This window comes from Iningainema tapete BLCC-T55 (assembly GCF_014698965.1).
GTDB classification, from domain to species: Bacteria; Cyanobacteriota; Cyanobacteriia; order Cyanobacteriales; family Nostocaceae; genus Iningainema; species Iningainema tapete.
Window position 1 is genome coordinate 1 of the sequence record NZ_JACXAE010000075.1, and the last position, 56,829, is coordinate 56,829.

Annotated in this window: 58 protein-coding genes, 1 tRNA gene and 2 pseudogenes (1 of these 61 only partly in view); 29 read left to right on the forward strand and 32 right to left on the reverse strand. The window is 41.4% G+C overall.

Going from position 1 to position 56,829, the window contains the following annotated elements; all coding sequences use genetic code 11:
• Positions 1-73: 73 nt before the first annotated feature.
• Entirely contained in the window at positions 74-304 is a 231-nt protein-coding gene (locus ICL16_RS24150) for a hypothetical protein (protein ID WP_190832989.1), read from the reverse strand.
• A gap of 529 nt (positions 305-833) precedes the next feature.
• On the opposite strand from ICL16_RS24150, the gene ICL16_RS24155 reads away from it, so the two are divergent.
• Positions 834-1,982, forward strand: coding sequence for an XRE family transcriptional regulator (locus tag ICL16_RS24155; protein ID WP_190832991.1), 1,149 nt, complete (start codon positions 834-836; stop codon positions 1,980-1,982).
• Positions 1,983-2,104: 122 nt separating this feature from the next.
• On the opposite strand, the gene ICL16_RS24160 is transcribed toward ICL16_RS24155, so the two are convergent.
• The 7 genes from ICL16_RS24160 to ICL16_RS24190 all read right to left on the reverse strand — a co-directional run bounded on the left by ICL16_RS24160 (position 2,105) and on the right by ICL16_RS24190 (position 9,833).
• Positions 2,105-3,031: a TIR domain-containing protein gene (locus tag ICL16_RS24160; protein ID WP_190832993.1), complete on the reverse strand. Its 927-nt coding sequence runs from the start codon at positions 3,029-3,031 to the stop codon at positions 2,105-2,107.
• 43 nt (positions 3,032-3,074) lie between these two features.
• Entirely contained in the window at positions 3,075-3,515 is a 441-nt protein-coding gene (locus ICL16_RS24165; protein ID WP_190832996.1) for a hypothetical protein, read from the reverse strand.
• A gap of 419 nt (positions 3,516-3,934) precedes the next feature.
• Positions 3,935-5,578: a formylglycine-generating enzyme family protein gene (locus tag ICL16_RS24170; protein WP_190832998.1), complete on the reverse strand. Its 1,644-nt coding sequence runs from the start codon at positions 5,576-5,578 to the stop codon at positions 3,935-3,937.
• Between the two features lies 1 nt (position 5,579).
• Positions 5,580-7,289, reverse strand: coding sequence for a VWA domain-containing protein (locus tag ICL16_RS45915; RefSeq protein ID WP_337907112.1), 1,710 nt, complete (start codon positions 7,287-7,289; stop codon positions 5,580-5,582).
• A complete protein-coding gene (locus tag ICL16_RS24180) occupies positions 7,282-8,235 on the reverse strand; it encodes an AAA family ATPase (RefSeq protein ID WP_190833000.1) in 954 nt (317 codons plus the stop codon). Before ICL16_RS24180 ends, ICL16_RS45915 begins: the two co-directional genes overlap by 8 nt.
• Positions 8,220-9,242: a hypothetical protein gene (locus ICL16_RS24185; protein ID WP_190833003.1), complete on the reverse strand. Its 1,023-nt coding sequence runs from the start codon at positions 9,240-9,242 to the stop codon at positions 8,220-8,222. The genes ICL16_RS24180 and ICL16_RS24185 overlap by 16 nt, the downstream gene beginning before the upstream one ends.
• A gap of 9 nt (positions 9,243-9,251) precedes the next feature.
• Positions 9,252-9,833 carry a CHAT domain-containing protein gene (locus ICL16_RS24190; protein ID WP_190833005.1) on the reverse strand — a complete coding sequence of 194 codons (582 nt, stop codon included), beginning with the start codon at positions 9,831-9,833 and terminating at the stop codon, positions 9,252-9,254.
• 1,005 nt (positions 9,834-10,838) lie between these two features.
• Between ICL16_RS24190 and ICL16_RS24195 the strand changes: the two are divergent.
• A pseudogene (locus ICL16_RS24195) lies at positions 10,839-11,788 on the forward strand (IS110 family RNA-guided transposase).
• Here the strand turns inward: ICL16_RS24195 and ICL16_RS24200 are convergent.
• Both ICL16_RS24200 and ICL16_RS24205 read right to left on the reverse strand, forming a co-directional pair.
• Positions 11,733-11,939 (reverse strand): hypothetical protein, encoded by a 207-nt coding sequence (locus tag ICL16_RS24200; RefSeq protein ID WP_190833211.1) that lies wholly within the window; start codon positions 11,937-11,939, stop codon positions 11,733-11,735. The pseudogene ICL16_RS24195 and the gene ICL16_RS24200 sit on opposite strands and share 56 nt — an antisense overlap.
• Positions 11,940-12,162: 223 nt before the next feature.
• A complete protein-coding gene (locus ICL16_RS24205) occupies positions 12,163-13,050 on the reverse strand; it encodes a sulfurtransferase (RefSeq protein WP_190833007.1) in 888 nt (295 codons plus the stop codon).
• A gap of 738 nt (positions 13,051-13,788) precedes the next feature.
• Between ICL16_RS24205 and ICL16_RS24210 the strand changes: the two genes are divergently transcribed.
• The 4 genes from ICL16_RS24210 (at position 13,789) to ICL16_RS24225 (ending at position 16,371) form a co-directional block, all read left to right on the forward strand.
• Positions 13,789-14,046 carry a hypothetical protein gene (locus ICL16_RS24210; RefSeq protein ID WP_190833009.1) on the forward strand — a complete coding sequence of 86 codons (258 nt, stop codon included), beginning with the start codon at positions 13,789-13,791 and terminating at the stop codon, positions 14,044-14,046.
• A gap of 361 nt (positions 14,047-14,407) precedes the next feature.
• The gene (locus ICL16_RS45920) at positions 14,408-15,337 is read left to right on the forward strand and encodes a hypothetical protein (RefSeq protein ID WP_190833011.1); all 930 of its coding nucleotides are present in this window, start codon (positions 14,408-14,410) and stop codon (positions 15,335-15,337) included.
• Positions 15,338-15,385: 48 nt separating this feature from the next.
• Positions 15,386-16,051 (forward strand): metal-dependent hydrolase, encoded by a 666-nt coding sequence (locus ICL16_RS24220; protein WP_190833013.1) that lies wholly within the window; start codon positions 15,386-15,388, stop codon positions 16,049-16,051.
• Between the two features lie 116 nt (positions 16,052-16,167).
• The gene (locus ICL16_RS24225) at positions 16,168-16,371 is read left to right on the forward strand and encodes a hypothetical protein (RefSeq protein ID WP_190833015.1); all 204 of its coding nucleotides are present in this window, start codon (positions 16,168-16,170) and stop codon (positions 16,369-16,371) included.
• 99 nt (positions 16,372-16,470) lie between these two features.
• On the opposite strand, the gene rsgA is transcribed toward ICL16_RS24225, so the two are convergent.
• Both rsgA and ICL16_RS24235 read right to left on the reverse strand, forming a co-directional pair.
• A complete protein-coding gene (gene rsgA, locus ICL16_RS24230; RefSeq protein WP_190833201.1) occupies positions 16,471-17,529 on the reverse strand; it encodes a ribosome small subunit-dependent GTPase A in 1,059 nt (352 codons plus the stop codon).
• Positions 17,530-17,855: 326 nt separating this feature from the next.
• Entirely contained in the window at positions 17,856-18,737 is an 882-nt protein-coding gene (locus tag ICL16_RS24235) for an alpha/beta fold hydrolase (protein WP_190833017.1), read from the reverse strand.
• 172 nt (positions 18,738-18,909) lie between these two features.
• Here ICL16_RS24235 and ICL16_RS24240 point away from each other — a divergent pair, with 172 nt between their 5' ends.
• On the forward strand, positions 18,910-19,974 hold the full coding sequence (locus tag ICL16_RS24240) for a DUF4331 family protein (RefSeq protein WP_190833020.1): 1,065 nt from the start codon (positions 18,910-18,912) through the stop codon (positions 19,972-19,974).
• Positions 19,975-20,017: 43 nt separating this feature from the next.
• Here ICL16_RS24240 and ICL16_RS24245 read toward each other — a convergent pair whose 3' ends face one another.
• On the reverse strand, positions 20,018-20,848 hold the full coding sequence (locus ICL16_RS24245; RefSeq protein WP_190833022.1) for an SDR family oxidoreductase: 831 nt from the start codon (positions 20,846-20,848) through the stop codon (positions 20,018-20,020).
• 109 nt (positions 20,849-20,957) lie between these two features.
• Between ICL16_RS24245 and ICL16_RS24250 the strand changes: the two genes are divergently transcribed.
• The 3 genes from ICL16_RS24250 (at position 20,958) to ICL16_RS24260 (ending at position 23,681) form a co-directional block, all read left to right on the forward strand.
• Positions 20,958-21,317, forward strand: a complete 360-nt coding sequence (locus ICL16_RS24250) for a MerR family transcriptional regulator (RefSeq protein ID WP_190833024.1) — start codon at positions 20,958-20,960, stop codon at positions 21,315-21,317.
• A gap of 69 nt (positions 21,318-21,386) precedes the next feature.
• The gene (locus ICL16_RS24255; RefSeq protein WP_238360932.1) at positions 21,387-22,490 is read left to right on the forward strand and encodes an effector-associated domain EAD1-containing protein; all 1,104 of its coding nucleotides are present in this window, start codon (positions 21,387-21,389) and stop codon (positions 22,488-22,490) included.
• 21 nt (positions 22,491-22,511) lie between these two features.
• A complete protein-coding gene (locus tag ICL16_RS24260; protein WP_190833026.1) occupies positions 22,512-23,681 on the forward strand; it encodes an effector-associated domain EAD1-containing protein in 1,170 nt (389 codons plus the stop codon).
• Positions 23,682-23,925: 244 nt separating this feature from the next.
• Here the strand turns inward: ICL16_RS24260 and ICL16_RS24265 are convergent, their stop codons facing one another.
• Entirely contained in the window at positions 23,926-24,228 is a 303-nt protein-coding gene (locus ICL16_RS24265; RefSeq protein ID WP_190833028.1) for a type II toxin-antitoxin system RelE/ParE family toxin, read from the reverse strand.
• A complete protein-coding gene (locus ICL16_RS24270) occupies positions 24,225-24,455 on the reverse strand; it encodes an addiction module protein (protein WP_190833030.1) in 231 nt (76 codons plus the stop codon). Before ICL16_RS24270 ends, ICL16_RS24265 begins: the two co-directional genes overlap by 4 nt.
• Before the next feature lie 169 nt (positions 24,456-24,624).
• On the opposite strand from ICL16_RS24270, the gene ICL16_RS24275 reads away from it, so the two are divergent.
• Positions 24,625-24,870 (forward strand): hypothetical protein, encoded by a 246-nt coding sequence (locus ICL16_RS24275; RefSeq protein ID WP_190833032.1) that lies wholly within the window; start codon positions 24,625-24,627, stop codon positions 24,868-24,870.
• A 255-nt stretch (positions 24,871-25,125) separates the two neighbouring features.
• On the opposite strand, the gene ICL16_RS24280 is transcribed toward ICL16_RS24275, so the two are convergent.
• The 4 genes from ICL16_RS24280 to ICL16_RS24295 form a co-directional block, all read right to left on the reverse strand.
• The gene (locus tag ICL16_RS24280) at positions 25,126-25,551 is read right to left on the reverse strand and encodes a GNAT family N-acetyltransferase (protein WP_190833035.1); all 426 of its coding nucleotides are present in this window, start codon (positions 25,549-25,551) and stop codon (positions 25,126-25,128) included.
• Positions 25,552-25,691: 140 nt separating this feature from the next.
• A complete protein-coding gene (locus tag ICL16_RS24285) occupies positions 25,692-26,429 on the reverse strand; it encodes a 16S rRNA (uracil(1498)-N(3))-methyltransferase (RefSeq protein ID WP_190833038.1) in 738 nt (245 codons plus the stop codon).
• 70 nt (positions 26,430-26,499) lie between these two features.
• Complete coding sequence (gene sir, locus ICL16_RS24290; protein WP_190833046.1) at positions 26,500-28,533, reverse strand: sulfite reductase, ferredoxin dependent; 2,034 nt, start codon at positions 28,531-28,533, stop codon at positions 26,500-26,502.
• Between the two features lie 335 nt (positions 28,534-28,868).
• On the reverse strand, positions 28,869-29,411 hold the full coding sequence (locus tag ICL16_RS24295) for a hypothetical protein (RefSeq protein ID WP_190833049.1): 543 nt from the start codon (positions 29,409-29,411) through the stop codon (positions 28,869-28,871).
• A gap of 233 nt (positions 29,412-29,644) precedes the next feature.
• Between ICL16_RS24295 and ICL16_RS45925 the strand changes: the two are divergent.
• The 3 genes and pseudogenes from ICL16_RS45925 to ICL16_RS45930 all read left to right on the forward strand — a co-directional run.
• Positions 29,645-29,782 (forward strand): annotated as a pseudogene (locus tag ICL16_RS45925) (ADP-ribosylglycohydrolase family protein); the annotation flags it as partial.
• The gene (locus tag ICL16_RS46900; RefSeq protein ID WP_273039409.1) at positions 29,772-29,903 is read left to right on the forward strand and encodes a hypothetical protein; all 132 of its coding nucleotides are present in this window, start codon (positions 29,772-29,774) and stop codon (positions 29,901-29,903) included. The pseudogene ICL16_RS45925 and the gene ICL16_RS46900, both read left to right, overlap by 11 nt.
• Before the next feature lie 38 nt (positions 29,904-29,941).
• Entirely contained in the window at positions 29,942-30,112 is a 171-nt protein-coding gene (locus tag ICL16_RS45930) for a hypothetical protein (RefSeq protein WP_238360933.1), read from the forward strand.
• Positions 30,113-30,767: 655 nt separating this feature from the next.
• Here the strand turns inward: ICL16_RS45930 and ICL16_RS24310 are convergent.
• From ICL16_RS24310 to ICL16_RS24320, 3 genes are all read right to left on the reverse strand, one after another.
• Positions 30,768-33,419, reverse strand: a complete 2,652-nt coding sequence (locus tag ICL16_RS24310; protein WP_337907113.1) for a CHAT domain-containing protein — start codon at positions 33,417-33,419, stop codon at positions 30,768-30,770.
• A gap of 275 nt (positions 33,420-33,694) precedes the next feature.
• Positions 33,695-34,345, reverse strand: coding sequence for a hypothetical protein (locus ICL16_RS24315; protein WP_190833054.1), 651 nt, complete (start codon positions 34,343-34,345; stop codon positions 33,695-33,697).
• Positions 34,346-34,511: 166 nt separating this feature from the next.
• Complete coding sequence (locus ICL16_RS24320; protein ID WP_190833056.1) at positions 34,512-34,691, reverse strand: hypothetical protein; 180 nt, start codon at positions 34,689-34,691, stop codon at positions 34,512-34,514.
• 363 nt (positions 34,692-35,054) lie between these two features.
• Between ICL16_RS24320 and ICL16_RS24325 the strand changes: the two genes are divergently transcribed.
• On the forward strand, positions 35,055-35,900 hold the full coding sequence (locus ICL16_RS24325; protein ID WP_190833058.1) for a hypothetical protein: 846 nt from the start codon (positions 35,055-35,057) through the stop codon (positions 35,898-35,900).
• A gap of 264 nt (positions 35,901-36,164) precedes the next feature.
• Here the strand turns inward: ICL16_RS24325 and ICL16_RS24330 are convergent, their stop codons facing one another.
• The 3 genes from ICL16_RS24330 to ICL16_RS24340 form a co-directional block, all read right to left on the reverse strand.
• Positions 36,165-37,190: a transposase gene (locus ICL16_RS24330; protein WP_190833060.1), complete on the reverse strand. Its 1,026-nt coding sequence runs from the start codon at positions 37,188-37,190 to the stop codon at positions 36,165-36,167.
• Positions 37,191-37,210: 20 nt separating this feature from the next.
• Positions 37,211-38,086 (reverse strand): hypothetical protein, encoded by an 876-nt coding sequence (locus ICL16_RS24335; protein ID WP_190833062.1) that lies wholly within the window; start codon positions 38,084-38,086, stop codon positions 37,211-37,213.
• A gap of 116 nt (positions 38,087-38,202) precedes the next feature.
• The gene (locus tag ICL16_RS24340; protein WP_190833064.1) at positions 38,203-38,862 is read right to left on the reverse strand and encodes an Npun_F0813 family protein; all 660 of its coding nucleotides are present in this window, start codon (positions 38,860-38,862) and stop codon (positions 38,203-38,205) included.
• Between the two features lie 221 nt (positions 38,863-39,083).
• Here ICL16_RS24340 and ICL16_RS24345 point away from each other — a divergent pair.
• Positions 39,084-39,157 (forward strand) — tRNA-Arg (locus ICL16_RS24345).
• A gap of 20 nt (positions 39,158-39,177) precedes the next feature.
• Here ICL16_RS24345 and ICL16_RS24350 read toward each other — a convergent pair.
• On the reverse strand, positions 39,178-39,717 hold the full coding sequence (locus ICL16_RS24350; protein WP_190833066.1) for an HNH endonuclease: 540 nt from the start codon (positions 39,715-39,717) through the stop codon (positions 39,178-39,180).
• Between the two features lie 218 nt (positions 39,718-39,935).
• On the opposite strand from ICL16_RS24350, the gene ICL16_RS24355 reads away from it, so the two are divergent.
• Entirely contained in the window at positions 39,936-40,805 is an 870-nt protein-coding gene (locus tag ICL16_RS24355; protein WP_190833068.1) for a thermonuclease family protein, read from the forward strand.
• A gap of 82 nt (positions 40,806-40,887) precedes the next feature.
• Here ICL16_RS24355 and ICL16_RS24360 read toward each other — a convergent pair whose 3' ends face one another.
• Positions 40,888-43,704 (reverse strand): M16 family metallopeptidase, encoded by a 2,817-nt coding sequence (locus ICL16_RS24360; protein WP_190833071.1) that lies wholly within the window; start codon positions 43,702-43,704, stop codon positions 40,888-40,890.
• Between the two features lie 140 nt (positions 43,705-43,844).
• Here ICL16_RS24360 and nth point away from each other — a divergent pair, with 140 nt between their 5' ends.
• The 5 genes from nth (at position 43,845) to ICL16_RS24385 (ending at position 48,767) form a co-directional block, all read left to right on the forward strand.
• A complete protein-coding gene (nth, locus tag ICL16_RS24365) occupies positions 43,845-44,486 on the forward strand; it encodes an endonuclease III (RefSeq protein ID WP_190833073.1) in 642 nt (213 codons plus the stop codon).
• Positions 44,487-44,505: 19 nt separating this feature from the next.
• Positions 44,506-45,186 (forward strand): uracil-DNA glycosylase, encoded by a 681-nt coding sequence (locus ICL16_RS24370; RefSeq protein ID WP_190833075.1) that lies wholly within the window; start codon positions 44,506-44,508, stop codon positions 45,184-45,186.
• Positions 45,187-45,202: 16 nt separating this feature from the next.
• Positions 45,203-46,258 (forward strand): tRNA lysidine(34) synthetase TilS, encoded by a 1,056-nt coding sequence (gene tilS / locus ICL16_RS24375; protein ID WP_190833082.1) that lies wholly within the window; start codon positions 45,203-45,205, stop codon positions 46,256-46,258.
• A gap of 655 nt (positions 46,259-46,913) precedes the next feature.
• Positions 46,914-47,480, forward strand: coding sequence for a pentapeptide repeat-containing protein (locus tag ICL16_RS24380; protein WP_190833084.1), 567 nt, complete (start codon positions 46,914-46,916; stop codon positions 47,478-47,480).
• Positions 47,481-47,573: 93 nt separating this feature from the next.
• Positions 47,574-48,767: a M20 family metallopeptidase gene (locus tag ICL16_RS24385; RefSeq protein WP_190833086.1), complete on the forward strand. Its 1,194-nt coding sequence runs from the start codon at positions 47,574-47,576 to the stop codon at positions 48,765-48,767.
• Between the two features lie 142 nt (positions 48,768-48,909).
• Here ICL16_RS24385 and ICL16_RS24390 read toward each other — a convergent pair whose 3' ends face one another.
• Positions 48,910-49,953, reverse strand: a complete 1,044-nt coding sequence (locus ICL16_RS24390; protein WP_190833096.1) for a hemerythrin domain-containing protein — start codon at positions 49,951-49,953, stop codon at positions 48,910-48,912.
• A gap of 277 nt (positions 49,954-50,230) precedes the next feature.
• On the opposite strand from ICL16_RS24390, the gene ICL16_RS24395 reads away from it, so the two are divergent.
• The 3 genes from ICL16_RS24395 to ICL16_RS24405 all read left to right on the forward strand — a co-directional run bounded on the left by ICL16_RS24395 (position 50,231) and on the right by ICL16_RS24405 (position 51,989).
• Positions 50,231-50,971: an LmeA family phospholipid-binding protein gene (locus ICL16_RS24395; protein ID WP_190833099.1), complete on the forward strand. Its 741-nt coding sequence runs from the start codon at positions 50,231-50,233 to the stop codon at positions 50,969-50,971.
• 78 nt (positions 50,972-51,049) lie between these two features.
• Positions 51,050-51,592 carry a DUF2231 domain-containing protein gene (locus tag ICL16_RS24400; RefSeq protein WP_190833102.1) on the forward strand — a complete coding sequence of 181 codons (543 nt, stop codon included), beginning with the start codon at positions 51,050-51,052 and terminating at the stop codon, positions 51,590-51,592.
• Between the two features lie 175 nt (positions 51,593-51,767).
• A complete protein-coding gene (locus ICL16_RS24405) occupies positions 51,768-51,989 on the forward strand; it encodes a DUF167 domain-containing protein (RefSeq protein WP_190833105.1) in 222 nt (73 codons plus the stop codon).
• 64 nt (positions 51,990-52,053) lie between these two features.
• Here ICL16_RS24405 and ICL16_RS24410 read toward each other — a convergent pair whose 3' ends face one another.
• Positions 52,054-52,704, reverse strand: a complete 651-nt coding sequence (locus ICL16_RS24410) for a glutathione S-transferase family protein (RefSeq protein ID WP_190833108.1) — start codon at positions 52,702-52,704, stop codon at positions 52,054-52,056.
• A 202-nt stretch (positions 52,705-52,906) separates the two neighbouring features.
• Here ICL16_RS24410 and ICL16_RS24415 point away from each other — a divergent pair, with 202 nt between their 5' ends.
• The 4 genes from ICL16_RS24415 to ICL16_RS24430 all read left to right on the forward strand — a co-directional run bounded on the left by ICL16_RS24415 (position 52,907) and on the right by ICL16_RS24430 (position 55,573).
• Positions 52,907-53,575, forward strand: coding sequence for an SOS response-associated peptidase (locus tag ICL16_RS24415; RefSeq protein ID WP_190833112.1), 669 nt, complete (start codon positions 52,907-52,909; stop codon positions 53,573-53,575).
• 104 nt (positions 53,576-53,679) lie between these two features.
• A complete protein-coding gene (locus ICL16_RS24420) occupies positions 53,680-54,201 on the forward strand; it encodes a photosystem I assembly protein Ycf3 (RefSeq protein ID WP_190833115.1) in 522 nt (173 codons plus the stop codon).
• Between the two features lie 77 nt (positions 54,202-54,278).
• Complete coding sequence (gatC, locus tag ICL16_RS24425) at positions 54,279-54,569, forward strand: Asp-tRNA(Asn)/Glu-tRNA(Gln) amidotransferase subunit GatC (protein WP_190833118.1); 291 nt, start codon at positions 54,279-54,281, stop codon at positions 54,567-54,569.
• A 41-nt stretch (positions 54,570-54,610) separates the two neighbouring features.
• The gene (locus ICL16_RS24430) at positions 54,611-55,573 is read left to right on the forward strand and encodes a glutathione S-transferase family protein (protein ID WP_190833121.1); all 963 of its coding nucleotides are present in this window, start codon (positions 54,611-54,613) and stop codon (positions 55,571-55,573) included.
• A 32-nt stretch (positions 55,574-55,605) separates the two neighbouring features.
• Here the strand turns inward: ICL16_RS24430 and ICL16_RS24435 are convergent, their stop codons facing one another.
• The 3 genes from ICL16_RS24435 to aroA form a co-directional block, all read right to left on the reverse strand.
• Positions 55,606-55,971, reverse strand: a complete 366-nt coding sequence (locus tag ICL16_RS24435; protein WP_190833124.1) for a sunset domain-containing protein — start codon at positions 55,969-55,971, stop codon at positions 55,606-55,608.
• A 141-nt stretch (positions 55,972-56,112) separates the two neighbouring features.
• Positions 56,113-56,457 carry a BON domain-containing protein gene (locus ICL16_RS24440; RefSeq protein WP_190833128.1) on the reverse strand — a complete coding sequence of 115 codons (345 nt, stop codon included), beginning with the start codon at positions 56,455-56,457 and terminating at the stop codon, positions 56,113-56,115.
• Between the two features lie 119 nt (positions 56,458-56,576).
• Positions 56,577-56,829, reverse strand: the final stretch of a protein-coding gene (aroA, locus tag ICL16_RS24445; protein ID WP_190833129.1) for a 3-phosphoshikimate 1-carboxyvinyltransferase. Its footprint extends 1,097 nt past the window's final position; 253 of the gene's 1,350 nt are visible here — the last part of the coding sequence; the start codon falls outside the window, past its right edge; the stop codon is at positions 56,577-56,579.

Sequence of the window (56,829 nt, forward strand, 5' to 3'; positions counted from 1 at the left end):
ACGTCGTAAGGGCTTTTCTCCACCTTCTATTCCTGCTGTTTCTTGACTCTTGTTTTTAGGGGGAAGTGAAAAGTTACCTTTCAACTTCTTCCAGAGTATCTAAAACTTCTAAAATTCTTTCTCTATAATCCACAAAATCGTCCATTAAAGGTACAAAAATTCCAATTTTTTTATCTGCTCTACTATATATCCAGGCAGATATACCCTCTGCTTCTTTTATTTTATTCCATCCAGATTTTTCCAAATATGTAACTAGTTGATTTGGAGATATGTACTTGTCATTAGAGTACATCAAATTACGCATTGTCTTTACCTAATAGTTATGTCTACGCCTGCATTATCTAGCGCTCTACTTGCATCAGTTACAATAAGACCGCTTACAGAAGTAAGTAATTTTACATAAGCATAGCTGAATTCTTCTTTTTTTGTGTTATCGTCCATTCAATTTAGCTAGTTTACTGATATTTTTCATTCATATAAGTTGTTAATCTTATCATTCTACGGGTCTTCAGACTTTATGGTCATCAGGTTTTTTAATAGTAAATAGCATGGAACAGGTAAAAAAAGTCGGAAATTTGTGCCAGGGTGGATTGGTGAGGTATCGGAATGAGCAACTAGCATTAAAAAAAAGCCTGTTTTCAGGATTGCTAGATATTAATACACTCCTGCCTTGTTAGGATGTAAAAGAGCTTTGACATTTTCTAGTATAATTAGAGAAAAGAATATCAAAACTTTGACAAATTCTTTTACATCTCCCTCCAAACTAAGAGCGATGCTCCTTCCCTTTGGGACGCTGTGCGATCGCCGCTGAAGACAGCAGGAAATAATCAGTCATGAAAGAGATCATCGCTGCGAACCTAATCCGCTACCGTAAAAGTCTGGGCTTGTCTCAAGAGCAACTTGCTGCAACTACTGGGGTAACTCGCCAGAGCATAAACAACTACGAGAACGCCAAAACCTTACCAGACAGCAAGATTCTCTCTGATCTGGCTCGTGTTTTGGGCGTTACACTTGATGACTTACTCAGCTCACCAAGCGTTGGATTACCTAACTTTCGGTTCCGCGCTCATGGGACATTGGGTAAAAATGCCCAGTTTGCAGCCCAAGTGCTACGAATGCTACAAACTTACAACGCTCTAGAACAAGCCGTTGGCGATCCTCCCTACACGCCAGAAAGTACACCTTGTTATCAAGTAGAAGGCAATGAAAAACGCATTCAAGCAATTGCCGCTCAGTTTCGCCACCGTTTGGGATTGGGAGAGGCTCCCATTGCTAACCTGTTTCAAGCTGTGGAAGAAATCGGCTTAAAAGTTTTACGCTCATCTATTCCTATTCAAGGTTTCTTTGGTCTAAGTGCCTATAGTGATACTGAGGGTGCTTTCGTCTTGGTAAACACCTATAACATCACAATTGAACGTCAATTGTTTACACTGGCACAGGAGATTGGACACCTGATCTTCCACCGAGTTGAGTACCAAGACAACGCCACTTGCTTCAACTCTGGAAACCAGAGCAACGCAGTGGCTCCTCTAATTGAGGAAGGAACCAAAGAAGAAGAAAAAGCACTTAATAACGTTGCTGATTACTTCGCATCTCATCTACTTGTTCCCCAAACTGAATTTGAGCGGATGTATGCTTACGTTCAGGATATTGTTAAACTCAAGCGGCATTTTCGAGTAAGTTACCAAGTCATCTTGAACCGTTTAGCATCAATGGGAATTATTGATTACGAAAAAGAGAAAGCTAAAATTTGTGCAATTTATAAAAAGCGTTCAGGAGGTGTATCTATTCACGAGGTAATGGAATTACCACCAGCCCTTGAAGCCCTTGAATTTCCAGAAAATGAACGGTATGAGTTTTTGATTTGGAATGCCTTAAAATTGGGCAAAATTTCCGAAATGAAGGCTGCGGAACTTCTTAATCTAACCGTTGAACATCTGCGGGTGCGTCGTCTTGAAAATGAGGTTTATGCAGTCGCTTAATGGAACAATTCTTGACGCAACCGCACTCATTGATTTTTGTTGGCTGAATGAATGGGGGTGGCTACAACAGCACTGAGTGCGTATACTTTTGCTCAAATGGCAATTTCTCCCGCTATGACCTCTTATTGTTTCTCCAATTGCTCAAGCAAATCTGCAATATTTTGCAATTGAACTTCATACTGCTCAATTCGCTGTGAAAGCTCGTATTTAGCTTCCGAATCAGTTTTAATAGTCCATTCTTTCTTCAACCATTTCAACTTCTTACGAATCTCCTCATACTCTTCTTCTAAGTCTTCACGTTTTTCTTGGACACGTCGCTTGGAGGGCAGTGTTTGAGTTGCACCATCAAGTAAATTAGTACCTAACGCAGAAGAACCATTTTGCGTAGAAATAGAATTTGATTCTGACTTTTTATAGAGAACAGGAGTCAAATGCTCAGGCAAGCCCGCTATTTGAATTGCTGTACAACCCAGATTATAAGCAAACTCCATTGATCGACCAGCTCCTAACGCATCATAAAATCCCAGAGCAAATTCTAGAGCTGCTTCATCGGTAATAGATTGCTTCATCCCAATCACATAAGAAATGTGTTGTGCAATGACCTTCGCTTGTTCCTCTGTGTAACAACCATTCAACAAAACACACTTCACTTGATCCGAAAATAACTTAAACAAATCTGCAAGGGCATTGGTAGGAATAAGACGAACTTGCCCAGTCTCATCTTGAAATGCTAATCCTTCTTCTTCCTGCTTAAATTTTGCTTCTGCAAAGGTACTAGACTCCGGAGCCATCTTTCTCTGGCTTTCTAATACCCCATTCTGTTTGCGTTGTCCGGCGAAATGGACGATTTGAGAATTGCATTCTAGAAGGGCGAGTCGAATATCTCTAGGACGTACCGCCCATCGTTGTTCAAATTTGAAGTGATCGCGATGTTGTGCTCTTAGTAACCCTTCACTAATATCTCGCGCTTCCTGCTCTAAACGCGATTGAGAAGTTTCTAATGGATTTGCTGCTAAAAATAAAATAGTCAGAGCAGATGAGTCAACCATATTTATATCATAAGTTTCAGCTTAAAAAGATTTACTTCTTCTATTAACGTTTTTGAAAATCTAAGTTAAGAAAGAGCAAAACTCCACTAATTACTACTCCAAGACTAACTAAGTTCGCTAGTGTAATGGAAAGAACACTAATTAATATTGGAGAGTTTGCAATAACACTACTTAGAATTTTATTCATAATTGCCTGTAAGCCGACAACAGTTATAAAACTTAATAAGTTCAAGAAAAACACCCTCCACCAATTTCCTTTAACTAGGGATCTGCTATATTGAAACGCTGCTTTACCTCTTTGATCTCGGAGAATAAGAGCATTAGCATAATAACCATTGTTTACAATATAAATAATACCTGGAACAATTAGCAACAAACATCGTAAAAAATAAATGATACCACATCTTATATTCAAACCGATTAAAGGTAAAATACGATGCAAAATTCGCTTAAATACAATTTTAAGTTGAGGTTTCTCCGCCATGACGAACCTTTCTGTAAGAATAGCAAGAGCAGTAGTGTAGAATGGAAGCACAAGTATAAGAAAAAACAGAAATATGGAATAATATAAAATTAATAAACTAAGATTGAAAAGGGCGTATGGCGCAATAATATTTATAATGATTACGAAAGGCAAGTACGTGCATAGAAGGCTAACAAAAATTCGGAAATTATTTAGATATAAATCGAAACCCATTGCTATTAATTCAAACAATCCAAGTTTTTTATTCTGAAGATCATAAAGGATACTCATAGAGCATATTCTCTCATCGTCAATATAGCCTTAGCAATAGTATAAAAGTTTTGCTTAATGTTAACAGTACCCATTAGGGTACTTCTGAATAAAAATTTACAAAGTTTTAGTTTATAAACGGTAATAAAAGATGCTTAATCTTTACAAAATCATTTGAGATATGCTTCGTGTAATGATACTGCTACCCGAAAGCCAATCGTAAGCACTTTGTTACCAGGAGGAATACCGTTACGATAGGCAGAACGACATATACTAGGTTCATTTATCCAGGAACCACCCCGTATAACTCTAGGTGAAACTCGGTTGTTGGTAATTCGGACACTTCCGTTTTCTGGTGCATTTGTGTAGTCGTCATACCAATGGTCAGCACACCATTCCCACACGTTGCCATGCATCTCATCTAGCCCGAAAGCATTAGCTGCGCTATGGGAACCTACTTCACTGGTTTGTTTGCTTGCTTGCCCTTTTGGACCAGAACGATATCGTTTGCTTCCATCATAACTGGCAAGTTGAGGAGAAATAGTATCGCCAAAGTAAAATGGGGTTTCTGTCCCTGCTCGACAAGCATATTCCCACTCTGCTTCGCTGGGTAAACGATAGGGCTTCCCGGTCTGCAACTGCAAGCGCTCGCAAAACTCGATCGCCTCAAACCAGGTAATGTGTTCTACAGGTAAATTATCACCTTTAAAAGAAGAGGGATCGGGATTCAGTTCAATCCGGACTTTGGTAGTCTTGGCAATTGCCCGCCATTGGGCTTGCGTCACAGGAAAACGGCTCATAAAGAAGGACGAAATGGAAACCGGGTGTTGAGGGCGTTCGCGATAGTCTCCCTCCTTATTTGCAGTTCCCATCCAGTAGTTGCCCTCTGGTATACGCACTATTTCTAGCGTAACCTGTCCCTCTAACCTCTCATAAAACAGCGTTGCTTGTTGTTCGCTTCGATCAATTACCCACCGCAATCCCAAGCGCATAAAGCGGGGTTGACAAATCAGTTTAACTGTCTCAAATCTAAATGACTTTAGAGAAGGGGCTTTGGATACAATTGGGCTGATATTCCAATTAGCGTCTTGAAACTCAGGAATGGGTAAGGTGACTCCTGCTACAACTATTCGATTATGATGAGCTGGCAAGGATTTTAGGGTTGATTCTGCTTGAATATGATTGCCACGAGCCAGTTCGCGCATCCCCTGAAGATAAGTTAAAAGGGATTCAAAATGAGCCTTACGCAAAGGAGTTGCTATCGTTTCCGTTAACGATGTCATCCGGAGCCATTCAGTTTTTTCACTGAGCTTTAATTCGGTAAGCTTGGTAGCTAAATCATGGGCGACAGCTTCAGGATAAACATAAGCAAGTGCCGTCCAACGTTGAGCCTGAGCTAGAGTTTGTGTCGATGGTTTAGAGTGATTCAACTCTCGCTGTACGTAGGACAGCAAAAAATGGGCTAATTCCTCAACACGCTTCTGACCGAAGCTAGGATGATGAATCATTTGGTCTAGTAGGTAATTGCGTAAATCGGCATCCATCTCATATAGCTCATATCCTACCTCTTTGCAGAGCGGAGAGAGTAGCAAATCTGCCACTGCGATCCACGGCACCTTCAAGTCCTGGTTTTTGATGTCCATCTGAAAAGTTGCCCATATACAGTAGGTCAAATGTGGCGTGAGGGCGATTGGCAAAGCAGCATGGTAGACCAGATACACATGGGCTTCAGTAAATTGTCTCTGGAATGATGCGATCGTCTGCTCGATTTCGTGAGAGCGATTTTCCGGCAGTAAAGCACTATAATTATTCATATTAGCGCAATGAATCCCCCAACGGTTGATGCCGTCCGCGTAGGACATTGATCGCTTTGTAAAATTCCTGACGATTCACCTCAAACATGGGAACTAAAGCAGCAATGTCATGGGCGGTTGTATTTTCCCATCGTTGGCGAGGAACTGGATTTAGCCAAGCAGTATAGCGTACATACTGCCCTAACTCCTTTAAAAAGAATTTTGTCAACCGCCGTCGCCTAGAACTAAATCCACCACGGGCTGCCCCGGCATCGCTGAAAATCAAGCAAACTGTCTTTGATGGCGGCAAATTCGATAAACAATCATCGATTGAAACTGCATTTAAATGATAGCGATCGCGATACAGATATTCATCCGGACAGTTGTGAAAGTAGTAGACCCGAACTCGGCTGAAGCGCCCCCCTCGAGATGCGGTATCTGCCAACTCTTGGGAAAGGTGATGAAATGGAACCATTGAACCATCTTGATCAATTAGAAGCAAGAGTTCTATTCGGTTGGTACGTCGTGGAACCAACACAGGATTGAGTAGAATCCCCTGCTGAGCAACCTTTTGAATAGTGGCTTCCAGATCTAGCTCAATAGGTGTACCTTCACGACTAAACCGACGCAGATAACGCCATCCTTGCTTTATTTGTCGATGAGTAACAGGCAAATCGTTAACGATGAGGGGGAATTCGCTTTGGTTGTCCAATAGCCTAATTGCTTTAGCAACTTCGATCTCATCAGCCATTGTCCGAATGACTTCAGGAGAAAGCACCGTTTTGGATAAGTTAATGTTAGTCTCAGGAATGATCTCCTCATCTCTGGGTGAGGCTGTCTGTCGAATTTTCCACATCCTCCAAGCAACAAGTAGCAGAACAATACAGGTAAAAATAGTTAATAGCAACTCCAAAATATCTTGATAAAGTATTTTCCTCAAATATTCGTTATTTTGGATGATTAAAGTTGCTTTACTTCGCTCATCAAGATTAACTCCACCTTGAGGAGCAGTCAAGCACAAGTTAATAGACTTCCGAAAAAAATCAGCTTTATCGTTGTTGAGAAGCTTGATCGGGATTGTTATTTCACCTTCGCCATCCTTAAATTCAATATTTTGGGTGGTATCCCTGATTGGAGAAGTATCACTATCTTGGGAAGCTTCATTGGAATCGTTTGGTAAACATTTCTTCCCAACATTTAATTTTGCACTAATTACCCCATGCTTATCACCAGTGCGGGTAATTTTGATACGTGCTACTTTTTCGCTTGTATTGACGGTGAAGACAGAATAAAAAAAAGGAAAGCTGCCGAACGCTAAATTACTTTCCTTTTTTGGCGGAGGAATGAATTTTTTTATGATAAATAGGCTGCCAAAGGTAACAATACAGAGCGCCAATCCTAGTAGCAGGAAACGTGGGATTCGGAATTCCCGTTTCCTAGAAATTGGTTGTACCTTTTGATTCGTTCTTAAACTAGTGTCCTCCGTTTCGTTTTGAAAATAAATTTGTTCTAGTTTATTTGGAATAATCTGATCAAAATAATCCTGAAAAATTTGCTCTTCTCGCTGGGATTTGACCCAAAGGGTACGACATAGTTGAGCTAGTGCGTCGCGATCGCGAGTACCGAACCCTGCGTGAACAGCCTGAAGAAGCAGATGATACTCTTCCAAGCCCAGCGGAAGACCTGCCTCCCTTAAACATGTGAATAATTCTAACAGTGCAGGGTCACTCACGATCGCTACTTAACCTCAAATAATTCTTGTGGGCGTCCCAACTTTTAAGTAATACCTCTAAGTAGGGCAAGTGGGATTCTCCGGACAACTTGTTTAATACGTCTTTTAATGAATCTCTTTGCATTGCCTTAACCCAATCGAGCAACTCACTGGTACTTACATTCTTACTGAATTTACCTGATTCGCCCTCCAGAGTTTCCCGTAATTTCATGAAACGAGAAACAGCTTTGTCTACCAGTTCCTCTGCAATATCAGGGAAACGATTTTTTACAATTTTAACAATTTCTTCGTAGCTGGGAAAATGAACGTAGAAAAATAAACACCGACGCAAAAAGGCATCAGGTAGATCTTTCTCATCGTTACTTGTGATGAAAACGATAGGTGGATTAATCGCCTTAATTTCCTTCTCCCTCCCGTTTTCTCGCACCTCCTCAATCTTGATTAGTTGCTCATCGAGTTCCAGCAATAAATCATTTGGAAAATCCATGTCCGCTTTGTCAATCTCATCGATTAAAACCACTGTACGCTTTGGATTTGTAAAAGCTCGACCTAAAGGTCCCAAACGGATATAAGATGTTGGGTCATCAAAGCGTTTCTTTTCTTCTATGGTTAAAGAACCAGATGCCGCTAATTGGGCATCGCGCAGTCGTCCAATCGTATCATAAATATACAATCCATCTTTGGCACGACTCGTGGATTTTACATACCAAGCTTCAAAATCTAGCCCTAACTCATAGGCAACTGCAAAAGCTAATTGAGTTTTGCCGCATCCGGGTTCTCCTTTCAGTAATAATGGACGACCTAAGTAGATCGCTAGATTCACAACATCCACTAGTTTTTGACTTGGCAAGTAAGGGTAGATGAGCTTACCTTTGTAGCTTTCTCCTGGTTTCGGTTGTTTGATGCCTGTATATATAAGCTGCTTGGAATCTAGAGGCGTAACCATTTGCTCTCCTGCTCAAACCAATTACAACCACAAATATCGCAAATCTTTCGTAACGTTGGTACTGGAATACCCTGTTTATCTAAAAGCACTCTAACGGTTTCTGCCTTATTTGTAGAGATAGCTGGAGGTAAGAAATCACTTTGATAATTTAACCAATCTCTTAAATCTTGATTTGAAAATGAGTTGATTGTAGGTAATTCAAGAGGATAATTGGGTTGCCAATCTGAATTATAATTCTTAACGAAACCAACATTCCATTGAGATACCACAGATTGATAATCTAAGAAGAAAATGAGAAGTTTATAACTGTTTTGATAACTCTTGTCTTCTAACATTTTTTGAGTAAGTGATTGCCAAAAATCGTTAAGCAAATCACACAGATTTTCTTTAATCGTTTCATCGACATTGTTAAACACAATCAAAACGTTCTGTGATTTGCATAGTTCACAAATTTTCTCTGCAATGTCAGAAGGCAAACTCTTTTCAGGTAAACCAACTCGACCTGCAAATTCATCCCAAATTGCTAATATATCTGTCCTTGATGAAGTTCTGTTTAAGTCAATAATAATTTTTTTCCCTTCTAAGATGTAGGGAATAATTGAAGCCAGTCGATTGAGCAACCATCTTTGACCGTAGTCCTTAGAATAGCCTTGAATCAAAAATATACCATGAGAGTATTTTGCAGTAATCTCTTCAAAAAGATTATGCTGTTCCCAGTATCCTAACTTCAATAATGATTTATATAATAAATCCAATGTCTGGCATTCTAAGTTAGAGTTACCCACTTGTTTAGATTGGTTAATTTGTTCTTCTAACTCTTCAAGTTCTTCTTCTATTTCTTGTTTTCTTGCTTGGTACTCCTCAATTCGTTGATCTAGCTCATATTTTGCTTCCGAGTCAGTTTTGGTAGTTCGTTCTTTCTTAAACCATTTCAACTTTTTACGAACTTCCTCATATTCGTCTTCTAGGTCTTCATGTTTTGACTCTAAACGCTTAAGCGAAGGCATATGTTCTCCTTATGTGGATTTCTTGATCAGCACTGGGGTTAAGTGTTCTGCAATGCCTGCCATCCTAATTGCCGCACACCCTAGTTTATAGGCGAACTCAATCGGACGACCTGCCCCGATTGCATCATAAAACCCTACGGCAAACTCGATCGCAGCTCGATCTCCAATTGCCTGGTTCATGCCAATCACATAGTCAATGAAATTGGCGATTGCCTTCGCTTGCACTTCTGAATAACAGCCGTTGAGCACAACACAGCGAATTTGGTCAGCAAACAGTTCAAACAGCCCTGCTAATGCTTCTCCATTCACAAGCTTCGCGTTGCCAATTTCATCTTCAAAGACTAGCCCTTGCTCCCCCGTTCCATGTCCTGAAAAATGGATAATCTGTGGATCTATATCCAGCATAGCTCGTTGAATATCACGAGGACGGACCGCTAACCGTTGCTCTAGCTGAAATTGGTCGCGCTTTTGAGCACGTTGCAGTCCTTCCCCAATGTCCCGCAACTCTTGATCGAGCAGTAGGCGCGTGGTGTCTTTAGGATTGGCAGCTAGAAATAGGATAGTTTGCGGATGCTCCCTGGAGAAACTCATAAGGAACTTAGTTCAATACAGTTAAAAGCTTGGTTTCGTTATTTTATACTTAAAATCAGTCCACCACACTATAAAATACAAATATCTCGGTTCATGGCGTTCAGCTTCCCCTACAATCTGCTAACCTACATTGTCATCAAAATTTTAAATAAAACAGCAGATTCCTTTAAAAATAAACAGCACCAATTGACGTATCAATAGTTATCTTTAATTGTAATGGGGCAGGTAAACCAACTCACCTAGGAGCCGAATCATTTTTAAAGCCTTACAGTTCGCAATGAACCCTACCGCCAACTGCAAATAGCCGGGTTTGTTTCCACAAAATACGATGCCTGCAATTCCCAAGGACACTCGTACCTTAACAGCCATCATAGAACAACTAGCGAGCGCTGGAACTGTCTTCCCCCCGATTCCTCGCTCCACAGATGCAAGTTGATGCATCAGAAGAGCGAATGCCCCTTACGGTTTAGGAACCATAGCACCCATCTGTTAAAATTTTGAAAAAAAAGCTTACTTATTAGAATTCTTAACATAAGACGTACTAAAGCCAGCCAACCCCTCAAAAGCAAAATTGAAGTACGGTCATAGGATGGGTCTACAGATTGCCCAACTTGTCGTGAAGGTAATGTCCTCAAACTAGTAAAAGCTCAAATTGTTGGTGAGCCGGAAAAAACTGATACCCAGGTAGCAAATAAACCAATTGTAGAGAACCCTAAATTGGTAAAAGCAAATGCTCTCTTAGCAGAACAACCCAACCTTGTATCTTAAGAATAGTGGTAGACCTTCCCAACCTTGGTTTGAAAAACCGCTTTGTAGCACGGGTCACCACAAAATATCTCCTAGACAGAACTCGAACAATCGCCAGGGGCACAGCCCTATACCAAAAGTAAATAATTAATTTACCTCGGTATAGAGTATACAGTCCGTATCGGGCAAGGATGAGTGAAATCAAGGAGATTAACAAACAAGCAAGATACACGAAGTCTTTTGAGGTCAAAGTGGAAAATATCAATACCCGCGACTTGGGTGGGCATCGATGTCAGTAAAGCGACTTTAGATGTATACATCCGTCCAATGGGTAAAGCATTGAAAGTTGCTAATACTGAATTGGAAATTGCCACTTTAGTAGAGCAACTCAAATCATACAATCTGAATTTAGTTGTACTTGAAGCCACAGGAGGATTAGAAACAGAAGTAGTTATACAGTTACAAGCAGCGCTTTTACCAGTAGCACTAATCAATCCACGCCTTGGGCGTGATTTTGCCAAGGCAACAGGTAAGCTGGCAAAAACTGATGCCATTGACGCACAAATCTTGGCACATTTCGGTGAAGCAATGAAACCGCGAGTGCTGGAAATTGAGTCAGAGTCCGCACGTCAACGAGAGCGAACTCATCAGCCGTAGAAGACAGCTCGTCGAGATGTTGACTGCGGAAAAGAATCGTCGTGGGCGTGCGCGTGGCGAGGCTTTAGCAGACATTGAAGCTCATATTAGTTATCTGGGGGAACGACTCGAACAGCTCAATCAGCAAATTGAGCAATTGACTCAAAACAACCAGCAATGGCTGAATAAAGTCGATTTGCTCAAAACAACTCCTGGTATCGGTCAAGTCATTTCTGCAACGTTAGTTGCGGATTTACCCGAATTAGGACAACTGAGCGCTAAGCAAATTTCCCGCTGAGTTGGAGTTGCACCAATCAATCATGATAGTGGTCAGCACAAAGGCAAGCGCATGATTTCTGGTGGTCGTGCCCATGTTCGAGCCACTCTCTACATGGGCGCAATTGTGGCTATGCGCCATAACCCAACGATCAAAGCTTTTTATGACCGTCAGGTCGAACGTGGTAAGCCGAAAAAGCACAGCGAGGACTGCTTGCGTTCGGAAAATGTTGGTCATTCTCAATGCAATGGTTCGGGATAACCAACCTTGGCGTGTTCCTCAACTTGCAACCTAGTTGCGGCTCCAGCTTTACTCGTTTTTATACCTACTCTATTTTCTCTGGCTTGTTTTGCACTGGCATTGCTTGCTCTTTTTGTCCTGCTCTTTTTTGTTTTTGATCTTTTCTCCTTTGCCTCAACAGCTTTACTTTTTTTGTTTGCGATCACTTGACTTTCAAGACAATCGCTACATGGTGCTGAGCCAACTCTAAATTTCAAAAAATATGGCTACACCTATAAGTAGTCATTAGATTTAGGTACGTAGCAAGCCTTTAGCGCTAAAGCGCAACTACATACCTAATGTAGTAATTAACTAAGATATTAATACAAATACGATCGCTACTCTCAGATTAAGACGCTGCTTTGAAATCGGAATTGTTAAGCCTGCAACTCAAGCTTTTTGAATTTTGAATTTTGAATTCCGTGCAGTGGTACTAGGTTCGCCAATTTCAATCGGTAGCGATGGATCGCGTGACCACTCGTTCCAAGAGCTAAAGTAATTCCTGACATCTTTGATACCCGCTTGTTTGAGGGCTATCAGGGTATGAGAAGCTCTAGACCCCTTGAAGCAGTAAACGTATACCGTTGACTCTGGCGTAATGCCCACGGACTGACAAATTTCTAGGATTTCTTCTTCTGGGCGAAATATGGGAATTTCCGAATTAGGCATCATCATACGATACCACTCAATCCATACCGCACCGGGAATCCTACCTTTGCGCGGACAAAAGTCTATTCCATAAGGAGAAGAACTGATTCCCATCCATTCATCGTAATCTCTCACATCCAGCTTGACGATCGCTGGGTTGTCCAATGCTTGCAGCATCTGCTGTGCAGTCACCATGATTGAGGAGTTGATGTTCATGGAAAAAGACTTTTGACGAGGCGTAGGAATTTCTGCCGTAGTCGGCATTGCCTGAAGCCATGCTTGATAACCGCCATCGAGAACCGAAACTTTGGAGCAACCCAAATACTTTAGTAAAAAGTAACCCCGACAGGATTGCCCATAGCCCTTGTTCATTGCATCTTCATAAATAACCAACTGTTCCGTACCAGATATACCAGCTTTACCTAAAAGCTCTGCAAACTGCGACTGTAAGCTAGCTAAACCGAATGGCTCTGAGGAAGCAAGGATGGTGAAAATTTCACGAATGTTGACCGCTCCGGGAATGTGGGACACTGAATATTCTTTGGGATCGCGAGTATCAATGACAATAAGCGATTTCTGTTCTAGAATAATAGCCAGTTCTTGTGGGGTAATCAGTGGTTTTACTTCCATTTGTGTACTTCTGTTGGGCTTAAGTTTTAAATAATCTTTGTCTACCGCCTCATATCTAAAACATATGCGTTCATTATTGGGTAATTAGCTATTAGTTATTACCCATTTCAACCAATTTTTATTTATACATACCTACTTCTCAGCATATTTTAAGTTGCAGTTACAGTTGAAGTAGAGTTATTTTTTTCGGTGGATAGTTAAGTCTTATTAAACAGAAAATTATCTCTTTTATCCTGAGTTTTCATACTTAAAATCTTAGAAATTACGTATTAAAAACGAGCATTATAATATCTCCGACTTCTTAAATTTCAGTTTAGCCAATTCCAGAAAAAGAAGCGCTTTTGAGGTAGAGCGCTCATTGGTAAGTAGTCGGACAAAATTAAATTCATTCTTGAAGACAGGAGACAGGAGGAGCCAGCGCCAGGGTGAGACAGCGCTTCATCCGGGTTTCCCACTGTCGGGCGTGACTGCCGCTCATGGTTTCCCGACTTGTTCGCGCAGCGTCTTTGACAGGCGAGACGTCTAGCGTTCAGGAGACAAGAGTTAACAGGAAAATAATTTGCTCTCGTTGTTCTGTCGGAGTACTTTAGAAGGGTGATAGCGGTACACATCCCCTAGTATGTGGGTAAAGCGTGCATAAGTTGATTCCACTTACACCTAGATAAGATGTGGAAGTTCGGCGGATGTCCTCACAAGGTAATAACCCCGACTTTGATGTTTTTAACAAAGGACAAAGTAATGTACATCATTCAACTATTGAAAGATTCAACTTACTTCACTGCGACATTTAAAGTTAAAGATTGGGATGAATTAGACACTGAAGACTTTTTCACTGATAGAAACCAAGCAATTGAAAAAGCACAACAAGCCCAATGCTATGAGGGTAACAACATGATTAAGCTCTGGCAAGTTTATCACCGCAGTAATAAAAAAGAAATCACAGTTTACAAACTACCAGTAACTATTCCTACTCAAAATTGGTGTAATGAGTATTAAAAAAGTATTTATATGCTAAAACACTTGTTTTCTCGTTGGATTGCCACTAGATAACTTTTAGTTAATGGCTATAATACCCTGACGATTCTGTTCGCGATCGCATTGAAAAAATTCAATTGATATTGTAGACTCATCCACGGGTTGGTCGAATTGATCTGCGTCAAAATCGTTATAAACCTTGTTGAATGCTGCTTTTGAGCTATACTCGGTTTCTTATTCTCATGATTTTCGTACCCCTATCCGTAGTAAACTCGGCTGTACCAGTGTATTATGTGATAAGTGCGTTATGATTAGTCAACCATCCTTGTCGCCCGATCGCGTGGTAAGAAAGGAGAATGATTAAGACAGATTGAAAAAAAGCATGAACACAGAATCGACAAACAAATTCCCTCCACCTTCTCATGAAAATGAATATCGTGCGCTCGGTGTTGTGCGAGGCAGATACTACCCTAGCGTTGAGGATTTTCACCAAGGAATTTTAGTTACAGATGGTGCAATTATTCCGGCATTTGTATTACAAAGGAAAACAAATATTACTCCAGAGGCGATTGAAGATGAATTGCTTTTCTCCGTTTATCCCCGCACAAATAAAGAGCAAGGCAACGCCTTAACATTACAGCTTGTTAAGTTTCGTACAGAACCCTTAGAAACTGATAATTATTTCTCAATAAGGGGTAACTTGACAGCGATTATAGAAGACCAAATTCTCATCCGAATCCAGAGAAATGATAACAAAGATAAAGCTTTTTACCTGGGAATAAAAGGGACACTGCCTGATGATGGTGTGAAAAAGTTTTGGGATTTAGATTGCGTTCGTGAAGGTAATATCCTCAAACTAGTAAAAGCTCAACTTATTGAACAGAGCGAAAAAACTGATACCCAAAAAGTCAATAAACCAATTGTAGAGAAACCTAAATCGGTAAAACCAAATGTCTTAGCACAATCCAAAATACAAGAGGCTGAGCCAGCCAATCACACAAATAAAAATCAAGAAAAGGTGACAATCGTGCGTTCGGAAATAACACTAAAATTCAACGAAATTCCTTCAGCAGAACCGGCTCCAGATAAAAAAGTAAAAATGACTTTAGCAGATGAAAACGGTAACAAATTTATCGTTTTACTTAATGGCAAGTCATACAGAAAAGCGCAGGAGTCAGCCGCATCTTATCCCAAATATGCAGGCAGTGTCTCTGGGAAGCTTGGCAAACTGACTACGGATGGATTCGAGGTTTTAGAGGCTGGCATTAAGGTTTTTGAAATCAAGCCAAAAGAAAAAGAAGAGGTTGCTTAATCGTTTCCCTACCTGGAGCATAAACTTGAAGCCATAATTGATCTTTCCATGTCATCGTTTATTGGACACTCACTTGCTGCACTCACTGTTTACGGTTTTAATCAACCATCGGCACGACCAAAGCAGTTATGGTGGATAGCATGTTTAATTGTCATTGCTTGTTTTCCTGATATCGATTATCTTGTTAGTGCGCTGCGTCCAAAAGTTAAATCGGCACCAGCAGATGCACTGTCATTATGGGTGAGTAATTTTTCCGGTGCATCTCTTACCACCGGAGAACACACTATCCGCGTCACTCATTCCATCTTGAGTTGCTTGATTTTACCATGTCTGTTAATTATTATTTTGCGCTGCTGTGGCTTACGTCGCCGTCGCTTGATGGTACTTTCTTTACAAGCAGTGGGTGCTGGATTTTCCCATCTACTGCTAGATCTTCTTGTGGGCGTCACACCAACAGCCGTTTTTTGGCCCCTCAGCACAACTTCTTTGACACTACCATTTGGTATCTTACCCAGTGCTGGTCGAATTTTACTGTACAACTATTATTTTTACAAAAATCTTTTCATTGAGTTGGGTGTTCTTGTACCCATCTGTATCAGCGTATACAATATCCGAGGAGGTTTGAGAAGAACCGTTGGACAAATCAGCTTATTGGCGATACTTTGGACTATTTCTTTGGGATTTATGATGTGGGCATTTAGCTTGGAAAGGTGAAGCGATTAAGCGGGTGTTAATTAAATCCAGCCGTGACGAGATTAAACTATTGCATAACAACCAAAAACATAACCGTATGAAATAAATGAAGTTATTTATGTCTAATTTAAACGATTATGTCAATTTGGTTGTTGATAGCTTTAGTTTCTTATCTCTTGGGAGCCGCCGTCCAATGGCTTCAACTCAGGCACAAAGTTAGTGAATTCGATGAATATACTAATTTCCCAATAGTTTGGGCAGCACAATTGGTGACAAGATTAGATTGCTTTTTACAAGCTTTGATATGGCCTTATGTTCTCATTCTGGAAAGCGATCGCTAACTTTTATAAAAAGCTGCCATTTATATGATGACCCAAAAGCGCATTCCAGATTCCCGACTTCTTTAAGAAGTCGGGAATCTATTATTTCGTCTTTATAAATCAACCCTTATTGAAATCTCGCATCGCTTTAGTAATCTTCTTCCATCGTTCTTTCTCCGCTAAATGTTCCCTGTGATCTTGTTTCCGCGTCAGGTAATTCATTTCTTTTTGCAGTTTTTGATAGTTCAAAAACCTTGAATAATCAAGTCTTCCCTCTACCAAAGACTGCTGTACAGCACAACCGGGTTCACGGAAGTGCTGACAATCGCGAAAACGGCATTGCTGCGCTAGTTCCTCAATGTCTGCAAAAGTTTCTTGTAAACTTTCATCACCCGCCCAAATTTGGATTTCTCGCATTCCTGGGGTATCCATAATCAAACCACTATGCGGGAGTAAAATTAACTCACGATAAGTGGTTGTGTGTTTACCTCGATCATCATGCAATCGCACTGACTGCACAGCTTGAACTGCTTCACCCATCAGTTGATTAGTGATAGTAGATTTACCAACGCCGGAAGATCCCAACAAAGCAACGGTTTGTCCCAGTTTTAGATAGGGTGTTAAGGCATCTAATCCTTGATTGTTAGCGGCACTTAGCACGATAATGGGTACACCAAGGGCAACTGCTTCCACTTCAGCCAAGCAGTCTTCAAGGTTGTTGCATAAGTCTGCCTTGTTTAACACAATAACTGGATAAGCGCCACTATCCCAAGCCAGAATTAGATAGCGCTCAATCCTTCTGGGATTAAAGTCTCCATCCAATCCGGAGACTAAAAATACAGTATCAACGTTGGTAGCAACAATTTGCTCCTCGGTTTTAGCACCCACCGTTTTGCGCGAGAATTTGCTTTTTCTCGGCAAAATCTCGTGAATGATTGCTCGTTCTTCAGACTTAGCACGGATAACAACCCAATCTCCCACCGCAGGAAAATCTTGACGTTCTCTTGCCTGATGTCGCAACTTCCCAGAAACTTCCGCAGAAACTTCTCCCTGTTTGCTGTAAAGAATGTAAGTATTTCTATGTTCAATGGCAACTCTACCTACCGTAAATCCTTGTTGACGATAGGGTTCAAAACTGGAAGCAAAAAAGTCACTCCAGCCTAAAGATTGTAAATTCACTTGTATTTCCTCGATTTGTGCTACTTGTTCTGCACAAGGCGCACAGAGGAGGACACTTAAGTACAAGGGTTTACCTCACCCCATCCAAGTGTCCGTATCTAGGCTTCATTCCACACCCTTTGCTTTTAAGAAGTCACACTCGTGGCATCAAATCTAAAATCCAAAATGGCAGGAGGACTGAAGAAGAATCTCTACGCCTTGTGTCTGTGGTGTTGCGATTATTACAGTGACCCAGACTGCTAGAAATTCACTCATATTTCAACCTCCTTGCTACCTTACTCAAGGGATCAACAATTTCAGTTTAGCCGATTCCGGAAAAATAGTCGCTAATTTCTAAACTCCAGAATATGTTGAGCCGTAACTTGGGGCTGCTCAAGTTGAGGGACATGACCGCAATTTCTCAGCTTTATCAACCGAGAATTAGCAATATCTTGCTGAAATTTCTCAGCATCACCAGCCCCCAGCATATCATCAGCTTCTCCCCATAAAATTAGCGTTGGTTTGTCAACAGAGGCAATCTTATCTGCAAAGTCGTTGTAACCACCACTTTTAACATAAGAAATCATGGCATCGTGCCAACCTGGCATTTCCTGGTGTAACTCCGCACACCTGATCGCCTCAACAGTAGTAGGATATATAGCCAAAACACCTCCCAAATTCAATGCCAGGAGTTTGTGTTGACGTAAGTATTCCACAGCTAAGAAGTCAAAAGGTGGAAACAAGAATTTGCTAAAAGCGGGACCATTGGTGTAGCCAATACTATTAATTAATACCAAAGATTTCACTATCTCTGGGTAGGAGAGAGTAAAATCAATTGCTGTTGCTCCTCCCATAGAAGCACCTATTAGTATCACGGGTTGATTGATTAAAGTTCTCCAAAAGTGGAAAAGGTGAATTTTGATTGCAGTTGGGTTGTAATCTATTCCTTTTATGTATTGTGTAAAGCCAAAACCTAACAAATCTACGGCAAATGTTTGATTATGAGCGGCAAGTAATGGCAATAGAAGACGAAACTCCAGAATGGAACTATCGAAACCATGTAGCAGCAAAATTGGCGTGCCTTCCCTGCCTTGGTTGACGTAGGTTGTGATAATTGATTGTTGGCACAGGGAAGTAGCAATGGCAATTCTTTCCATGCTTTTAATTAAAGCAATTGCCGCTTCATCCCGCAGTTGCTCTACTTGTGGTGGTAGAAAAGTGGGAAACATTATTCAAAAATCATCAAGCAGAAATTGCACAAACCTGTACGCTAATAAGCGTGATAATAATCATAGCTTTTACACCAAAAACTTGAGCAATAATCAGGATAATAAATGCGCTCATGCTGTACAATTCCTCCTGGTAACGTTTTTTACCCTACAGTGTTTTTGAGGAAGAAGTATGAGTCACCACTTCGATTCACCGGAATCGCGAAATGACAGTCGCATCAACATCACCGACATCTATCTCTTTCACGCAGATGATCCCACTAAGATAGTCGCAATTATGAACATCAGCCCACTGGCTGGACTCCCTTCTCCCTTTACACAAACGGTTCAGTGGACAACCTTTAGACCGGAGACTGCCTACGAATTCCGCTTTGATACCAATGGCGATGCGAAGGCAGATGTGATCTTCAGGTTTTTGTTTCAAGATGAAGAGTCTCCTCAAACCTGGACTTTGCAATACATCAGCGGAAACGATGCCCAAGATCGACACGCGACTGGACGGGAATTGGGAACAGGTGTGGCTGATGAAATCACTTGTATCCCTGGTGTAGGTAGCGTCTGGGTTGGGTTAGCAGGTGATCCTTTCGCCCTCGACGCCGTTGCAGTTCGCGTTTTTTTAGACAAGATCATTCAGAACAATCAGTGGGACCCTGACAGCTTCAGTACAGGTACTAGTACAACAGGGGCAACCAATGTGCTGGCAATTGTAGCAGAACTGCCTTTGGAGATGATTTCAATGAACCCGTTTGGCTTCTATGCAACTGTTTCAGCCAACGATCATGGACATTGGACCCAGGTTAATCGATGCGGCAAGCCTAACTTTGCAGCAACTTTCAATGATAATCCCGAAGGTTCGCTGCTCCATAACTCCACTGATCCAGACACTGACTACAAAAACTTCGCCCAACCTGTAATTGACCTAGTGGTGCAAGTATGTAAGGCGGGAAACACCACTGATCGCCCTGAAGATTATGGACGGATGGTCGCACATTGGCTTTTTCCGGATATGCTGCCGTTCAATCCGCAGTTGCCAGCCTGCTTTGGTTTTGCTGGCATTAATGGGCGTAGGCTTCAGGATGATTTTGGCACGGTTGCCTACACCATATTCTTCAACACCCTGCTGCAGAATAAAGTACCGCCTGCCACCGATCTGAGAAATGAGTTTCCCTATGTACCAAAAGCTAGACCTCTTCCGACCTCTCCGGCAGTCAATGTTCCTAGTAGGCAGGAAGGCTGAGTTGTTTGAGGATGCAAGCTAATGCGCACACACTACGGTTCGGTTAAAAGCGTTCCATCAATTTTTTGCCTGTTTCTCCCAGCATCCAATTGCTAATTATAGTGCGCCATAGTGCGTCGGGAAGGATGGCGTGCATGAGTAGGTACGCCTGACCATAAGGCGCATAGCGTAGTTTTTGCGTTCTGTCAACCGCCGCTCTGTAGATTGTCTTCGCAACACCTTTAGGTCCTGGCAGAGTGGCATCTAGCCGTTCGCTAACACTTTTGACGCGCTCAATCATTTTTGTATAGGCAGGATGAGTTGCCCAGGTTGTGCCACGATTGATAAAGTCAGTTTTGATTCCACCTGGCTCAATGATTTTCACACGGATGCCAAAAGGTTGCAGCTCGTAGCGCAGTGCTTCAGAAAGTCCGTCTATAGCCCATTTTGAAGCATGGTAAGAGGTTGCCAGAGGGAAGGCGAGACGACCGCCGATTGAGGCGACGTTGATGATAGTGCCACCACCTTGCCGACGAAGAATCGGCAAAACCTGCTGAGTGACGGAAACAACCCCAAAAACGTTAGTTTGAAACTGGTGTTCAAGCTGCTTTGGTGTTAAACCTTCTAGCGGTCCCATCAGCGCATATCCGGCATTATTTACCAAGACATCAATTCTGTTGAAACGCTCTAACGTCTCGCTAATGGCAGATTTGATTGTTTCGGGGACGGTTACATCAAGACGCGGGTAGATTACTCGGTTCCCTATTGCCCAGTCGCTCGTTATTTTGGGCGATCGCATTGTTGCTGCAACATTCCAACCTTTTGCTGCAAACAGTTGAGCAGTCGCCTTACCAATACCGCTAGAAGCACCTGTAATTAGAACTGTCTTACTCATCCTATCACTCCAAAGGTTTTTGCATACGTAACATTGTTACTATCTGGAAGTGTAAACTGTGGAGTATACTCCACAGTCAAGTGGAATCTGAAAGTTTTAGGTTGCTGCGATGTTAATTGGTGAATTGTCCAGGAAAACGGGTTTGTCAAAAGACACCATCCGCTTTTACGAAAAAATGGGGTTAATCTCTGCAAGTGACAGACAGGCGGGAACAAGAATTTACAAAGAATATGGTACAGACACAGTAGAACGTCTTTTGATGATCAATCAGGGCAAAGGACTAGGGTTTACGCTCAGTGAGATCAAACAGTTAATCAATGAATGGGGTAATGATGGAATGCCTAAGCTAGAACAGATTCAAATTATTGAGCGTAAACTTGAAGAAATTACTAGAAAGATGCAACAATTGGAAGAAATCAAAACTTATCTTTCTACGAAATTGAGCAGACTAAAGCAGGAACATGAGTAATAAATTAAATGAGAAAATTGAAATGGATCTATTAGCTACGTAAGAAAAATGGAGATTATATAGGAGAATATGATGAAACTAAATGGTCAACAATATAGAATATTAAGAGATGCGTTAATTGATGCATTTCCTTCTCAACAAAGACTTGCTGAATTAGTCAGATTTCGGTTAGACAAAAACCTCAACGCAATAGTAATGGGAGATGACTTACAAGCGATCGTCTTCAGATTAATTCAAGCCGCAGAAGCTGAAGGATGGGTTGATAAACTGATTGTGTCTGCTCGTGAATCAAATCCTGGCAATTCAAAATTGTTTTTTATTGCCTCCGAGTTAAATCTTGCTACTCCTATGCCACCAGAACTATCAGCAAGGGGTGCATTAGAGAAAATCATTAAGAAAACGAATAGCTTTCTAGATGTGAATACTTGGCGAGAAAAGTTAGGCACAATAGAGGCGCAAGTTTGCCGAATAGAAATTACTGATAACAATAATGTTAAATCTTTTGGTACAGGTTTTATAATTGCACCAAATGTGGTAATGACTAATTATCATGTCATCGAACCTGTCATTTTAGAACAAGCTACTCCTAGTAATGTTGTTCTGCGTTTTGATTATAAACAGCTAGCAGATGGCAAGAAGATCAACGAAGGCACAGAGTATCGTTTAGTAGAGGACGACTGGTTAATTGATCAAAGCCCTTACGCTGAAAATATTTCATCAAAACCTGATGAACTAGATTATGCGTTGCTTCGAGTAGATGGAGTTTCTGGAGAAGAACAAATTGGCAGAAATCCTGATCCAAATTCTTCAAAACGAGGATGGATTAAATTACCCACAGAACCTCATTATCAGTTTTTACCTAATACTCCACTGTTAATAGTACAACATCCCAAAGCGGAACCATTAAAACTGGCATTTGATACTGAAGCTATTATTGACATCAATGAAAATGGCACAATGGTAAAATATAAAACTAATACTGAACCAGGTTCTTCTGGTTCGCCATGTTTCGACATTAACTGGAATTTGGTAGCACTGCATCATAGCGGCGATCCTGACTGGAATCCAACCTATAACGCGGGAACACCCTTGAGTGCTATCTGTTCATACTTAGAGAAACAGGGTTTGTTGAAAGATTTACGTAGTGGTCTACCAGTATACCGAAGATTTTAGATATGTGTGGAGTAGCTTTTAATGAGATTACCTGGAGAAACAATCAGGAAAATTAGAGAAGCAATAAAGTCTGCTTTTCCTAACCGAGGCGAATTGATTATGTTGCTACGTATACAACTCGATATAGATGAATCAGAAGTTCCTGATGATTCCAATTACAACATTGTTGTTTTTAAGTTAGTAAAACAGCTTGCAAGCCAAGGTCGTATACTAGATTTAATTAAGGGAGCTTTAAACGAAAAACCTGGTAATCCTAATTTACAGGAATTAGTTCAAGAAATTAATACTATAGATTTTTACTTTAGTAATCAACCATTAAGAAAATTATTGCCTTACCTCTTGTCCATAATTGTGTCAATAATCCTCACCCTCTTGATATTATCTGTATTAGGAGAATTTTTTGGACTAAGGAAACCTATCGTTGTATCTCCCGAACTTAAATCTTCCACTGAAATCGTGATTGTTGAATCAACAGCAGGCTGGCAAGATTCTGGCATTGAGCTTAAAGAAAATGATACTGTACAGTTTGATGTCGGCGGACGCATTCACCTTGCTCTAAGACAAATAATAAATCTTGCAGAAATTGCAAAACCACTGATCATTCAAAATATGTCAGATCAAGAATTGAAACAAGTACCAGGATCGGATGTTCAAGAACTTAAGAAGAACTACCTTCTTCCTAAGAAGAAGACTAAGAACACTTTCTTCCGTAAATGGTTAGGTTCAGAGGGACAACAATATAATTTAGGAGGAGCAAAAAGCGACATGCTTGATCGTTGTAGAATTGTTCCTGATCGTCCGTGGGGGCAACTTCTCGCTACAGTCTTCCCGAAAGGAACTAAAATTTCTGAAAAAGATGATCCGTTGGCTGTGCTTAAGGAAGCTCAGATTCAACTATCAACACTAAAAACTGTTAATAACAGTACAATGAATAATACTATTAATTTCAACCAAGAAGGCAAGCTTGCATTCGTCATTAATGAAGCTGTTATATCGCGGCAATCACCATTTTCAGAATGCAGAATATACTATGAAAAGCTAAGATATCAATCAAAAATTCCGGAATCTGAACAATATAAATTGGATGAACACTCAATACCAATGATTTGGTTTGCAGACAATGTGGGATCTTTCCGTGTAAAGGTGACGGTTGAAAGACAGGCATCCGCTTCCTCTCATTCGGGAGTATAAACTTTCACTGCAAGTCCCAAACCTTCTCTATACAACTTCGCCGCTATTGCTTTTGAGAGCGATCAATTCTTTCTGTTATATCTTGGTTTTGAGCGCTGAAGCGCAACTACATACCTAATGCCATTTCACAAAAACTTTGATACAAATACAGATGGTGTAGACACGCGAAATTTCGTGTCTCTACAGGATTTATATGTATCGTGATTAACGTGAAATGTTATAAGATATAAAACTTAATAAGTTATCACTCAGTTTGCCGTCTTTTCCAGTAATCAGGTTTACGCTTTCCGTGAGCGATCGCGATAATCCAAATAAGCTCCTCAAGTTCTGCGTAAAAAATGACGTAGGGAAAACGTTGAATAACGTAACGACGCACCCCCTCGATTTTATATGGCGTTCCCACATTTGGATTAAGTTGAATTTTTCTCAGGGCTTCCTCTACTTCAGTAAGTAAATCAAGTCCCAAGCCTATATTTTGAGCTTCGTAATAAGCAATTGCACCATCAAGTTCCTTTCTGGCTTCAGTATGAATTACAATATACTTCACGAATACTTCTCTCGTAGTTCAGAAAATACTTGATTGGATGGTTCGCCAACAGCTGTCCTATGATGGATATCTTCTAGGCGTTTGCTTAACTCCTTATCCCAAGCAACTTCTACATCATCATCTATATCTCCATCCAAGGAATTAATTAAAAAGCTAGCAAGCTCAGCACGTTCTTGTGTAGAGAGCCGAGAGAGTTCAAGCTTAAGTTTTTCCGCAGTTTCACTCATTTTATGCTGTCTCCTTTATTTCTAAATGAGCTGCTAAAATTGATAATGCCACAATAAAGGCTAATTCCGCAAATGAGGATAGCTACCTCTAGTCTCACAAGTATATGTTCTCCCTGATTTATTACGTTACTGTGACCGAGAAAGTTCTCGCGTCTAAACGAGGTAGTAAATGATGATGAAACAAAAACTAACTAATAAAGAGAATCAACTTAGAGCTATTACTTACAGTATAGATTTATTAATACCAGGTTTTTATTTTTGGTCGCTATACTTCAATATACGCATCGGTGGAAGTGTACCTGACGACAACCCTTACAAATATCCTGGTATTATTCACAGTTCTATGGGAATCGCACTAGTTTTACCAGGATACAAAATATTTACAACATATCAAGGTAGTTATGACGCTGGATAAACACTTCTTTTCAGGGATTATCAGCATTTACTACCAAAACATTACATAAGAGCGAATTTGAAAAAAGAATGATTAACTCTGAATATTTTGAAACAGGAACTGCATCTGCTTAAGGTAGAAGAATAAATGTATGATGGGCGCATGATATTTTCCCACGGGTTGAATCAATTTATAGCTCTAATAGAAATATTGTGCTTACTAATTAAAAGGTCTAGTTTAAATTGAGGGGCTTGCCCAACTCGTATGCAGCAGATTCTAGGGTAAATCCTTCTTCAAAAAGAAGCGAGTGTAGCCTTGTGGAAAGTTTGGCAATTTGCCAAAAATAACATACCCACGTTTTTGGTAGAACTCTGGAGCTTGAAAACTAAATGTATCTAAGTATGCATATCGACAACCTCGCTTCACAGCTTCCTGTTCCGCAGTAGTTAGAAGAGTATCCCCATAACCTTCCCCACGAAAAGATTCATGCACCCACAACACATCAACATACAACCATTGCCAATAAGTTTCTCCTATTAATCCACCAACTATATGCTCATGCGAATCTCTCAAAAAGATTGCCAGATGCTTATAGTTGCCTTCTCCGACGCGATTTGAGTTGAAATTGACAATCTGTTGTGCCACAAATTCAATTTCATCAGGTTGTGGCTCAACAGCTACCTCGATTATCAGTTGCTCCATCAATTTAATTTATCATAACATCAGGACAAGTCGGAACCTGCAAGGTTGAGTACAACGCGAACCTGCAAGGACACTGTTCCATTCTAAGTTAGTGTGGCTTGAAGTACTCAAACCCTTAATAAAGATGCCGTACTGCTGCGTCAAGCACCCACGCTTGTTGATTCTAGTTTAGCTACCACAATTGATAAGGCGACAATCGGGGCTGTTACTGCTCTAAGGATACGACTACCAAGGGAAACTGGTTGGAATCCAGATGCGCGAGCACACTCTACTTCTTTTTCTGTCCATCCACCTTCAGGACCGATCGCAATTGTTATTTGTCCAGTATTATTAGTCAATAATTCTTTGTCATCCAAGCAATCGAGTAAATGGGGAAAGTCGCCACGAGCCTCACAAATATATCGCTGGTTGGTGACAGTCGATAAACTAGTAATAAAAGAAACTGGTTCTAAAATTGTTGGCACAATTGAACGTTCTGACTGCTCTGCTGCTTCTTGAGCGATGCGCCGCCAGCGTTCTAGCTTTTGGGGACTGGGATTAAGTAAAGTACGACCGCTCACTACCGGAGCAATCACAGCTACTCCCAACTCCGTACAACACCGCACCACTTCATCAAATCCATTACCTTTTGGTAGTGCTAATATCAGCGTAATAGATGCTGGTAACTCAGTTTGCACTTCCAACGGTTCTAAAACCTGCGCTTGACTTTTCTCTAACTGCGCCAACCACCATTTACCTTTCCCATCAATAGCAATAAAGCGCGAGCCATCACCTAAGCGCAACACTTGCCCCAGGTAATGTTGTTGTTGGGGTGTGAGCAGAATTTGCCCTTGTTGTAGTTGGGATGGTGCGATCGCTATTCGTTGCAATTGAGCCATGAGATTTAGTTTTACTGTAGGCTCCGCCTCATGGAAGGCATTCCCAGGTTGAACCTGGGAATGAGGGGAACTAAGAGAGGTTGTTGAGGTAATCTGTGAGTGCTTCGTTGACTAGCTGAGTCATGGGTTTACCTTGGCTCTGGGATATTTCTTTGAGTTTGTTGTAAACCTCATGTTGTAGGGTGACGCGATGGCGAGTTTTGCTAGCAGCAGTAGTAGTGTTGACTATTGCTACTTCTTGCCCATCGCTTTCTTCTGTGATTGGTGCGGTGGTGGAATCTGCCATCGTCTCGATCAAACCATCGCTATCGTCTGTGATTGGTGCTTCAACAGCAGTTTCCGATTCGTACTGGGCGGCGAATTCTCGGATTGCGTCGAAACCGATGCGATCGCAAAAATCCCCAAAACTTTCTTCTGATTGCCGTGACTGCTTGAAGTAGACGAATATTGGTTCTAGCTGAGTTTCTAGATCGTTCATGTGCAGTCGTTCCATGTAAGGTAACGCTAGCCGAGTTTGATCTGGTGAACCTCCCAACCACAGTTGATATGCTTCTGGGGCGCTGCCAACAAATCCTAGTTCCGCCATGTATGGACGAGCGCAGCCGTTGGGGCATCCTGTCATTCTTACCACAAAGTGTTCATTTTGTAAACCCACTTTGTCTAAAAGTGCGCGAATTCTTTCTAAAATTCCTGGTATTGCCCTTTCTGATTCGGTGACTGCCAAGCCGCAAGTAGGCAAAGCAGGGCAAGCCATTGAATAGCGCACTATTTTGTCGATGGTATCAGGTTCAGTGATGACACCGTGAGTGTTAAGAATCTTTTCAATGGCTTGCTTTTGCTCTGGTTCGATGTCACAGATGAGCAAATTTTGGTGGGGTGTCAAGTGGATGGGCAAGTTATACTGTTCGACAATTTGCCGCAGAGCGGTTTTGATTTGGAAGTTGCCTTCATCCTTTATGCGACCATTGTCTATGGAAATGCCTAAGAACAGTTTCCCGTCACCTTGTTCATTCCAGCCCAGGAAGTCAAGATATTTAAATTCGGGTAGTGGTTGAAAAGGTTCTACTTGTTTGCCAAAGTATTTTTCCACCATTGACCGGAATTTATCAACACCCCAGTCGTGGATGAGATATTTTAACCTGGCATGGCGACGGTCAGTGCGATCGCCATAATCTCGTTGAGTTGCGACAATCGCTTTAACTAAGTCGTAAACGTCATCTTTTGCCACATAGCAGATCGGATCTGCCAACCTTGCGAAAGTTTCTTCTTTATTGTGTGTGCGCCCTAAACCTCCACCAGCAAAGACGTTAAATCCTTCTAACTCTTGATTGTCATTAGTTATGACGACTAAAGAAAGGTCTTGGGAATACAAATCTATGGAATTATCTCCTGGAACCGTGACGCTCACTTTAAACTTACGCGGCATATAGTAAGTACCATAGATGGGTTCTTCCTTTTCGTGGAAGATTGTTCCAGTGCCATTTTGCTGTCGTGCCGCTTTTACCTCTGGGTTTTCTTCAGCACTAATAGCTTGTTCGCCATCTAGCCAAATCTCGTAGTAAGCACCAGTTTGCGGGGTGAGCAATTCGGCCACGTTGTGAGCGTATTCCCAGGCATACTGATATTCTGGCTTGTTTTTGAAGGGAGCAGGCGGTGCCATGACGTTACGGTTAAGATCGCCACATGCACCCAAAGTTGAACCCATATTTTGGATAATAGCGGCGATCGCTGCTTTGAGATTTTGCTTCAAAATCCCGTGTAACTGAAAACCTTGACGAGTCGTTACACGGAGAGTGTGGTTGCCATATTCATCTGCCAGTTGATCTAAAGTCAGGTATAGAGAAGGCGGTACAAAACCACCAGGATTTTTTGTCCGCAGCATGAACTGGTAATCTTTCTCCTGTCCCTTGACCCGATTATCACGGTTATCTTGCTGATAAGATCCGTGAAATTTCAGGATTTGTACTGCATCTTCACTAAAATGAGTTGTATCTTGAAGTATCTCTGTAGCTACAGGTTCACGCAAGAAGTTGCTGCGTTCCTTAAGACCTTCTACTTTGGAAGGTTTACGGTTTGATGCTGGGGGAGGAGCAGATTTAACCATTGGAGTGGTATAGTGTTCTCAAAGGAGTATTTATGCGCCCTTTAGGCTATTCCTTATCCGTAAATTCGGTCGGAATAATGATGAATATACTATAATTTTAACACGGCAAAATGCTGGGTTTGTCAGAGATGCAAGACTCAACAACCCAGCAATCATACCAATAGATTATCAGTAATTAGTCATAGTTCTTGTCCGCTTAGAAATTTATTTCTAAGCTAAGAGCTAAAGTCTGCTCAAGCAAACTAAAGAAGTTTTCAGTCCGTTTTAACGGACTTGAGCTGTAAGCCTTGAACTTCAGTTCAAGGCGTTTTCAGAGCTAAACCTATTCAAGCGCATTATTTGAAGCGATAGCCTACACCACCATTAACGCTTACTGCAGAAGCAGGGCTATTTTGGTAAGCATTAACGCCTACAGTAGCATTACTGTAGACAAGGAAGTTTTTACCGACTTCAGTTTCTACGCCAGCAGTGACAGCAAATGCATCTTGGTTACCCAAGGGAGTTGGTTTGCCATTGTTCTCTACAAAAGAGTAACCAGCACCAAGATAGAGGTTAGTATTCTTAGCAATGGGCGCGTCAACTGAAAGTTGTGGGATGATAGCAGTTGTTTCATCGCTCCATAGGACATGAGTACGTGCAGAGAAAGGTGTAGGTCCTAATTTTACACGACCTGTGAGGTTACCACCAAATGTTGCCGCATCACCAGTTTTACCACCATTGGTAACACCAGCAGCGAAACCACCACCGACATAGCTAGCATCAGTTCCTTTTTTCTTAATTGGTTGAGCAGAAGCTTGACCGCCTGAGAGAATTAAAGGAGTAATTACTAAAGAGGACAATACAGAAATTGTCACAAAAGACTTAAGAAAGCGTTGCATAAATTTAACCAAATCTTGTAGGAATTGCTTTTACGTACCATGTCGAAAAACAAACCAAAATGTTCCAGTTATTTTTCTCATCTGAGTGATTTTTAATGCAAAACACTTAAGGGCAAAATTATCTATCATTTTAATAAACAAGGCATTTTAAATACAGCTAATTTAATTTTTATCCGGATTTCATAGGTGTAAAATATGCCGCTTTTTATTCTGGCACAAGTGGAGTTTAAATAATGCCGATCGCGACAAAAACCGTATCTGGTTTAATGGGATTGTGTGTGGGTGATGCTTTGGGTGTACCTGTAGAGTTCACAAGCCGTGCTGAACTAGTAAAATCCCCCGTAACATCAATGCGAGGTTATGGTAATTGGTTTGGCAGGAATTTACTACGGTGTGGAAAATATTCCTTCAGAATGGATTGAGCAAATTGCGCGGAAACAGGACATTATTGATTTAGCAATGCGATTGGCAGCGGCTATTGAGAAAACCTAATGCTAAGTTATCAATATAACGAAGTTACCAGACCTATCATGAAAGCATACGAATTTCCTGCCAAGGTTATGCCCGATGGAAAGCTTGAGCTACCAGATGTGCGACTAGAAGATTTAGCGAATAATTCTGTGGTGAGGTTAATTGTTCTGATTGAAGAACCAGCCGACTTTGTAGAAATCGATGAAGATGAAGAGGAGGAAGATAGATAATCTGCTAGAGAAAGTTTCCGCAGATCATGGCATGAGGCTAGGATTGGGCAACGAATTCCACTTTCCCAACTTTGGGAGGGTATAGAGAGCAATGGCTGATTTAACATTCGCTTCACTTAACTTGCTTAGAAAACTAGCGAGGCCTAAATGCGCTGATTTACTTGGTATTAGCAGCATTTATAGGGATGGTAATTATAAACTTCGCTCCTTATGGAGATGCCGAATTAACATCAATAGTTCCACCATGCTTTTTAAGAATGATTTGAGGGGCGATCGCATGTCCCATTGTCCACACTGATTTCCAGTCTCACGCCCTGCGGTTATTGACGACGCCTTGAACTAACAATCACGCCTTTAAAGTCACTCTACCCAATAGTTTACTTTAACCGCTTAGTAATCAAAGTGCGTGAGAATCAGTGGGTTATCAACAAGTCAATTTAGTTTGTATTAGGAGGAACCCAGTCTGGACATTATGTGCCAAATTCTGGTTGTCAGTGCAGAATTCAATTTAGAACTCTTTACTAAAAAATGTGATCAGACATATCCGACTATTAGTAAATTTTGGAGGGAAGACAGAGTGATTGCACACTGTTAGCACTTATCAGTTCGACACAACTTAAGTCGTTTAATGCTAGTTGATAATTTACAAATAGTACTAACGAGGATCACCGATTAACACGAGGGGAGCCCAAAACCAAGGATGACTCTTAATCTGTTTGAGTTTTGCCTTTTGTAAGGCTTCAACCTTACTCATCCCTGACTGTGTCAAATTACTGTAAAAATCTACTATAATTTGCTGAGAAGTTTTGTCATCAACGCTCCAAAGATTACCAATCACTGCTTTTGCTCCTGCCCTTTCAAATAAGTAAGCCACTCCTGTAATTTGTAATGGACTATTAGTAATCTGTGTATGGTCAGTAATTATTGGTTTGCCTGAGTAATAAGTCCGTAAAGCAGTTTGACAAGCACTGAGAACAATTAAGTCAACGTTTTCTAACCCTAATAAAGCAGCATCAGAAATCTTAAGTTTCTTGTCAGAAAAAACAAGGGTATTCTCTTTAAGTCCTAGTTCATCACAGCCACCATATTGAAAACAGCCGTGTGTTGCTAGATGTATTATAGGGAAATGAGGAGTGTTGTTCTTAAAAGCGTCGAGAGTTGCCTGCTCACGGATAAGAACTTTACTTTCAGGCAGTATTTCTTTGATTCTTTGGACTTCTTTTTCTGCTCCTGAAAGAGTTAATTTTCCCTTGGTAATAGGGTTGCCAATAGCAAAAACTCGTCTTGAAGCAGTTACATTGCCTGTTTGAGCAGTTTGAAGCGAGCGGACAGAAAGGCGAGTTAAGTAACTAATAGGATATTTTTGAATCAGGTATTGCTCAGTTTTGCTATCGTAGAGAGCTTCAAAAGGAATGTAACGGAGTTTTCCTGTAGCAATAATACTTAGTTGTTTAGGTTGATTTGCTTGAATTTCTGTTTCAATAGGACGAATTAGCTGATCGTATAGCTTCTCTAAATTATCAAGGTATTCACTCTGGAGGCGATTGGTTAAGGAGGTATAACACTCTATCAATAGTTGATTTAACTGTTCTGGATCAACAGGCACTAACTTAACAGTTACCCGCCCATTGGCAATGACAAAAAGTGCAATTGTATTAGGGGCATCCTTAACTCCGGTAAGTAGAACGGGATGAATGACAGTTGTACCTACTGGAATGCGATCTTTGAGATCAGCAATATCCTTAGGAGTGGTTTCATACAGTTCTGCAACTTCTGGAAAGCGACGTGAGATGTCCTCAGCTTTCTTGTAAACTTTAGTTTGTAGCTTATTCACTTGTTGAGAGAGTTCCTCAGAAAATTTCCCTTGTAATTGCTGCTCTTGTAATTTCTGACGCTGCATTTGCAGTTTTTCGTTTAGCTGGTTCCACTGTTCTAAAGCTTTTTGAGCTTCTTTATTTCTCACTTTGGCTTTAAAGAGGCGGGTGTAGTCAGCTAGCTCAGTTGTGGTGAATAAGTTAATCCAATCAAAGGCTTCATCAAATTGTTGTTGCTTAATGAGGAGATTGACTAGATGAATTAAGATCCAATTAGTAGACTGGATAAAGTTTTGACGAACCTGCCGCTTTAAACCTTGGCGTATTTGCAAGATTAACTCGGCAGACTGCTTTAAATCAGAAATGGCACTAGTGGGTTGATTGCCTTTATCGAGCAAGATACCATTTTTACCCAAATTAATAGCTTCGTCTAGGGCATCAGTATACTGAGAATTTATCTCAAATGCTTTTTGAAATACGACGTTGGCATCTTCGTACTTACCCAGTAGTAAAAGTGTGTTACCCAACTTGTAGTACAACTCTACCTCAAATGAGCAACTTTCAATAGCCTCGCGGAATTTTGCTTCAGCATCTAAAAAATTCCTTACATTAATCAAGCCATCTCCCTCTTTAATAAGTCTACGGCATTCCTCTCGCCTCTCCCGCTCCTCTCTCTCCTTGTTCTCCCGCTCCTCTCTCTCCTTGTTCTCCCGCTCCTCTCTCTCCTTGTTCTCCCGCTCCTCTGTCGGCTGTGGCGCTGGCATCTGTGTTGGCGGCGGGGGCAGTATCAGCTGCAGTGCTGGCGTTTGTGTTGGCGGCGGTGTCGGTGGTGTCGGTTGCGGCTCTGGCGTTTGTGTTGGCGGCGGTGTCAGTGGTGTCGGTTGCGGCTCTGGCGTTTGTGTTGGCGGCGGTGTCGGTGGTGTCGGTTGCGGCTCTGGCGTCTGTGTTGGCGATGGTGTCGGTTGCGGCTCTGGCGTTTGTGTTGGCGTCTGTGTTGGCGATGGTGTCGGTTGCGGCTCTGGCGTTTGTGTTGGCGGCGGTGTCGGTTGCGGCTCTGGTGTTTGTGTTGGCGGCACGCCTGTCTCTTTCTGTGGCGTCTGTGTCTGCGGAGTTTCCCGTGCCTCAGTCTCCTTTTGATCCGGCGTCTGTGTTGGCGGCACGCCTGTCTCTTTCTGTGGCGTCTTTGTCTGCGGAGTTTCCCGTGCCTCAGTCTCCTTTTGATCCGGCGTTTGTGTTGGCTGTGCCTCCAGCGTCTGTGTTTCCTTTTTCTCTCCCGCCTCTTGATCTTTTGGGTTAATCTCCCTCTCACTTAATTTTAGAGGAGCTTTTTTGATCTCTCTATTTAGTCCCTCTTCATCTCCTCTTACTAAGTGTTCGCTTTCATATAATCTTAGGCTATCTTTTATAGCAATTGATAAACCCCTAGATATTTCTTGGCTTGTTTCTGCTCTTAACCAAGAAAAATTACCTAACCATAGTAAGATCAATGTCACTAAATAGAGATACTTACGTGTACACAGCATATATTTTGTAACTATATTTATAGTAGATTTTAATACTAGTAATACTTGTTAGCTATCTGTAAATTAGACTTATGCAAAAATCAACTAACAAACCTTTTCGCCAATAAGTCTATTAGCTCTCCTGAGTTTTTGGGTAGAAATGTATCTATATACAAAACAATCTTCCCTACATAGAAGCTGAAAGCATTGGTAATACTTAATTATAAGTTAGCATTATCATCTTAAATGCAGGAGAGCCAGTCTATTCAAGGTACACGATCTATCGGCGTTACCGTGATAGCTATCTTGCCTTTTGATTTAAACTCAATTTCATTTGCCACATACAAACTGTTTTGTGCTATTGAGTTAATTTCACGCAGTCGTTTTGAATTCATTATTAGCGTTGACAAGTCAACACTTGCTTCTCCGCGACTGGGGTTAATTAGTCGAAACGCATTTAGTGGAATATTATCCCAAATACTTCGGCTTGCTTTTGATTGTTCCTCTCCACGGATAACCCGCTCCCCAGTGCTAGTATAAATGAGCGCATCTCGCTTAAAGATTACTTTGGAAAGTTGGTTGATCGGAAGTTTGCGAGACTCACCGCTGTTGGAAATTTGAATTGTTTGCCCCTTTGAATCAAACTCCGTCACCCGACCCGTTGCAGAACGCCCGTCCGTGAAAATCACATCTGCAGCCTTAGGTAGTGCCAAGACTATAGGAGTTACATTAATCGATGTTCTTTGTGCTTGCGCTATTTGAACATGACTTATTTCGGCTTGGACACATTTTACAGTTCCAACGAAGGTAACTATCAAGGCAAGAATCAGTGTCTTGAAAGCTACTGTCATAGATTTATGATTTGGGACTAACAAAATAAAATGTTTTGTAGCGGAAAAAGTTTTGTTAGTTTTCATAGCTATATACCTGTAAGTATGAATATTAGGAGATCATCGGAAGGCTGTAAACTTGACACTTAGGCACGATTGTCTTCCTGTTCTTATCTTCAGATTCTGTCAGTCATTTTCCGTACTTGTTTCAAAAACTTTTCGGTAACTTTAAAAACCTGGTAGTAGTGGGACTTTAAACATTTCTCAGCCCAAATGTCAAGCATTCGATTGAATTACCACCCAACGTAAACCTTTTAGTTTTGGGACATACACTTAGATGTGTCCTACCCAAACCTGTGGGCTTTTCTAAATTCAGTTCTACTGGGATGAAGATTGGTGGTAAATGCAGTGCTGCTGTGTGGTTTCTTGACAAATTTCGGGTCTTCTTTTCCTTTAGACAGCAAACTAGCATGTTGGTATAACGCCCACGCGCATGGAGTTTCTGTACCCCAGTAACCTCAGCGGTAGCGCTGGGTGGTTAAATGTGCCTACGGTTACTTCAATTAACGCCGACGTTTAAGAAAGGATTGTAAAGTGCTGCCACAGAATTGCGATGATTTACCTGATACTCTGGTCCTTGCGTGACTATCATAACTTTTCAGACATCCTCTTACATAGGAGCATAATTTCAACTACATCTACAATAATTATTTAATTACTGTTTTTTAGAATTGCTTCTTCAAGCCAGTGAGATACTAGACACACCGTAGTTTTTATGTAATTTTTTCAACTAGTCATGTCTTCAGAATCGCACAACCCCTCCAGTACCAATCTTCTGGGAAGCTTCGTTGGTTTCCTCAGCGTTTTAGGTATTTTTCTTTACTTTATTGGCTGGATATACCGCTGGGCTTATTTTGGCTTTTTTGAAGTAGAAATCATTACACTTGACTTACCGATTCAGTCATTCCTATTGTTGTCAATTCAAGTTATTTTGGGTAATCATTGGGCATTTATACGTTGTATATTCGTTATATTTATTACAACATTTCTAATTAAATTGACGCTCTGGTTAATTCGTTCACCCAACACAGACACTTCCTCTTCTACTAAACGGTTTCTTAAAAAGGAATGGATAAAAAATCTCCATAATTTCTGGCTATTTCAGCCACTACGTTATTTTGCCCAACTTCTACCCCTGCCCTTTCGTCACGAAGCCGTTATTGTCATTTGGATTTTAGTTGCGCTATTTTGGTTAGCTTGCTGGCAGGGTACGACTGATGCTTTCCGGGATGCTGTTAATGAAACTTCGACAAGACCGATCATTACTTTAGTTAGCCCTAGTGACAAACTAACTTTAGGGCGTAATCTGGATGATCTACTGACCAATCCTTCCCTTAAGGGTTCTCGCATTATTGGTGATGTGGAACAGTTTAAGCAAATTCTTGGTAGAGAAACTAACGATACAACAGATCCAAAGCAACCCATTATTTGGCGACTATTGATTGAGAACCGCAACTGGGTTTATCTATTCCCGGCAATGCCATCAGGAGCAAAAGCTAATCAGCGTCCTCCCGTCTTAGTCATTAACGCAAGTGATGGTGGAGTAAGATTGCTGATTTTGAGCCGTCCTAAATTAGGGTAGTACTTTAAGTCTCTTTTTCTTCCATTCTTGCTCTTTTTGTATTTCCCCCTTCTATGTATAAATTGAGTGGACGGGCAAAATATTTACTCAAGCAGCAAGTTTAGCTTCCACACAGGCATAAGCAATCGCCTCCGCCTCTACGCTCAGAAGATGTCACTAGTACCACACTATACTATATTTAGCGGCGTTATCCATAACCAAAAAACTAAATGGCTAATAGTTAATAGTTAGTTTTTTTACAAACCATTAACCATTAACCATTAACTAAACCGTCGTTGCCGACAAAGAGTAAACTTGTCCGTCAATCAACAGTCGGGTGATGCCCTTGGCTTGGAGATGATAACGAGCCTTGTGTAGCATTTTGCTATCGGGAACTTTAATTACGCGATCGCGCTTAGTTGAGAAGCGCTTTGCTACTCGGTGGTTATCAAATATTGGCAGAGTTTTTTGCTGTGTTTCCAAGTTAGGAATTTGTCCTAAATCGCCAAAGTCTCTGAGTGGGCGAGTGATTAATTCACTTGATCGATCTATCACAAGATAGCAAGTTTTGGGTAGATTTGCTGCTGATAATGGTAAGACACGAACTAAAGCATCACCTCTAGATCTTGTGACTAAACGTGGGGCTTGATAGTCTTCATCATCTTCATAATCATCATCATCCTCTTCATCATCTAAATCCTCCAACTCTTCTGACTCATCTAGTAAATCTTCGCCGAACATTTGGGCGATGGCGTTGACTTCTGGATGAGAATCCTCGATCAACGGACTCTTGATATTGGTAATGACATGAGGCTTTTGTTCTAAAAGTTCTAATTGTTCTGCTACCACTGGTTTAGGCAGCGGCTTCTCGACGGATGCTACCACTGGTTTAGGCAGTGGCTTCTCGGCTGAGGATCGCCGTTTTACCCTTCTAATCACAGGGGTTGACTCATCATCATCATCATCATCATCATCTAACGGGCTGCTAATTGGAGGTTGCTCTTGTGGAGCTGGTTCCTCTTGCTTGCGTACAGATGGTTTTGCCACCGCTGGGACTTCTGGTTTTACTTCTGGCTGGTTGAAATCAGGCAAGTTGTCATAACTTACCTGTGCTCTTCCTTCCGGAGTTCTAGCAGCACGCTTGAGAGAGACGAGGTATTCATACTCGTCTTCTGCTAAAGTACTTTTAAGTAAACGGCTAATCGTCGAATTACTTACGTCATAACGCTCTGCTAGTGTTGAGGTTGTTTCGGCGCTTTCTCGATACAACTTGAGTATTTCTTGTTTGTCTGATTCTGTTAGTTTTCTCACGGTAGACACCAACAATTTTTCTAAACTTTTTTTCTTCCTCGTTCCCGTCGGGTGCGGGTTAATGATGCGTCATATTCTAAGACAGCACCCATACCAAATAACAAAGCGCTAAATATCCAGAATACCTCTAGTATTTCTCCACTTTGATAATTGGGAATTTTCTCTGTGTATTTAAACCACATATCTGCAATGTATAGCGAAAAAGTTGCTGCCGCAATCATTCGCCAAGATAGAGACACTCTGCCACCCCAAAAGGCTAGTAATAAGGTAGTAGCGATCATTAATAGCAGTACGTCGCTGGTGACATAAAACCAATTCAAAATTGTAGCGATATTTTCTGCCCATGCTGGCACATCCTCCTTGGCTACTTCTGGCAAATTAGAAATTAGCCATGTCAAAGCACTTGCCAAGGTGCCAATTGCCACTACAATTGCCCACTGCCATTTTTCTAGATTAAGTCTCCGCGAAGTTACTGCTAAAATCATGCCCACACCTAAACATAAATAACTCGTTATAAAAAATACGTCGCCTAGCGAAATAATCGGTTGTTCTTTTAAGATTATTTCTGTGTAGCCAAAAAATATCCCTCCTAAAAAATAACAAAGCATTCCCATGCCAATAGCTAACCAAACGTTTGGACCACTGACAATTTGTGGACTGCGCCAATTTCTCAAGCATAAGATACCAGCGCCCAAGTAAGCCACTGCTTCAAAAATATTTGTACCAATCACGTACCAATCTGCACGCCTTTCTATGCCGTCTGGCTCTGGGATTTTGGCACTAAACAGCAAAAAGTACAATAGTGCCAGCACACCCCAGCCGAGCAGAGCCAAGACGATGTGTTCAGTGGTGAACGTGATTTTCGGACGGTATGACTTGTTGTAAGTGCTACTCATAGGAATTTACTGTACAAATGCACTTTAGCAGTTTTTTTGGCTTTTTGAATGTGTGGGGAACCGTCCTTAAGGAACTGGTTGTTCAATTCAACTTGGGCGTGTGAAACTGCTGTATGCTAATGCCACAGTTTACTCAATGAAGACTGATTTAGCCAAGTCATGAACAGCGATCGCTCTGGCTCCGGCATATCTTGTAACCTATCTATAGCTTGCTGGACAAAGTTCGTGTTGCCAAAATATGATTTTCCCAACCGATGTAATTCTTGCAACATGGCTGTGACATGCTGTTCTTGCCAGTTGAGCATTGGCGCTAATTGTAGTGAGTCCATTGTCAGCAAGTGTTTGACTGCGTTTGGTGAGTTAGTCTGCGGAAATTGATAGCGCTGCAATACTTCCATAATACTTTTCTCAAACAATCCCGCTTGTCGAGTACCTAAAAAGTCTTCAATATCCATATACACTGCTTGTAGCAGCATAATACAGGCAAGTGTGAAAATACCCATCTTGCTTTGATTTCCCGTATCACTCTCTAGCTGCTCTAAACGAATTTTACCCCAAACGCTGTACCGCTCTGGTTCCTCTAATAAAACGCAAGCTTTACCTCGGTTATCTGTTAAATCTCTCCACAAAGCTTTGGCTTCTTCCTCTTGGCTGGCTTTAAAGACGCTAATTAACCGGAAAGTTTGCCCCTGATAACTAAGGATTGGCACAACAGAATCCCGCTTTGGGTGCTGAATATTCGATATTTCCACATCCTGCCGTTTGAGAATAAACATGGCACTGGCACTACAAAAGGGGCGTTACTATTTGGAGATATCATAACTGCTTTGACGCGGCGATACCCAAAACCCATCAACATGGTTTTATTGTACATCCACATACCTAGCGACTAGGATCTTAGCCAAGAAAAGCGCAAAGAAGCAATTTTTTCTTGCCAAGCTGAATGTAGTAAAGATATAATTGTGATACAATAATTTTATAACTCAGGTTAAAACTTGGGCGCGTAGCTCAGCTGGATAGAGCAACAGATTTCTAATCTGTTGGTCGCAGGTTCGAGTCCTGCCGCGCTCGTTTTGTTGTTTATTTTCCTATTATTTGGGTTCAGTTTCCTCCGGCAAGACCAAAATAACTCTCATTTCGGCATGGATTTCTCTATGGCAGTTGGCACAAACTAGAATACACTTGTCTAGTTCTGGTATAGCTTTTTCAAAACTATATCCTTTCCCTGCCGACAATTGCAGGTCTTTTTCTTTTGGGTTTACGTGGTGAAACTCTAAAGCATCTATACAGCGATCGTAACCACATCTAGAACACTTGCCTCCTTTGTAAGCAACACATTTTTCTTTAAACCGCCGCATTCGTTCTATTGTTTGTCTGTTTGTACAATCTTTACAATATGGGCTAAAGTTTTTACCATCTCTTCTTAGATAAAAAGCGTCTGCTGCTAAGTACTGTTTACATCTGGGGCAAACTTTGCTTGACTTATCTCTAGTAACTGTCAAATCAACAGTGTTGTGCCTGCCATAGGGTGAACAGTTAAGGCAAAATTTACGGTTTTGAACGTTTTTCAACTTTCCATCGATAAGTAATCTATTAGGAAACTCAGCAGCACACTTTCTGCATTTTGGCATTTTTTGTAGCTTAAATGGATAAATAAGTTATATTATCCAATGATACGATTCCATGAATTTTACGGAGACAGCTAAGTTGCTGATGGAGATCATATAAGCACATTCCACAAGTTTGAGCGCAACTGTTGCCATAATGCAGCATGTTCGCTTATGACAGTATGAGAAATTACTGAAACAACAACTGCTGTACTTCACGTAAAATTTAAGGACATAAAAAAATGCCAATGACTTTAATTCAGGGCAACTTTAGCATACTCAAAGCTGCTCCTGATGGCGATTCCATCCGGTTTTATCCCAATAATCCGCAAATGTGGCGCAAATTGCCCAAGAAACCCCGTACTAATCATAAAGGAGGCGCACAGCTACGCCTAGATAGCATCGATACATTAGAAACGCATTACCAGCCCAGAACAGGTAGTATCAAAGGTATGCAGCATCAGCCACTGAAATATGCTCATGCTGGTGCTGACGAGCTACTCAAATTCTTAGGATTTAAAAACTTTACCCGTGGTGCTGATGAAGTGATTACTAAATCGGAACCAGAACAAGTGCCTGGGTTCATTTTATCCAGATTTGCCGACACCTATGGTAGACCAGTAGCTTTTGCTTTCAAAGGTAAACCACCACAAGAAGATGGCAGCAGTGTTCAATTCGATAAATCTTTACTAGAACAAAGTGCCAACTACCATATATTAGCTCAAGGGCTAGCTTACCCGACTTTCTACTCCAAGTTATATCCTGATATTCGGCAAGAGTTGGCTACTGTCGCTAAGAAAGCTCGTAAAGACAACAAAGGTTTGTGGGCAGAAGACAAGACTAATCAGGGTTTTGTTGTGGAAGACGTCAAAACTATCACAGAAGATGTGGTTATTCTACCAAAACTGTTTCGTAGACTGCTTGATTATCTTGCTATTAATGATGGCAGTGAATCTCTCGATGGATTTCCTGAATTTTTGAAGGCAAAAGATGACAAATTAATCATCATTCCACAAACTCACATTACTGGATTTGACTATGTAGTTAAAGTCGATGGTCAAAAAATCCAGCTAACTTCTTTCCCTGAAGATTTGGTGTTTATGGAGAAATAACTGGTTAGAATTCGGAATTCAGAAGTCAGAAGGAAAAAATTTATTCTGACTCCTGACTTCTGACTCCTGACTCCTGACTCCTTTAACTACCTTTTTGCGCAGATTCTCCTGGTCCTGCTGTGACAATTACTAAGTTATCTGGATGAATTAACTCTTGAATTGTCTGCTGTACTTGAGCCATAGTTACTGCTTCAATGCGCTTGGGAAATTCTCGGATTTCTTCTTTTGAAAGTCCATAAATTGAATTATCCAAAATAATGCTCGATACATTACCAGGATTTGCTAAGTCTACAGGGTAGCTACTGGTAATGGAGCGTTTTGCCGTGTTCAATTCAGCTTCAGTTACGCCTTGATCGCGCAACTGCTTGAGTAGGGCTACGGCGCTCGTGATCGCCTTAGGCGCATCAGAAGGCGAGGTTTGCATTTGGATCAAAAATGGACCTGGATTGATCCCAGTAGCAAATGCACTGTAGATCCCGTAAGTTAAACCTTGGCGATCGCGTACCTCTGTACCCAAACGGCTAGATAAAGTATCCCCACCAAGAATTTGGTTCATTACTAGGGTGGCATAGTAACGAGGGTCTTTGCGCGAGATCCCTCTATAACCAATATAGGTGACAGCTTCTGACTTACCGGGAATGACCTTGTTTATTCGGTTTGTAGTTTGTGGCAACGATACAGTTGGTACATTGACAGTTGGCGGTTGACCTTTTGCTTGCCACTGATCAAACACTTGATTGAGCAACGCTTTCACTTGAGTTGGCTCAAAGTCGCCCACCAAAGCAAGAGTCGTAGTATCAGGTCGGTAATTTTGCTGATAAAAGCGAACTACATCAGCACGAGTAATACCTTTTAAACTTTCTTCCGTGGGAAAAGTATGAAACGGATGGTTTTCTGGGTAAACTGCTTGCTGGAACACTCGTCTACCTAATCCACGGGGATCGTCTAGTTGTACTTTCAAGCTGACTAACGCTCGCTGACGACTCAATTCTAACTGTTGAAGAGGGAAAGTAGCATTTTGTACCACATCAGCCAAGGTTTGCATTAAGATTGGTAAATTAGTAGAAAGACCATTTCCACCAATGCTCACCCCCTCACGGCTAGCACTGAATCCCAAGCTAACTCCCTTGTCTTCTAAAGTTTTCGCCAGAGTCAAAGCATCTCGCGTCTTTGTCCCATTCATTAAGTTAGCAGCCGTTAAATTCGCTAATCCGGCTGTTTTACTTGTATCAAATACACTTCCTGCCTGAATGTTTCCACTGATGTTTATTGTCGGAACACTGCGATCTGGCAAGAGCAGAACTCGTAATCCATTCTTGAGTGTAAATAACTCTGGTAACGGCTGCTTGTTTGTCGTAGTAGCAGATGTCGCCGGAGGCAAATATTTAGCGAGTTCCGCTGGATCTACGGGTTTACCGGGGTTGAAATTCTCCACAGTACGCCCAGAGTCTCCACCAGAAGCTCCTGGTTTACCATCTAATTGAGTTGGTTCAAAAAAGCCAATGGTTTGTTTAGCAGGATTGAGGTAAGTTTTTGCAACTCGCTGCACATCCGCTGCGGTAACTTTATTAATTGCTTGCAAATAGCGTTCAGTAAAACGGTAGTCTCCCGTAACTGTTTGGCTATACCCTAGTTGACTTGCTTGACTGGTAATATCCTGGTTATTTAAGACAAAGCTAGCTTGTAACTGCGTCTTTGCCCGGTTCAATTCTGCTTGAGTCACAGGTTTTTGTTGTATTTCCAGCAAAGACTGTTGCAGTACTGAGGCAATTTTTGCTACTTCTTTACCTGGTGCAGCGGTAGCTTTAATCTCATACCAACCCGGTTCAATCAGTTCTGCCGCACTACCTCCAACAGAGGAAGCCAAACCAGTTTCTACCACAGTTTGGTAAAACCTAGAGCTACGTCCCCCCGTTAAAATTGCATCCATCACATCAATCGCAGGTACATCTGGGTGAGTGGCATTTGGTAATGGATAAACAATTTGTAATAGTGACGCACTCCCTGGCTGTTTCAACACAATCGGCGATTTCTTAGCAGTAGGTGAGGAAACATTTGCGGCTGGGAGAGGAGATAATTTCTCCCCCGCTCCTCCACTCACAGGCTCCCCCACTCCCCTGCTGTTTTTCGGCACTTTACCAAAAGTTTCTTTAATCGTTTTCAAAACAGGTTCGGTGGTAAAATCTCCTGTAACAATTAAAACTGCATTGTCAGGGCTGTAATATTTCCTGTAGTAATTACGTACTTGCTCTACCGTGAATTTCTCGACATCGGCTTTTGTACCTCCTACGGGTAAACCGTATTGTCGGTTGGGAAAAGCTGATCGCATCACAGCGCGATCGAGACGATAACCTGGTGAATTTTCGTACCCCTGCAATTCAGAGATGACTACACGCTTCTCACTCGTTAATTGGTTAGCATCTATTACAGAGCCTTGCATCCGGTCAGCTTCAAGGGTTAGTAGTGCTTGTAATTTGTCCCGTTGCACTGTACCATAGTAAGCTGTTTCGTCATAGCTGGTAAAGGCATTGGACTGACTGCCTAATGCACTAAATATTCGTCCAAACTGTACCGGACGTTGGGTAGTGCCTTTGAACATCAAATGTTCTAATTGGTGAGAGATGCCATTTTCTCCCACTCCCTCATTGCGCGAACCAACTCGATACCACACTTGGACACTCACTACTGGTGCAGTATGGACTTCTTTAGTAAGCACGATTAAACCGTTGTCAAGTACGGTTTTACGCACCCCTTGTGTGAGGGCAGTATTAGATACAGGCGTGACTTTTGTTGGCGTTGCAGCGTAAGTAAAACTGCTGGAAATTAGCAGTGTACTCAGTAAGAAGCTGAGGAACAAGCCTATCAGTGTGGATGGACGTAGCTTATTGAGTAAAGGCATGATAGGTTTCACAACAACAGAAAAGTGTTAATCAATATAGCGTTTATTTTGAAGTGCTGCGTTCTTCCGTATCACTACTGCTGACGGTTACAACAGCACTGAGATATAACAGGCAAAGAACCGTCCAAACAGAACATTAGATGGCTACTAGTACCCAGTTGATTGAAACAATTCTCAGCCAGCTAAAACAATCATATCCTCTTGCTAGCTATGAGCTTAATTGGGAAACTCCGCTTCAGCTTCTGGTTGCAACCATTCTTGCCGCGCAATGTACAGACGAACGTGTAAATAAGGTTACCAAAACTCTCTGGCTGAAATATCCGAATGCCCAAGCTTTCGCCCAAGCTGATATTTTGGAACTCGAGCAAGATCTCAAGCCAACTGGATTTTACCGGAACAAGGCAAAAACTATCAAGAGTGTTTGTCAGGAAATAGTTACGCAATTTGGGGGTGAAGTACCAGATACAATGGCATCCATGGTGATGCTACCTGGAGTTGCCCGAAAAACAGCGAACGTAGTTCTCAACACTGCCTTTAAAATTAGTTCTGGCATTATCGTTGATACCCATGTGGCTCGTGTTAGCCAACGTTTGGGGCTAACAAAACAGAAATCTCCCGAAAAGATAGAACAAGATTTGATGAAGCTTGTTCCTCAACAAGAATGGACTTTTTGGGGACCTGCGGTTGTACTTCATGGTCGCTACACGTGTACTGCAAAAAATCCAAATTGCACGGAGTGTGTTTTGCAAAATGTTTGTGAAAAAATTGATGTTTCGATTTAATTGAGTGGAGGAAGGCATTTTGACTTATCACCAGCTTCCGGCATCTTGGCAGGCAGTACTTGCTGAAGAGTTTGACAAACCCTACTTTCGTCAACTCCAAGATTTTTTGAAAGAGGAAAGACGAGAATACACGATATATCCACCTGAGGAGAATGTCTTTTCAGCTTTTGAACTTACACCTTATGAACAGGTAAATGTTTTGTTACTGGGGCAAGATCCCTATCATGATGAAAACCAGGCACACGGTTTATGCTTTTCAGTCAAGCCGGGAATTAAGCCTCCACCATCACTTGTAAATATTTTTAAAGAACTCAAAGATGATGTTGGGTTTAATATTCCTAACAATGGATATTTGGTAACATGGGCTAAACAAGGTATTCTCATGTTGAATGCGGTGCTAACTGTGCGATCGCATACACCGAATTCCCATAAAAACAAAGGTTGGGAGACTTTCACGGATGCGGTGATCAGCAAAGTTAACCAAAAGGAGGAGCCTGTTGTCTTTGTTTTATGGGGTGGGTATGCACAAAAGAAGCTAAAGTTAATAGATACAAAACGACATAAAATTATTCAATCTGCACATCCCTCGCCACTTTCTGCACGCAATGGCTTTTTTGGCAGCAAACCTTTTTCAGCGATTAACTTAGCACTGCAATCTTTAAATAAGCCAGAGATTGATTGGCAGATTCCAGACCTTTAACCGGGTAGAATTATCAATGCCCAGCACCCTTTGGACTCCCCTTCATGCCAAGATACACCGTCAAATCCGCTCTCGCCAACTCTTTAGACGTAATCAGCGTCTATTAGTTGCCGTCTCCGGTGGGCAAGATTCTCTCTGTTTAATTAAATTACTGTTAGATTTACAACCGAAATGGGGATGGGATTTGGCAGTAGCTCACTGCGATCATCGTTGGCGGACTGATTCTCAAGCAAATGCCCACCACGTAGAAAACTTAGCGAAAACTTGGGGTAGTCAGTTTTATTTACAAATTGCTCAGGAGCCTTTACATAGTGAAGCGGCTGCACGCGATTGGCGATATCAAGCTTTAAGTGCGATCGCGATCAATCATAATTTTGACTGCATTGTTACAGGTCATACAGCCAGCGATCGGGCTGAGACTGTTCTTTACAATTTAATTCGCGGTACTGGTGCTGATGGTTTGCAATCCTTAACTTGGCAACGCCCACTTACCGATGGCATAGTGCTGGTGCGTCCACTTTTAGAAGTCACTCGCACACAAACAGCCGAATTTTGCCAAGAATTTCAACTCCCAATATGGGAAGATTCAACTAATCTTGATTTAAAATACGCTCGTAACCGCATTCGCCAAGAATTATTACCATATTTGCGCTCAAATTTCAACCCCCAAGTTGAATCAGCTTTAGCCCAAACTGCCGAACTTTTGCAAGCAGAAGTGGAATATTTAGAACAAGCTGCTTATCAGTTGTGGCAAGAGGCGATGACAGAATTGAGTGACAGTGGAGATCCCCCCAACCCTCCAAACCCCCCCTTATTAAGGGAGGGCAAGGGGGGGTGGGGGCTAGTTGCGTTGAATCGTCGTGTATTACAGAAAGCACCACTTGCTTTGCAACGTCGTGTGATGCGCTACTGTTTGCAACAAATACTTCAGATTTCTCCTAGTTTTGAGCAAATTGAAAAACTAACAGCTTTAATTACAGCACCAAATCGTTCGCAAACAGATCCATTTCCCGGAGGTGCTTACGCTTCTGTAGATGGTGACTGGATTTACCTCAGAAATTTTAGATTGTAGAAACTTTCGCGCACAAATTGCCGAGTACTTTCATTAACTGTCACGACTGGCAATTAGTTTAGCATTAACAAAAGTGAGAATTCTCTCCAATTCAGCAATTGCGGCATATTCAGCTTCAAGAATGCGCAGTCAGTAATTCAGCTTTCCGCTTCTCCAGCAGTTCTTCTAAACGATTATGTAGCTCTGATGTAAACTTAACGAGATTAACTCCATCGACTTTTTCAATAGTAATTCCAGAACGAAGGCAGCCAGGAGGGTTCAATCATCAAAACTGGGGTAATGACTTGAGATGCCATAATGCTTCTAATCCAAATAATCTCAAAGCGTAACTCTTTGAGTCAGCGTAACTCTGACTTAAGCTATGAGCCCTTACATAAGTCAAGGCGGCTAAATCATCAAAAATAAGAGACTCCCTCGCTGCATTTTATTGCTTGAGGGAGTTCTATGCTTCGGTATAGAGTTTCGGTATATCGCTTGATGATTCTATTCTATGAACTATTTATCCCATTGCCAAGTACTCATACCAGAATTTACGTAACGTTTATAACTTTTTTATAAATTCTTCACAGTGGGAGTTTGCGAGACTGGTTGGGTATGTAACGATAGCAATACACTATTGTGGAAATTGTCAACACCTAAGTTATCAATAAAGAATATGAATCTTCGGATTGTCGGTAGTTTTGTAGTATTACTATCTTGTTTTGGGTTCACAAAGCCAACTCTAGCATTCAATCAGCAAGACGTGGAGCAGTTAAGAGCAACCCGTACTTGTTCTCGATGTGATTTGAGTGGAGCAGATTTATCTGGAGCTAATCTGTCTGGTGTAAATTTGCGGGATGCGAACTTAAGCAAAACCAATTTATCTCGAGCTAATCTGAAAAATGCTGACTTAACAGGTGTAAATTTGGAAGGTGCGGTATTAGAAGGGGCAAATTTAAGCAATGCTACCTTGACTGGTGCAAATCTCAGGTCGGCAATGCTAGAAAATGCCAATCTAGCTTTCACTGGGTTGCTAGGTGCTAATTTAGAAGCCGCTAATATGAGAGGTGCACAAACGCAGTTCACTAATTTCCGAGGCGCTAACTTTCGCCTGACAACGTTGTCTTCTGGCGTTGTCACCTCAGACAAACTTTATTGGTGGTCTTTGCAACGTGGCACTGAACGGGATTGTAACACATTCAAGCCAGAAAATACTCTAGGTACAACTTGCTACTCAGAGTAACTAAGTAAAAATACAAACAGTTAACAAATAACAGTTAACTGTTCAACTTTCTCTATGATGGAAAAGAGTGTGTACTAGTAAATTAATTGACTAATGCTTACCCGTATTAAAGACTTAGCGACAAAACTAGCACCCCGCTTAATTGAAATTCGCCGTCACATCCACTCTCACCCAGAACTGAGCGGTGAGGAGTACCAAACATCTGCATTTGTTGCTGGTGTATTATCTTCTAGTGGTCTTCATGTGCAAGAGGGAGTAGGCAAAACTGGCGTAATTGGAGAATTACCGGGTAATAGTAATTCTGAACAAGTTCTGGCTATCCGTACTGATATGGATGCCTTGCCAATCCTCGAACGTACTAGTTTAGATTTTAGCTCTCGCAGCATCGGCATCATGCACGCTTGTGGACATGATGTTCACACTACGGTGGGCTTGGGAACGGCAATGGTACTATCACAATTGGCAGAATTACCAGGAGCAGTACGGTTTTTATTTCAACCCGCAGAGGAAATCGCCCAAGGTGCCAGTTGGATGGTAAAAGATGGGGTGATGGACAAGGTGAAAGCTATTTTAGGTGTTCACGTTTTTCCCTCGATCCCCGCAGGTTCAATTGGTATACGTTACGGAGCATTGACAGCAGCAACCGATACATTAGAGATTATCATTATCGGTGAATCAGGACATGGTGCTCGTCCCCACGAGGCAATTGATGCGATTTGGATTGCCGCCCAAGTAGTTACTACATTACAACAAGCAATTAGTCGCACACAAAATCCCTTGCGTCCTGTCGTACTAAGTATCGGTCAAATTAGTGGCGGCAGAGCGCCAAACATAATTGCCGATCAAGTAAAGTTGCTGGGAACAGTGCGAAGTCTTCACCCAGAAACTCGTGCCAATCTACCAAACTGGATTGAAAAAATTGTCGCTAGCGTATGTCATTCCTACGGCGCTAAATATCAAGTCGATTATCGTCGCGGTGTACCCAGCGTGCAAAATGATTATGCGCTGACTTCTTTGTTCCAATCAGCAGGGGAAGAAGCATGGGGTAGCGATCGCGTTCAAGTCTTACCCGAACCTTCCCTTGGTGCTGAAGATTTTTCTGTTTATTTAGAACATGCCCCTGGTTCCATGTTTCGTTTGGGTGTAGGCTACAAAGATCGAGCGATTAATTACCCACTACATCATCCCCTATTTGAAGTTGATGAATCTGCCATTGTTACCGGAGTTGTAACCCTTGCTTATACAGCATACAAGTACTGGCAAGAAGAAAGGCTCAAGGCAGAGTAGGATGAAGAAAAACTCCCAACATGTGGTGTTGGGAGTTTTAAAGATAACTTAGCAGGTTTCCTGCCTGTGCAAGATGGGCAGTACACCCCGGTAAAACTTTAGATAGAGATACAAAACGCATCTCTATGTCTAACTAATTCTTCTATTTGCTAACTACACCCATTTTTTCTTGAAGCTTGACTTTAGCAGCTTTAAATTGGGTAGCCAGTTGCTCGCTTTGCTCAGTGCTTAAGTTGTTGCGGATTGCAGCAAACATGGTGCTTTCTTCTTGACGAATGTGATCGCCAACAGCATCCATTAGCTTTTTGATTTGATCTTTGAATTCAGAAGAAGAGGGGCTGATAGCCTTGATTTGATCTAATTTCTTCTTCATTTCAGCCTGCTCGTCATACAATTCTTGAGTATCGTTCTGACCGTAGAAAGGACGTACTGCAGGATATACTACTTGCTCTTCTGCTTCTGCGTGAACGCTCAAATCTTTGTAGATTTGACCGAAATATTCTTGGATCTTTTGGGGATCGTTGCTAGCTAGCAGTTCGGTAAATAGGGTGTTTACTTTGTTGTGATCCAAACGGATAACGTCTTGAACGTTCATATCCTGCTTGTCGGTAGTTTGGGTAACAGCACTACCAAATACACCGCTCAATGCTGCCATAGCATCTTGGACTCTTGCCCAAATACCCTGATCCGCATCTTGTCCAGTTAGTTCGCGTACACCCAATATTTCGAGAACACCTTTGAGTTGCTCTTGGTGAGCGCGGTTCTCAAAGTTAATTGTATTCAAAGGTCCGATCGCTAACATCACGTCAGCACCTACTTTTTGTGCAGCCTTGTGGATTGTCAAGCCACTCATTACTTGTTGGTGCTTAAGTAGTTCATGCTGGAATACTTTTTCATACAAGCTCAGCTTGGAACCTTTCATCAGTTCACGAATCTTTTCTACCATTTGTGTAATGGTTTCTTGGGGCTGAGCTTGAATACCATATTGACCGATGACTGTTTCTAGAATACCCAAGTTTTTCTGGTCAGTTTCAAGCATATTCCGCAGGTTATTAGCAACTTCGGAATCGGTTACTTGTCCAATAAACTGTTGCTCATTCTCGATCAGTAACTGCTGAACTGCTTTTATATCTGCTAATTTTACAGCAATAGCAGAGCGCTTGGTGTCATCTAAAGTTGCTACCATTTTTAGTTCTCCTCTCAAAAGAATTTCGTATGATTGCTAGTTTCAAGGTTGTCATAAAAATTAGTAGTCCTCCATCTTTCTTTTGAACGATAACACCCAACACTCTAGATAGAAAACAATTGTAGAGACGCTATTAATCGCGTTTCTACCAGAAAAATTTGTATTTATTCTTTTAGATAGATAATCAAATCAGCTATACTCCATCGTTAGATAGATTAATTTTGCATAGCAATTTTCTAGATTGACGCAAGGATATTTAAACAGGAGATTAGTCATAATGCCCGACAGTCCTGGACTAGGACAACAGGCGCTGAATAAAGCGGCAGAAATAGGAATATCTAGCCAGTTAGATGAAGTAGAAAATTTGGATGTAGATATTAAAACCGATCCGGTTAAATTGGTTCAGGGAGAGGTAGATGCAGTCAAAATAGAAGGCGAAGGTTTGGTAATGCAAAAAGACCTTCGGATGGATGAGCTAAAAATGCAAATGGGTGGGGTCGCCATCAATCCCCTTAGTGCTGCTTTTGGTAAAATCGAATTAACAAAACCTACCCAAGCAAGTGCGCGGGTTGTTTTAACCGAAGACGATATCCACCGCGCTTTTAACTCTGAATATATCCGTTCACAGTTGCAAAGCCAAAAAATTCATGTTAATGGGCAATTACAGACTATCTTTCCTCAACATGTTGATTTTCGCTTACCTGGTGATGGGAAAGTAGCACTTTCAGCAACAGTTTTGTTAACAGAAACTAACGAAACCCACCAAGTCGCCTTTTCAGCAATTCCCCGTGTTAGTGCTAATGGACAAACAGTTTCTCTAGAAAATGTTGAGTATGGTAACACTCAGGAAATATCGCCTGAACTGACAAAGGCAATGGTTAATCAAACCAGCGAAATTTTAAATCTCAGTAACTTTGATTTGTCAGGAATGAGCCTGCGGGTTAAACAACTGAATGTAGAAACAGGTAAACTAATATTGCAAGCTGAAGCTTATGTTGAAAAAATTCCTTCAGCATAATAATCAGCTAGAGATGGCAGCAATCACGTCGGTTCTTAGTAAAAATTAACCTTTATATCATTTGGAGTAATAGGAATTATGGAAACTGAAGAAAGAACCACAACACCATACCCAAATATTCCGGCTTTTTTAGAAAGTGATAGCAGAGAGTTTCGTGACACTGGTGTACCAAGTACTGTGGCGATCGCCGGACATCCCATTCATCCCATTCTGGTACAATTTCCAATAGCCTTTCTCGTTGGAGCCTTACTCAGTGATGTCACCTTCTGGTTTACCAGTGATGTTTTCTGGGCAAGGGCTTCTTACTGGCTAATCATTGGTGGATTAGTCGGAGGTTTAGCCGCAGCCCTAACTGGAATGCTCGACTTTTTAAGAATAGAAAGAGTCCGCAAGCGTACCGCAGGCTGGGCGCACTTAATTCTTAACATTTCCATCTTGGTACTAACAATTATTAACTTGGTTTTGCGCTGGAACAATCCAGTATCACCCATACTGCCTTGGGGACTGGTAATTTCAGTAATTACAGGCACGCTACTTGGTATTTCTGGCTGGTACGGCGGTGAATTAGTTTATAGACACAAAATTTCTGTGATTGGCAACGGTAGTCCAAATTACCCGTAGTTGAAACTAGGGGCTAGTGTTAAAACTATGATCTAGTACCTATTCACTAATCCCTAGTTGAGCAAAAATGCACTATTCACCAACTCAAAGGTTTTATAGTCTAGTATCCCTGCTCATCGTTATCGCGATGGGCTTTTTCTTTAAGTACTACACTGGACTTTACAAAGGAAATTTTATGCAAAAAAGAGTCAAGGTTAAACCTAACTCTAAAGTAAGTCAGATTGAGGAACAAGCAGATGGTAGTTTAACTGTGCGCTTAAAATCACCACCTGTAGACGGTAAAGCCAATGAAGAATTAATCAAGCTATTAGCCGAAAAATTTGCTGTACCAAAATCATCTGTCAAAATCAAATCTGGTTCATCCGGACGACAAAAGTTGATTGAAATTGACATTTAAGAGTGTGAGGGAGTGTCTGAGTGAGGGAATGAGGGAAATATATTCTCCCCTACTCCCCTACTCCCTAATCTTCAACCAAGTCAGGAACCCAGAAATCATCGTTGACTATTTGAGTAATGGGCATGTATCTAGGTTGAGTCTTGACTCGTTCTATCCATGCTTGAATCGCCGGAAATCGTGTCAAATCAAATCCACCTTCATCAGCTACATGAGTGTAAGCAAATAAGCAGATATCAGCAATAGTGTAACGCTCCCCCACAAAAAAGTTGTGGTTTGTTAAATGATTCTCCATTACCTTAAGCGCTGCGTAACCCGGTTCGCGTTTTTGCTCAAGTGCTTCTGTGTATTCTGAAGCTTTACCGAGAATAGAAATCCAAAATCTTGATGTGGCAATAAAAGGCTCATGACTATTTTGCTCAAAAAATAGCCATTGAAATACTTGTGCTCTGAGAAAGCGATCGTATGGTAAATACTCAGTGCCTTCACTCAGATACAGCAATATGGCATTTGATTCTGTCAAGTATTTTCCTATTTCAATTTCTAAAATTGGTATTTTTCCATGAGGATTTTTACTGAGAAATTCCGGTGTTCTAGTTTCTCCTTTGAGAATATTAATTTCTATTCTTTCATAGGGTATACCAATTTGTGCTAATAAAAGACGAATTTTATAACCATTGCCTGAAGGTAAAAAATCATACAATCGCAAGATTTCCATGCCAACAAATATTGGGATGAAGTGGATGATTAATCATGGGAGTAAAATACAGCATATTAGTTTAAAAAACAAATATGTGTGATAAGATATACATATATCTAAGACTTTGAGTTCACATAGAATTCTTTAAGAAATGAAAATTCAAAGTGTTAGTTGTAACAATCATTATTGAGTTAACTTTTCTTAACTGTCAAAGATAAGTATGTGTGGAAGATACACTCTAACTCAGTCACCTGAAGCAATAGCCCAAGCTTTCCAAGTTAAACAACATCATCAAGACCCTAAATATAACATTGCCCCGACGCAAATGGTAGAAGTTGTTTTACATAACCCTGTTCGCGGCGATCGCGAAATCGAACAGTTGCGCTGGGGGCTGATTCCGTCATGGACAAAAGATCCCGGAATCGGGGCAAAACTAATCAACGCTAGATCGGAAACAGCAGCGCAAAAACCAGCTTTTCGCTCGGCTTTTAAACATCGACGTTGTTTAGTTATAGCAGATGGCTTTTACGAGTGGCAGCTGCAAAATGGCAAAAAACAGCCTTTTTATTTTCATTTGTTAGATAAAAAACAATTTGCATTTGCCGGGTTGTGGGAGCAATGGGAATCCCCACAAAATCAAAAAATAAATTCCTGTACAATTTTGACAACTACAGCAAACGAATTAGTACAACCCATCCATGAGCGGATGCCAGTGATTCTTCAAGAACAGGATTACGATTTATGGTTAGACCAAAAGGTTTTTAAACCTGAGGATTTACAAAAAATCTTGAAACCTTATGTATCAGAAGCAATGACTGCCTATCCAGTTAGTACTTTGGTAAATAATCCTAAACATAATAGTCAAGATTGCATCATGCCTCTATCCTAAGAAGTAGCGACACAAACTAGTAGAATAAACAATGAGTAATTAAATACTCACAACAAAGCTACTTCAATAAGTAATTTACGAGACAAGTAATTACACAGCGTAATATGCCAAGAACTCAGAAAAACGATAACTTTATTGACAAATCCTTTACAGTAATGGCAGATATAATTTTAAAGATGCTGCCAGCAAATAAAAAAGCTAAAGAAGCTTTTGTTTATTACCGGGATGGGATGTCGGCACAAGCAGAAGGAGAATATGCCGAAGCTTTAGAAAACTACCTTGAAGCTCTAGAACTAGAGGAAGATACTACCGATCGCAGTTACATCCTCTACAATATGGGGTTGATTTATGCCAGCAACGGCGAACATGAAAAAGCTTTGGAACTCTATCATCAAGCACTAGAGTGCAACCCCCGTCTGCCTCAAGCCCTGAATAACATTGCAGTAATTTACCATTACCAGGGTGAAAAGGCAAAAGAGGCAGGAGACGAAGACGCAAAAGAAGCACTGTTCGATCAAGCCGCTGACTATTGGATTAGAGCTATTCGCATGGCTCCCAATAACTACATCGAAGCCCAAAACTGGCTGAAAACAACCGGGCGATCGCAAATTGATGTATATTTTTAGTCCTAAGTCATTTGTCCTAAGTCATTTGATAATAAGTAGTGACTAAGGACCAATGACCAATGACCAGTGAGTGAATTATGATTGATATTGAACAAGTACGCAAAGTAGCTCATCTAGCTCGTTTAGAGTTGACAGCACAAGAAGAAGAGCAATTTACTACCCAGCTAGGAAATATCCTAGACTATTTTCAACAGTTGAGCGAATTGGACGTTACTGATGTACCACCAACCACACGCGCTATTGATGTGAGCAATGTGACACGAACGGATGAGTTACAACCTTATCCTGAGCGAGAAGCCATTCTCCAAAGTGCGCCACAGCAAGAAGGCGATTTCTTCAAAGTACCAAAAATCCTTAACGAACAATAGTAGAGACGCCCCGGTGGGGCGTCTTTCCCAGGAGTAAAATTATGGGTTTAGGAATCCTCAAAGACGGTAAGTGGATACCCCAAAGGGATCAAGAAGACTCTGAAGGTAAATTTATTCGACCATCAACCACATTCCGCAATCAGATTACAGCAGATGGCTCTAGTGGATTTAAAGCCGAAAAAGGACGCTATCACCTTTACATCTCTTGGGCTTGCCCTTGGGCTTGTCGCACAGCTATCATGCGTCAGTTAAAAGGATTGGAAGATGCGATCGCCATGTCGGTGGTAGGTGCAGAAATTCACGACAACAGTTGGGAATTCACTAACGAACCAGGTACAATTCCTGATACAGTCAATCATACTCAATATCTTTGGCAGATATATCTCAAAGCTGACCCTAACTACAGCGGAAGAGTAACAGTTCCTGTTTTATGGGATACACAAACAAGCACAATTGTCAATAATGAGTCCCGTGAAATTATCCGGATGTTTGATACAGAATTTAATGAATTCGCCAAACCGGATGTGAACTTTTATCCCCAAAATTTGCAGACAGTCATTGATGAAACAATAGACGCCATTTATCAACCAATAAATAACGGTGTATATCGTGCAGGATTTGCTACAACTCAATTAGCTTATGATGAAGCAGTAACAGAGCTATTTGATGCTCTCGATCATTGGGAAAAAGTGTTAGCTAATCAAAGGTATCTGTGTGGAAACCAGATTACAGAAGCAGATTGGTGTATGTTCACCACTCTATTTCGCTTTGATGTAGTTTACTCTGTGCATTTCAAATGCAACTTGCGTAGGATTATAGATTATCCTAATTTGTGGAATTATCTTAAAGACCTCTACCAACAACCAGGAGTCAAAGAAACCTGCAACCTTGATCATATAAAACGGCATTATTACAGAAGCCACCCTAATGTTAACCCAACTCGCATCGTACCCAAAGGACCATTGATTGATTTTGATGCGCCCCATAATCGCGATCATTTGTAGAAACGTTCCGCCGGAACGTCTCTACACAATATCTACGAAGGTGCTTTAAAGCCGGCTTTTTGCGCAGTTGCCGTATCCTTAAAGCAAATATCTGGCTTCACTTTATCAAAATCAGGTGTTTTAGGAGCGTGATAGATATTGCCCCGCTTCTTTGTTACCTTACCCTTAACAGGCGCATTGCTCGGACAAGTAGTTTCTCCTTGAGGTTTAACCCCTAGTTTTTGTGCTTCTGTTGGTAAGCTGACGTTAGTTGCAGTCGTTGATTGGGTAGTAGATGTGGCGGCTGGAGCTTCAGTTGTGCTAGCAGTGGGTTCTTGAGCATTTCTGTTACAGCCAACAAGGGTTAGGGTAGTTAACAATGCAAACCCGATGATTGATTTAGGCAGTAGGTTGTTCATTTTACTGCAGGTAAAGATTAAAGAATAAAGATAGGCAACACGCCTATAGGAATGTTGCCTAAGAGATTAGATTTTAAACACGATCATATGCCCAGAGTCAAGAAATTTTAGTTTAAGAAAAACTAATTCCGAAAATACCCTCTACCCAACTGAAACTTGATCTGTGCTAACATCACTTGCACCGCTTACCCCTTGGGCAACACTAACCAACTGATCGAGAATTTCTTGACTGGGGACTTGACCTTTTAACACAACTGTGCTACCAGTTTGAGCAACCCAGAGAGAATTAAGATCATCAAACGAAGAGTCTTCATCAAAAGCGAGAGCGACTCTTTTGGCTAAACCACTTTGGTCATATTCTCCATTTAATCCTACTCGCTCCGGAGCAATGGTTTCACCAGTGGACTCGTCAGTCGCAACTGTTTGTGGGTTAACTTGAGCATCAGCCGGTTTTTCTAAGCCGAAAAGTCTTTGTAACCAACCCATAGAATTCACTCCTAATTAACACTCCAGCATACAAATTACAAGTAGATCGGGAAAAAACAACTAAAGAAATTCTGTAATTTGTATGTAGAGACACTCCGCCGGAGCGTCTCTACAACGTGTTAACTACAAATTTTTTGTAGCGTGGGGGTAAAATCAGGGTAGGAAACGGCAGCAGCTTCTGCACGATGGATTGTGGTAGTTCCATTGGCGTTGAGAGCAGCGATCGCCAAACTCATGGCAATGCGATGATCTGTAAAACTATCCACATCCGTACCAGTTAAAGGTGTTCCACCAGTAATTTCCATCCCATCAGGTAATTCGCGAATTTGTGCGCCCATTTTGTTCAGTTGCTGCGCCATTACCGCAATGCGA

What these genes read in the sequence shown, in the direction of transcription:
- ICL16_RS24150 (WP_190832989.1), bottom strand. Translation starts at nt 304, where the DNA reads ATGCGTAATTTGATGTACTCTAATGACAAGTACATATCTCCAAATCAA.
- ICL16_RS24155 (WP_190832991.1), top strand. Translation starts at nt 834, where the DNA reads ATGAAAGAGATCATCGCTGCGAACCTAATCCGCTACCGTAAAAGTCTG.
- ICL16_RS24160 (WP_190832993.1), bottom strand. Translation starts at nt 3,031, where the DNA reads ATGGTTGACTCATCTGCTCTGACTATTTTATTTTTAGCAGCAAATCCA.
- ICL16_RS24165 (WP_190832996.1), bottom strand. Translation starts at nt 3,515, where the DNA reads ATGGCGGAGAAACCTCAACTTAAAATTGTATTTAAGCGAATTTTGCAT.
- ICL16_RS24170 (WP_190832998.1), bottom strand. Translation starts at nt 5,578, where the DNA reads ATGAATAATTATAGTGCTTTACTGCCGGAAAATCGCTCTCACGAAATC.
- ICL16_RS24180 (WP_190833000.1), bottom strand. Translation starts at nt 8,235, where the DNA reads ATGGTTACGCCTCTAGATTCCAAGCAGCTTATATATACAGGCATCAAA.
- ICL16_RS24185 (WP_190833003.1), bottom strand. Translation starts at nt 9,242, where the DNA reads ATGCCTTCGCTTAAGCGTTTAGAGTCAAAACATGAAGACCTAGAAGAC.
- ICL16_RS24190 (WP_190833005.1), bottom strand. Translation starts at nt 9,833, where the DNA reads ATGAGTTTCTCCAGGGAGCATCCGCAAACTATCCTATTTCTAGCTGCC.
- ICL16_RS24205 (WP_190833007.1), bottom strand. Translation starts at nt 13,050, where the DNA reads ATGGAAGTAAAACCACTGATTACCCCACAAGAACTGGCTATTATTCTA.
- ICL16_RS24210 (WP_190833009.1), top strand. Translation starts at nt 13,789, where the DNA reads ATGTACATCATTCAACTATTGAAAGATTCAACTTACTTCACTGCGACA.
- ICL16_RS45920 (WP_190833011.1), top strand. Translation starts at nt 14,408, where the DNA reads ATGAACACAGAATCGACAAACAAATTCCCTCCACCTTCTCATGAAAAT.
- ICL16_RS24220 (WP_190833013.1), top strand. Translation starts at nt 15,386, where the DNA reads ATGTCATCGTTTATTGGACACTCACTTGCTGCACTCACTGTTTACGGT.
- ICL16_RS24225 (WP_190833015.1), top strand. Translation starts at nt 16,168, where the DNA reads ATGTCAATTTGGTTGTTGATAGCTTTAGTTTCTTATCTCTTGGGAGCC.
- ICL16_RS24235 (WP_190833017.1), bottom strand. Translation starts at nt 18,737, where the DNA reads ATGTTTCCCACTTTTCTACCACCACAAGTAGAGCAACTGCGGGATGAA.
- ICL16_RS24240 (WP_190833020.1), top strand. Translation starts at nt 18,910, where the DNA reads ATGAGTCACCACTTCGATTCACCGGAATCGCGAAATGACAGTCGCATC.
- ICL16_RS24245 (WP_190833022.1), bottom strand. Translation starts at nt 20,848, where the DNA reads ATGAGTAAGACAGTTCTAATTACAGGTGCTTCTAGCGGTATTGGTAAG.
- ICL16_RS24250 (WP_190833024.1), top strand. Translation starts at nt 20,958, where the DNA reads ATGTTAATTGGTGAATTGTCCAGGAAAACGGGTTTGTCAAAAGACACC.
- ICL16_RS24255 (WP_238360932.1), top strand. Translation starts at nt 21,387, where the DNA reads ATGATGAAACTAAATGGTCAACAATATAGAATATTAAGAGATGCGTTA.
- ICL16_RS24260 (WP_190833026.1), top strand. Translation starts at nt 22,512, where the DNA reads ATGAGATTACCTGGAGAAACAATCAGGAAAATTAGAGAAGCAATAAAG.
- ICL16_RS24270 (WP_190833030.1), bottom strand. Translation starts at nt 24,455, where the DNA reads ATGAGTGAAACTGCGGAAAAACTTAAGCTTGAACTCTCTCGGCTCTCT.
- ICL16_RS24275 (WP_190833032.1), top strand. Translation starts at nt 24,625, where the DNA reads ATGATGATGAAACAAAAACTAACTAATAAAGAGAATCAACTTAGAGCT.
- ICL16_RS24280 (WP_190833035.1), bottom strand. Translation starts at nt 25,551, where the DNA reads ATGGAGCAACTGATAATCGAGGTAGCTGTTGAGCCACAACCTGATGAA.
- ICL16_RS24285 (WP_190833038.1), bottom strand. Translation starts at nt 26,429, where the DNA reads ATGGCTCAATTGCAACGAATAGCGATCGCACCATCCCAACTACAACAA.
- sir (WP_190833046.1), bottom strand. Translation starts at nt 28,533, where the DNA reads ATGGTTAAATCTGCTCCTCCCCCAGCATCAAACCGTAAACCTTCCAAA.
- ICL16_RS24295 (WP_190833049.1), bottom strand. Translation starts at nt 29,411, where the DNA reads ATGCAACGCTTTCTTAAGTCTTTTGTGACAATTTCTGTATTGTCCTCT.
- ICL16_RS46900 (WP_273039409.1), top strand. Translation starts at nt 29,772, where the DNA reads ATGGTAATTGGTTTGGCAGGAATTTACTACGGTGTGGAAAATATTCCT.
- ICL16_RS45930 (WP_238360933.1), top strand. Translation starts at nt 29,942, where the DNA reads ATGAAAGCATACGAATTTCCTGCCAAGGTTATGCCCGATGGAAAGCTT.
- ICL16_RS24315 (WP_190833054.1), bottom strand. Translation starts at nt 34,345, where the DNA reads ATGAAAACTAACAAAACTTTTTCCGCTACAAAACATTTTATTTTGTTA.
- ICL16_RS24325 (WP_190833058.1), top strand. Translation starts at nt 35,055, where the DNA reads ATGTCTTCAGAATCGCACAACCCCTCCAGTACCAATCTTCTGGGAAGC.
- ICL16_RS24335 (WP_190833062.1), bottom strand. Translation starts at nt 38,086, where the DNA reads ATGAGTAGCACTTACAACAAGTCATACCGTCCGAAAATCACGTTCACC.
- ICL16_RS24340 (WP_190833064.1), bottom strand. Translation starts at nt 38,862, where the DNA reads ATGTTTATTCTCAAACGGCAGGATGTGGAAATATCGAATATTCAGCAC.
- ICL16_RS24350 (WP_190833066.1), bottom strand. Translation starts at nt 39,717, where the DNA reads ATGCCAAAATGCAGAAAGTGTGCTGCTGAGTTTCCTAATAGATTACTT.
- ICL16_RS24355 (WP_190833068.1), top strand. Translation starts at nt 39,936, where the DNA reads ATGCCAATGACTTTAATTCAGGGCAACTTTAGCATACTCAAAGCTGCT.
- ICL16_RS24360 (WP_190833071.1), bottom strand. Translation starts at nt 43,704, where the DNA reads ATGCCTTTACTCAATAAGCTACGTCCATCCACACTGATAGGCTTGTTC.
- nth (WP_190833073.1), top strand. Translation starts at nt 43,845, where the DNA reads ATGGCTACTAGTACCCAGTTGATTGAAACAATTCTCAGCCAGCTAAAA.
- tilS (WP_190833082.1), top strand. Translation starts at nt 45,203, where the DNA reads ATGCCCAGCACCCTTTGGACTCCCCTTCATGCCAAGATACACCGTCAA.
- ICL16_RS24380 (WP_190833084.1), top strand. Translation starts at nt 46,914, where the DNA reads ATGAATCTTCGGATTGTCGGTAGTTTTGTAGTATTACTATCTTGTTTT.
- ICL16_RS24385 (WP_190833086.1), top strand. Translation starts at nt 47,574, where the DNA reads ATGCTTACCCGTATTAAAGACTTAGCGACAAAACTAGCACCCCGCTTA.
- ICL16_RS24390 (WP_190833096.1), bottom strand. Translation starts at nt 49,953, where the DNA reads ATGGTAGCAACTTTAGATGACACCAAGCGCTCTGCTATTGCTGTAAAA.
- ICL16_RS24395 (WP_190833099.1), top strand. Translation starts at nt 50,231, where the DNA reads ATGCCCGACAGTCCTGGACTAGGACAACAGGCGCTGAATAAAGCGGCA.
- ICL16_RS24400 (WP_190833102.1), top strand. Translation starts at nt 51,050, where the DNA reads ATGGAAACTGAAGAAAGAACCACAACACCATACCCAAATATTCCGGCT.
- ICL16_RS24405 (WP_190833105.1), top strand. Translation starts at nt 51,768, where the DNA reads ATGCAAAAAAGAGTCAAGGTTAAACCTAACTCTAAAGTAAGTCAGATT.
- ICL16_RS24410 (WP_190833108.1), bottom strand. Translation starts at nt 52,704, where the DNA reads ATGGAAATCTTGCGATTGTATGATTTTTTACCTTCAGGCAATGGTTAT.
- ICL16_RS24415 (WP_190833112.1), top strand. Translation starts at nt 52,907, where the DNA reads ATGTGTGGAAGATACACTCTAACTCAGTCACCTGAAGCAATAGCCCAA.
- ICL16_RS24420 (WP_190833115.1), top strand. Translation starts at nt 53,680, where the DNA reads ATGCCAAGAACTCAGAAAAACGATAACTTTATTGACAAATCCTTTACA.
- gatC (WP_190833118.1), top strand. Translation starts at nt 54,279, where the DNA reads ATGATTGATATTGAACAAGTACGCAAAGTAGCTCATCTAGCTCGTTTA.
- ICL16_RS24430 (WP_190833121.1), top strand. Translation starts at nt 54,611, where the DNA reads ATGGGTTTAGGAATCCTCAAAGACGGTAAGTGGATACCCCAAAGGGAT.
- ICL16_RS24435 (WP_190833124.1), bottom strand. Translation starts at nt 55,971, where the DNA reads ATGAACAACCTACTGCCTAAATCAATCATCGGGTTTGCATTGTTAACT.
- ICL16_RS24440 (WP_190833128.1), bottom strand. Translation starts at nt 56,457, where the DNA reads ATGGGTTGGTTACAAAGACTTTTCGGCTTAGAAAAACCGGCTGATGCT.